Origin of the sequence: Streptomyces sp. NPDC048352 (assembly GCF_040651895.1) — a bacterium.
Classification (GTDB): domain Bacteria; phylum Actinomycetota; class Actinomycetes; order Streptomycetales; family Streptomycetaceae; genus Streptomyces.
On sequence record NZ_JBEZKZ010000015.1, the window covers coordinates 1 to 55,388 of the forward strand.

Genomic DNA, 55,388 nt, shown 5'->3' on the forward strand with positions numbered 1-55,388 from the left:
CCCCGAAGGGCTTCATCGTTCGACTTGCATGTGTTAAGCACGCCGCCAGCGTTCGTCCTGAGCCAGGATCAAACTCTCCATGAATGTTTACCGGTAATCCGGTGCACACACACGTTGAGCGGGCACGTCATGTCGGAATAAGACCGACGCGCCACAACGTCCTCGCTGTGTTTTTTGCCTACCCCGAAGGGCAGGACTTTTTCAAAGGAACCTCATCCACCGAAGTGGACGGGGTATCAACTTCTGGCGTTGATTTTTGGCACGCTGTTGAGTTCTCAAGGAACGGACGCTTCCTTTGTACTCACCCTCTCGGGCTTTCCTCCGGGCTTTCGTTCTGTGTTGTTCTTGCGTTTCCGACTCTATCAGAGTCTTTCTCGCTTGCTTTCCAGGTCCTGCGCTTTCGCGCTTTCCCTTTCCGGCGGTTCCGACTCTATCAGCGGTTTTCCGTCTCTCCGACCACTTGCCGTTTCGCCCTGAGGGCATGCGGAAAGAGATCAAGCGGAGTTCGAGATCATCACTGGTTGAGGAGGAGTCCCGGCCCCGGACTGTTCGCGAGGTGTTCACGCGCCACGTCCTGGCGGGACTCACGACAGTACCCCTCCCCTGGGGCGCAGGCAAATCGAATCACGCGTATGGTCTAGTCCACCGGTCTAGTCCACTAGTCTCCGTGCCGGAGGGCCAGCTCGGATCGGGATCGACATCGGGCGAACCCGTACAACCCGTGACATATCCTTCTGACCAGTACGCCGTTCGCCACACGGAGTGACGGCGCCACCAAGAAGCCCCACCCCCTGGGAGGCCCCCATGACCATCGTGACGTCCCCACTTGCCGGGCGCGCCATCGGACTCGCGGCTGTGCCGGATCCGGTCTTCTCCGGCGCGATGGTGGGACCGGGCACCGCCATCGACCCCGTGCGCGAGGCCTCGGAGGCGGTGTCCCCCGTCGACGGTGTGGTCGTCTCCCTGCACCCGCACGCGTACGTGGTCGTCGATGGCGAGGGCCACGGCGTCCTCACGCACCTGGGCATCGATACCGTGCAGCTCAACGGCGAGGGCTTCGAGCTGCTCGTCAACAAGGGCGACACCGTCACCCGCGGCCAGGCCGTGATCCGCTGGAACCCCGCCGCGGTCGAGGCCGCCGGCAAGTCCCCGATCTGCCCCGTCGTGGCGCTCGAGGCGACGGCCGACTCCCTCGGCGGCGTCATGGAGGACGACGACGTCAAGGCCGGCGACCAGCTCTTCAGCTGGCGGTGACGCGTCCGCCCGCCGCGCGGGCGGACCGGAGTCGGATATCCATCGCGGCGGCTGGGCCGCCGCTCAATCGGAGACGGGTGTAATGGAGACAACGCTGCGAGGCGTCGGCGTGAGCCACGGTGTGGCGATCGGCGAGGTTCGGCACATGGGTACGGCTGTGCTCGAGCCGCCGGCGAAGCAGATCACGGCGGAGGAGGCGGTGCGCGAACAGGGGCGCGCCCGTCAGGCCGTGGAGGCGGTGTCGGCCGACCTGATCGCGCGCGGCCAGCTGGCCGGCGGCGAGGCACAGCACGTGCTCGAGGCCCAGGCGATGATCGCCACGGACCCCGAGCTGATGGCGGACGTGGACCGGCGGATCGCCGTCGGCAGCACCGCCGAGCGCGGTGTCTACGACGCGTTCGCCTCCTACCGCGACCTGCTCGCGGGGGCCGGTGAGTACATGGCCGGGCGGGTGGCCGACCTGGACGACGTACGGAACCGGATCGTGGCGCGGCTGCTGGGCGTGCCGATGCCGGGTGTGCCGGACAGCGACGAGCCGTACGTGCTGATCGCGCGGGACCTGGCGCCCGCCGACACGGCTCTGCTGGACCCCGCGCTCGTGCTCGGGTTCGTGACCGAGGAGGGCGGGCCGACCAGCCACAGCGCGATCCTCGCCCGTGCGCTGGGCGTGCCGGCGATCGTGGCGCTGCCGGGGGCCTGTGAGATCGCCGAGGGCACGGTCATCGCCGTCGACGGCAGCACCGGTGACCTTTTCGTGGAGCCGACGGACGGGAAGCGGGCCGAGCTGGAGGCCTCGGCGGCCGAGCGGAGGGCGGCGCTGGCCGCCTCCTCCGGTCCGGGGGCCACCTCGGACGGGCACAAGGTGCCGCTGCTGGCGAACATCGGCGGGCCTGCGGACGTGCCGGCGGCGGTCGAGGCCGGGGCCGAGGGCGTGGGGCTGTTCCGCACCGAGTTCCTGTTCCTGGACGACAGCAGGAAGGCGCCGTCCGAGGACAAGCAGATCGAGTCGTACCGCAAGGTGCTGGAAGCGTTCCCCGAGGGGCGTGTCGTGGTGCGGGTGCTGGATGCCGGTGCCGACAAGCCGCTGGACTTCCTGACCCCGGCGGACGAGCCGAACCCGGCGCTGGGCGTGCGCGGCCTGCGGACGCTGCTGGACCACCCGGAGGTGCTGCGCACGCAGCTGACCGCGCTGGCCAAGGCCGCCGAGGGCCTGCCGGTCTACCTCGAGGTCATGGCTCCGATGGTGGCCGACCGTACGGACGCCAGGGCGTTCGCGGACGCCTGCCGCGAGGCCGGTCTGGTGGCGAAGTTCGGGGCGATGGTGGAGATCCCCTCCGCCGCGCTGCGGGCGCGCTCGATCCTGCAGGAGGTGGAGTTCCTGTCGCTGGGTACGAACGACCTGGCGCAGTACGCCTTCGCCGCCGACCGGCAGGTGGGGGCGGTGTCGCGGCTCCAGGACCCGTGGCAGCCGGCGCTGCTCGACCTGATCGCGATGTCGGCCGAGGCCGCCAAGGCGGAGGGCAAGAGCTGCGGTGTCTGCGGTGAGGCCGCGTCGGACCCGCTGCTGGCGTGTGTGCTGACGGGTCTGGGTGTCACCTCCCTGTCGATGGGTGCCGCCTCGATCCCGTACGTGCGGGCGACGCTCGCCAAGTACACCCTCGCGCAGTGCGAGCGTGCGGCGGCCGCCGCGCGCGCGTCGGACACGGCGGAGGAGGCGCGGCTGGCCGCGCAGGCGGTGCTGTCCGGCGAGTAGCGGGCGGTTCGCGCGGTCGGTCCGAGGGGCTCTCGCCGTGGGCGGGGGCCCCTCGGGCGTTTCCCGGTGCTGGCCGGGAAGGGCTACTCGCGGTGCGGGCCCGGGACGTCCACCTCGTAGCCGGGGCAGTATTCGACCCCGGGCTCGGGGGGTACCGGGTCGCCGGTGTCGGCGTCCGTGCAGTAGGCGTCGAAGACGGCCGCCGCGGTCAGGGCGACCAGGCGGCCGCGGTCCAGGCGCCAGCCGTGGACCCGGTCGCGGAAGCCCTCGGTGGTGCTGCGCAGGACCAGCCCCCCGGCGCCGCCGAGGGCGAGGCCGGCGGCCAGGACGGTCACGAAGTCGAGGCCTTCGCGGCCGTCGATGCCGGGCCGGCTTCCGGGCCCGGCGGCCGCCTCGGCGTGCAGGACGGCGATGAGCTGTTCCTGCTCGGCGGGGACGCTGCACACGAGGTGGTGGTGGCCCGGTCCGGCGCCGGCGACGAGGCGTTCGAGCATGTCGGCGGCCCGCTCGAAGGAGGCCCGGCCGATGTCCTCGCCGCAGTCCGCGCAGGCTCCGGCGCCGGTGAGCAGCTCGGTGGCGTACTCCCAGGTGGACTGGCGGACGGCTTCGTCGACGAGGAGCGCGACGAGTTCCTCGACGGGCTGGCCGGCGTAGGGCAGGGTCGGGCCGGCGGCGAGCTCGGCGGTGAAGCGCGTACGGGTGTGGGCGCTGTCGGGGTCGAGGCCGTGTTCGGCGCAGTAGTGGGCGTACTCCTCGGGGTCGAAGAGGGCGACGGTGGTGTGGATGCCCTGGGCCGCGAGGGAGCGGAGCAGGACGTCGACGTGCCGGAGGTAGTCGGTGTAGTCGTCGTGGTGGTCGAAGCCGAAGCTGGGGTAGTCCCGCATGGCCGCGAAGTCCCCGGGGTCGGTGAGGAGGCCGACGGTGCTGGGGACCTCGCGGCGCAGGTCACGGCGGCGGGCCGGACGTGCCGGGCCGGGTGCCGTGGGGGATGCGGTGCCTTGGGTCGTGCGTGGTGTGTCGGGCGTGGCGTTCATGGTTCCCCCTGAGTGGAGCGATGGCTTGCTCACTCACGGTAATCGGCGCCACTGACAGTCACCTCCGGGTGCGCGCCAGCTCCTCGTAGAAGGCGAGCAGCTCGGGGTGGTCGACCGAGCCGGGATTCACGGCCTTCGCCATCGGCGTGCCCTGGAGGAGCCGCTTGACGGGTACCTCGATGCGCTTGCCGGTCAGGGTGTGCGGGACGGCCGGGACCTCGATGATCTCGTCGGGGACGTGGCGCGGGGAGAGCTGCTCCCGGATGGTGGCGGCGATCTTCTTGCGCAGGGGCTCGTCGAGGGCGGCACCGGGAGCGAGGTGGACGAAGAGCGGCATCCAGTAGCCGCCGTTCGGCTCCTCCAGCCCGATGACCAGGGATTCCTTGATCTCCGGGAGACGTTCGACGACCTCGTAGATGTCGGCGGAGCCCATCCGCACGCCCTGCCGGTTGAGGGTGGAGTCGGAGCGGCCGTGGATGACGACGGAGCCGTGGTCGGTGATCGTGATCCAGTCCCCGTGGCGCCAGACGCCGGGGAACATCTCGAAGTAGCTGTCGCGGTAGCGGCTGCCGTCGGCGTCGTTCCAGAAGTGGATCGGCATGGAGGGCATGGGGGCCGCGACGACGAGTTCGCCGACCTCGCCGATGAGGGGCTTGCCGGCCGGGTCCCACGCCTGGAGGTCCGTACCGAGGCAGGCGGCCTGGAGTTCGCCGATGTGGACGGGGAGGGTGGGGACGGCTCCGGCGAAGCAGCTGCACACGTCGGTGCCGCCGCTGACGGAGGCGATCCAGAGGTCTTCGGCGACCTCGTCGTGGAGCCAGCGGAAGCCGTCGGGGGGCAGCGGGGAGCCGGTGGTGGCGACGCACTTGACGGCCGAGAGGTCGAAGTCGCGCGCGGGGTGGACCTCGGCCTTGCGGCAGGCCATGACGTAGGCGGCGGAGGTGCCGTAGAGGGTGGCTCCGGTGCGCTCGGCGATCCGCCACTGGGCGCCCGTGTCGGGGAAGCCGGGGCTGCCGTCGTAGAGGACGACGGTCGTGCCGGTGAGCAGGCCGGAGACGAGGAAGTTCCACATCATCCAGCCGGTGGAGGTGTACCAGAAGAAGCGGTCCTCGGGGCCGAGGTCGCAGTGCAGGCCGAGCTGCTTGAGGTGTTCGAGGAGGATCCCGCCCTGGGACTGGACGATCGCCTTGGGGGCGCCGGTGGTGCCGGAGGAGTACAGGATCCACAGCGGGTGGTCGAAGGGCACCGGCTCGAAGACGGGCTCGGCGGAGCCGGAGGTCAGCTCGGTCCAGGTGCGGGTGCCCTCGGGGGCGGGGGTGCCGAGGAGCGGGATGTGGACGACCGCGCGCAGCGAGGGGAGCTCGGCGCGCAGCTCGGCGACGGTTTCGCGGCGGTCGTGTTCCTTGCCGCCGTAGCGGTAGCCGTCGATGGTGAAGAGGACGACGGGCTCGACCTGCTGGAAGCGGTCGAGGACGCTGCGGGCGCCGAAGTCGGGGGCGCAGGAGGTCCACACCGCGCCGACGGCGGCGGTGGCGAGGAGGGCGACGACCGCTTCGGGGATGTTGGGGAGGTAGCCGGCGACGCGGTCGCCGGGGCGTACGCCGAGGGCGCGCAGCTCGGCGGCGAGCGAGCCGACCTGGCGGCGGAGTTCGGCCCAGGTGACGGGGGTGGGTTCGTGGGTCTCGTCGACGTGGAGCAGGGCCGGGTCGCCGCCGCGGGCGGGGTCCTCGGCGGCGCGCAGGGCGTGCTCGGCGTAGTTGACGGTGGAGCCGGTGAACCAGTGGGCACCCGGCATGGAACGGTCGGCCAGGACCTCCTGGTAGGGGGTGCTGAAGCGGACCTCGAACCATTCGGCGACGGCCTGCCAGAAGGTGTCGAGCGCGTCGACGGACCACTGCTGCAGGGCCGGGTAGCCGCCTTCGGCCGGGGCCCCGAACCGTTCGGCCGCCCAGGCCTGGAAGGCGGTGACGCGGGCCGCGGCGATCCGGTCGGGGCCCGGGGACCAGAGCGGTTCCGGCTGGGTGGCTGAAGTCATGGGTCGGCTCCCGGTCAAGTCTGCGGCTCGCGCTTCGTGTGCGTAGGGTGCCACCGCGGCGTCGGTGTGCGTGCGGCGGCCCACAGGGACCATGCCATGTGATCGACATCCGCACCAGAGCCGTCCCGGTCCGGGCGGGCTGATCGTTTTCCGGGTGAACGGAAGCTGAACGCCGCCCGCGCGGCCGGGGGCCGGTGGCAGGGTGACCGGCATGGACGGTCGTGATCTGGTGCGTGCGGTGATGGAGATCGGTACGGCGCGCGGGCGGCGGGCCTGGCGCTCGGCGTGGCGCCACCGGCGTGCGGACGCGGAGGGGCTCCCGCGCCGGGGCCCGGAGCGCGCGCGGGTGCCGGGGCTGCTGGCCGGTACGGAGGCCCGGCCGGGCGGGGGCGTGCTGCGGTTCGCGCGCAGTGAGCTGCTGGTACGGGTGACCGTGGGCGGTGCGGTGTTCTGGGGCTGGGACGGGGCCCGCCCGGGGCCGTCGTACGCGGTGGTGGGCGGGGGGCCCGAGCCCGATCCCCGGGCGGTGCTGGAGCCGGACACCGGGGGCGGCTGGCGGGTGGTCTCGGAGCGGGTGACGGTGGCGGTGTCCCGGCACGGGGCGGTGGAGGTGCGGACCCCGGGCGGGGCGGTGCTGCGGCGGGAGCTCCCACCGCGGTGGTGGGACCCGGTGGACGGCCGGGCGGACGGCGCCGGGGACGGCCGGAGGGACCGGCGGCGGGACGGCACGGGGGACGACCAGGCGGGCGGCCCGGGGAACGCCACCGGGGACGGGCTGGGGGGCCGGCGGGGAGACGGCCGGGCGGACGGCGCCGGGGACGGCCGGGCGGACCGGCAGGGGGACGGCGCGGGGGTCGCCTGGGTGGGGCCGGCGGAGGGCGGCTCGCGGTGGTTGCAGCGTGCGGAGGTGCCCGCGGACGCGCGGTTCTTCGGGCTGGGCGGGCGGGCGCGGGGGCCTCGGCTGCGGGACGGGGAGTACCGGCTGTGGAACACGGACCCCAAGGGCGGCTTCGGGCCGGACACCGACCCGCTGTACATCACCATGCCGGTGCAGGTGGTGGTGGCGGACGCGGGGACGCACCTGGCCTTCTACGACAACCCCTGGGAGGGGCGGGTCCTCCTGCGCGAGGGCGAGGAGGGGGCGGGTTCGGGGGCGGACCGGAAGGGGACGAGCGAGCTGCGGCTGGAGGGCGGCCCGCCGAGGTGCTGGGTGCTGGTGGGGACGCCGGCGCGGGTGCTCCAGGGGTGGGCGGGGCTGACGGGGGCGGCCGCGGTCCCGCCGGAGTGGGCGCTGGGGTACCAGCACGCGCGGTGGGGGTTCGGCAGTGCGGCCGAGGTGCGGCGGGTGGTGGCCGGGTACGCGGAGCGCGGGCTGCCGCTGTCGGCCGTACACCTGGACATCGACCACTACGACGGGCACCGGGTGTTCACGGTGGACCGGCGGGCCTTCCCCGATCTGCCGGGGCTGGCGCGGGAGGTGGGCGAGCGGGGGGTCCGGCTGGTGTCGATCGTGGACCCGGCGGTGAAGGCGGGCGACCCGGTGCACGCCTCGGGTCTGGCGGTGGGGCCGCGCGGGGCGTTCGTACGGGACGCGCGGGGGCGGGAGGTGCGCGGCGAGGTCTGGCCGGGCGAGTGCGCGTATCCGGACTTCACGGATCCGGCGGCGCGGGAGTGGTGGGGCGGCCTGTACGAGGAGCGGCTGGCGCAGGGCTTCGCGGGCTTCTGGCACGACATGAACGAGCCGGTGTCCTTCGCGCCGTGGGGGGAGGCGACGCTCCCCCGCTCGGCGCGGCACGCGCTGGAGGGGGCGGGCGGCGACCATCGGGCGGGGCACAACGTGTACGGGCTGATGATGGCGCGCGCCGGCTGGGAGGGCCTGGTGCGGTTGCGGCCGGCCGAGCGGCCGTTCCTGTTCTCCCGGTCGGGGTGGGCGGGGATGCAGCGGTACGGGGGCACGTGGTCCGGTGACGTGGAGAGCAGCTGGGAGGGGCTGCGGGCGTCGCTGGCCCTGGTGCTGGGGCTGGGGCTGTGCGGGGTGCCGTACTCGGGTCCGGACGTCGGGGGTTTCGGAGGGTCGCCCTCGCCGGAGCTGTACCTGCGGTGGTTGCAGTTGGGGGCGTACCTGCCGCTGTTCCGGACGCATTCGGCGATCTGGGCGGGGCGGCGGGAGCCCTGGGAGTTCGGGCCGGAGGTGGCGCAGCAGGCGGGGGCGGTGCTGGCGGAGCGGGAGCGGCTGCGGCCGTACTTCGTGACGCTGGCCCACCTGGCGCGGCGGACGGGGGCGCCGTACGTGCGGCCGGTGTGGTGGGGGTCGCCGGAGGACCGGCGGCTGCGGGACTGCGAGGACGCGTTCCTGCTGGGGGACGCGCTGCTGGTGGCGCCGGTGCTGGAGTGCGGGGCGGACCGGCGGGCGGTGCGGCTGCCGCGGGGCCGCTGGTACGACACGGCGACGGGGGCGGCGTACGAGGGGCCCGGGCAGGTCCTGTTCGAGGCGCCGCCGGGGCGGATGCCGGTGCTGGCGCGGGCGGGCTCGGTGCTGGCGGTGCGGCGGGCGGACGGGTCGGTGGGGCTGGAGGCGTGGGCCCCGGCGCGGGGCCGGACGGGCGGCGGGGTGGTGATCCGGGATCCGGGGCCGGGCTTCGAGGCGGGTGAGGTGGAGCGGTACGCGGTGCGGTGGGCCGGGGACGCGGTGGTGGTGGAGGACGAGGACGGGGGTGTGGTGAGCGGGGTAGAGGTGCGGGGATCAGGGGTGTAGGCCCGGTGTAGGGGGGAGGAGGAGGCTGCGGTGGGCGGCGGGTGTGCCGTCGGCGGTCGGTGGGAGCAGGGAGTTTGTGATGGTCTTAGCGAGCCCGGCGCGGGCCTACGGGCCGGACCGGTCGGCACTGGGCCGGCGGGTGCCGGCCACCGCGCGGCGGTGGGACCGGGTGCCGGGTTCCGAGGTGGTGGGCACGTGGCAGCCGGTCACGGTGTGGGCCCTGCTGCTGGTGACCGGGGCGGTTCCGGCGGGGGGTCCCGGGGAGTTGGGCGTGGCCGCGATCTCGCTGGCCGCGGCGGGGTTCCTGCACGGGCTGCTGCTGGTCAAGCCGCTCGCGGCGCTGGGCCGCTGGACCGCCCGGGTGAGCGCGTGGCCGCGGCCGGTCGCGGTGGCGGTGCTGGCGGTCCCGGCGTCGGCGCCGGCGGCCGTGGTGGTGCGGTGGTGGCTGGGGACGCAGGGTGCCGGCGTGCCGGGCTTCGGCGTGGTGTGGGCCGGGTGCGTGGCGGGCACGGTGCTGCCGATGGCGGTCGGGGCGTTGCTGCGGGACCGGGCGCGGCCCGTGCCGGCGGGAGTGCTGTGGGCGCGGGGTGCGGTGGTCGCCGGGACGGCGGTGGGGGTGGTGGGGCTGGCTTCGCTGGTGATGGACCTGCCGGTGTAATCCCAGGGCCGCGCAGCGGGGTCCCCGCGCCTCACCCGCCGGCGAGACCGGGCGTGCCGCCTCCGGGCGCGTCGTAGCGGCCCGCGAACCAGGAGGCCGCCGCGCGCGTGTGGAGGGGGAAGGCCAGTTCCGCCGGGGCGTGGAGGACGTGCCAGCCCGTCGTCTCGTCGGTGGCGGCCGAGGGCGGGAGCGTTGCGGCCCGGCGGGGCGGGAGGAGGCCGAAGACCAGGAGGTGGCCGGCCGCGGAGCTGAGGACGTCGGCCAGGGCCACGTCGGAGGCCGGGGCCTCGATGCCGGTTTCCTCGCGGAGTTCGCGGACCACCGCCGTGCGCCAGTCCTCGCCGAAGTCCATGAACCCGCCGGGCAGGGCGATGCCGCCCCGCGCCGGCTCGATGGTGCGGGTGATGACCACCAGGCCGGTGCCGGCGGCGTCCTCGACCGGGAGCAGGGCCACGGCCACGGGGAGCGGGTTGCGGTAGGTGACGGCTGCGCAGGCGGCGCAGGTACGGGGCCACGCGGTGGTGTCGAACGGAGCTCCGCAGGTGGAGCAGTGCGAGTCCCTCAGCAGTGCCGGCATGCGGCGATGGTATGACAAGGGGCTCGGGGACGGCGGGGGTTGCGGCGGTCCGGAGGGCTTCCGGGGCCTTGCGGCCTCGGGGCGGACGCGCGGTGTGCGGGACCCCGGAGCGTCGTCGCGGGTGCGGGGAGTCTGTCGCGGTGGGGCGGCCCGTGGCACACTTCTGACGCTTCGTCAGATAGCGCCTGTCCGGGAGGGGTTTTGGAACGCACACGCACGCCCGTGGTGAGCGGGTGGTTCACCGGGCCGGATGCCGAGGGCGGCTTCCGCCTGCTCGGCACCCGGTGTTCGGCCTGCACGTCGGTGTTCTTCCCGCGCGAGGACGCGTACTGCCGCAATCCGCACTGTCCCGGCGGCGGCGAGCTCGCCGAGGTCCCGCTGTCCCCGCGCGGCCGCGTCTGGTCGTACACGGACGGCCGCTACCGCCCGCCCGCCCCGTACGTGTCCGATCCGGACGTGCCCTGGGAGCCGTACACCCTGGTCGCGGTGGAGCTGGAGGCCGAGCGGATGGTCGTGCTCGGGCAGGCCGCGCCGGGGGTGACGCCGGCCGACCTGGCGGTCGGCATGGAGGTGGAGGCGGTCGCCGGGGTGCTCGGCGAGGACGCCGGAACCACCTGGCTGACCTGGCAGTTCAAGCCGGTGGAAGGGGACCGGTGAGCGAGGACGTGGCCGTGCTGGGGGCCGGCATGCACCCGTGGGGCAAGTGGGGCCGCAGCTTCGTGGAGTACGGGCGGGCCGCCGCCCGGGCGGCGCTCGCCGACGCCGGGCTGGAGTGGGGCGACGTGCCGTCCGTGGTCGGCGCCGACACCGTGCGCGGCGGCTACCCGGGCTACGTCGCGGGGGCCACCTTCGCGCGGGCGCTCGGCTGGCAGGGCGCCCGGGTGACGAGCGTGTACGCGGCCTGCGCCTCCGGGGCCCAGGCCATCGGGACGGCCCGGGCGCAGATCCTCGCCGGGCTGGCGGACGTGGTGCTGGTGGTGGGTGCCGACGCCGCGCCGAAGGGGTTCTTCGCCCCGGCCGGCGGTGAGCGGCCGGACGATCCCGACTGGCTGAGGTTCCGCGTCCTGGGGGCCACCAACCCCGCCTACTTCGCGCTGTACGCCCGCCGCCGGATGGCGCTCCACGGGGACACGGCCGAGGACTTCGCGCTGGTCAAGGTGAAGAACTCGGCGGCCGGGGCGCACAACCCGAACGCCCGCTACCGCAAGGCGGTCACCGCCGGGGAGGTCGCGGCCTCGGCGGTGGTGGCGGATCCGCTGCGGCTGCTGGACATCTGCGCCACCTCCGACGGGGGCGCGGCGCTGGTGCTGAGCAGCATGGACTTCGCGCGGGCGCGCGGGGTGGCGGACCCGGTGCGGATCCGGGCGGTGTCGACGGTGACGCCCACGTATCCGCGTACGGTGCTGGACCTGCCGGACATCGCCACCGACTCGGCGGTGGCCGTGGAGCCCGCGGCCGGCTCCTTCCGGGCCTCGATCGCGCGCGCCGCGTACGAGGAGGCGGGGCTGGGGCCCGGGGACCTGTCGCTGGCCGAGGTGTACGACCTGTCCACCGCGCTGGAGCTGGAGTGGTACGAGGACCTCGGGCTGTGCGGGGAGGGCGAGGGGGCCAAGCTGGTCCGGGAGGGGGCGACGGCGCTCGGCGGGCGGATGCCGGTCAACGCGAGCGGGGGGCTGGCCTCCTTCGGGGAGGCGGTACCGGCCCAGGCCATCGCCCAGGTGTGCGAGCTGACGTGGCAGCTGCGGGGCACGGCCGGGGCGCGCCAGGTGCCGGGGGCGCGGGCCGGGATCACCGCGAACCAGGGGCTGTTCGGACACGGATCGGCGGTCGTGGCCGTGCGGTGAGGGCGTGCGGAGAAGTGCTGCCGTCAGAGTGCTTGACGGCCCCGGGCGGCGGGTTCACACTCTCTCCACAGTCCCGCGGCGACCGGGGCTCCGTGACCCCCCATGAGAGCTGCGGCCCGTACCCCAGTCGGCGGGGGTACGGGCCGCCTCCCTGTGCGGGGCCCTTGCCTCAGGACGAGGCGCTCATGCTCCTGCGGCGGGCCCGCGCGAGCGACATGGCGTGCTCCACGACTCCCACCAGGACGTCCTTGACGGACTCCCGGTCGCGCGCGTCGCACAGCAGCACCGGCACCTCGTGATCGAGGTCGAGCGCCTCCCGTACGGTCACCACCGGATGGCGCTCGGCCCCGTCGAAGCAGTTGACCGCGACGACGAAGGGGATGCCGCGCCGCTCGAAGTAGTCGATCGCGGCGAAGCAGTCGGCGAGCCGGCGCGTGTCGGCCAGCACGACGGCGCCGAGGGAGCCCTGGGCCAGCTCGTCCCACAGGAACCAGAAGCGGTCCTGTCCGGGCGTGCCGAAGAGGTACAGCACCAGGTCCTCGCGGAGGGTGATGCGGCCGAAGTCCATGGCCACGGTCGTGGTGCTCTTCTGCTCCACTCCCCCGGTGTCGTCCACGGCGGCGCCCGGTTCGGACAGCCGCTCCTCCGTCCGCAGCGGCCGGATCTCGCTGACCGCGCTGACCAGGGTGGTCTTGCCCACCCCGAAACCGCCCGCGACCAGGATCTTCAGGGTCAGCGGCTCGACCGGCGAGACGGCATGCATCGCGCCGGTGCGGCTAGAGCGCCCGAAGGCCATCGATCACCTCACGCAGAATGGATTCATCGGGCAGTTCGGCCGGCGGGACCGGCCTGGTCACGTGGACCAGTTCCTCGTCGACGAGGTCGCCGATCAGGACCCGGACGACGCCGATGGCGAGGTCGAGGTCCGCGGCGAGTTCCGCGACCGACTGGGGGCGTTCCCGGCACAGCCCGAGGATGTGGGCGTGTTCCGGGGAGAGGGTCATGTCCCAGACCGGATCGTCGGCCGCCGCTTCCGCGACGACGAGCGCGATCAGGTCGAGGCGGTGCTGGGCGGCGTGGCTGGTCCGGCCGCGGGTCATGGCGTAGGGGCGTACGACGGGACCCGCGTCGTCGTCGAACCAGTGGCCGGGCTCGGGCGTCAGAGGGGCGGTCGGGGGGTGGTCCTGGCCTGGATCGCTCATGCCGTCCGACTCACCCTCCGGCTGGCAGCCCGGAGCGCGGGGCGGTCGCCAGGTGGTCGCCTACGCGCTTGACCATGAGCGTCATCTCGTACGCCACCTGGCCGACGTCGGAGTCGGAGTCGGAGAGCACGGCCAGGCAGCTGCCGTCGCCCGCGGCCATGACGAAGAGGAAGGCCTCGTCCAGTTCGACCACCGTCTGGCGGACCCGCCCGGATTCGAAGTGGCGGCCGACGCCCTTGGCGAGGCTGTGGAAGCCGGAGGCCACGGCGGCCAGGTGCTCGCTGTCCTCCCGGGTCAGGTCCTTGGAGCTGCCCGTCGGCAGGCCGTCGCCGGAGAGGACCACCGCCTTGCGGATGCTGCCGACCTTGTCGACGAGTTCGTCGAGGAGCCAGTTGAGCGGGCCGGAGCCGCGGCCCCTGGTGTCGTTTCCGGTCTGCGGTGCGGTCATCGACCGTCCCCTTCGTTCTCGTGCGCGGGACCGGCGCCGGTGCGGCCGGCCTCGGTCTCGGACTGCTGCTGTGCGTGCTGGTCGCGGCCCGCCGTCCAGCCGCGCTGGAGGGCGGACATGCGCGTGCGTACGTCCTCCGCGTCCCGGTCGGTCACCGGGTCCGCGGCGGGCTGTGCCGCGGCGGGTGCCGGGGCGTTCTTGAGCTGTGGTGCGAGGTTCGCCTGGCGGACCCGCCGGGGCAGGCCGCCCGTGCCGGGCTCGTCGGGGCCCGGGCGCGGCTGGGCCGGGGCCTTCACGGCGGCCGGGCGGGGCTCGACGCGGCGGCCGTGCTCGGCGACCAGGGTGGGCGTGGGGCGGCGGCGGGGCAGCGGGACGGCGCCGCCGGTGCGGGGGCCGTCGGGGTGCGCCGGCTCGGGCCGGGGGTGTTCCACGCGGACCGGGCCGGTGGGGGCCAGCGGCTCCCGGTCGCGGTCGCGGCCCCGGTCGCGCTTCCAGGGGCCGCGCTCGGCGTGCCGCTCGCCGTGCGGGCGGCCGCCGTGGGGGCGGTCCGCGGAGCCGGTGCCGAACAGGGCGCTGCGCGGGATGCCGCCGGGCGGGGTCTCGTCGTCGAGGGTGGCCATGGGCGGGCGCCCGCCGACGCCGGTGAGGCCGGATATGCCGGTGGCCACCTCGTCCAGCCCGGCGGCGCCGTGGAGGCCGTCGGGGCCGTCGAGGCCGTCCAGGTCGAGGAGGCCGAGGGGGCCCTCCAGCTCGACGGGGCCGTTGAGCACCCCGGCGGGCAGCGGGCGGGCCGACTGCGCCCGGTCGAGGGCGGTAGGTCCGGGCCGCGCGGAGCTCTTGGCGCCGGGGCCCGTCCGCAGGCCCCGGACGCCCTTCACGGCGTCGAGGCGGATGCCGGTGCCGTTGGTGTCGGGGGCGTCGGTGAGCAGGTCCGCGGGGAGGAAGACCACCGCGGTGGTGCCTCCGTAGGGGCTGGGCTGGAGGACGACCCTGACGTTGTGGCGGCGCGCGAGGCGGCTGACCACGAACAGGCCCAGGCGGTCGGTGTCGGAGAGCTCGAACTCGGGGGTCTCGGCGAGCCGGAGGTTGGCGTCGAGCAGCGCCTCCGGGTTCATGCCGAGGCCGCGGTCGTGGATCTCCAGGGTGAAGCCGTTGGCCACGCGTTCGCCGTGGACCTGGACGGCGGTGTGCGGGGGCGAGAACACGGTGGCGTTCTCGAGGAGTTCGGCGACGAGGTGGGTGACGTCGGCGACGGCGGGGCCCTCGATGCCGATGCGGGGCAGGCGCCGCACCTCGATGCGCTCGTAGTCCTCGACCTCGGCCACGGCGGCCCGTACGACGTCCATCAGCTGGACGGGCTTGCGCCACTGGCGGGAGGGCGCGGCGCCGGAGAGGATCACCAGGCCTTCGGCGTGGCGGCGCATGCGGGTGGTCATGTGGTCGAGGCGGAAGAGGTCGGCGAGTTCCTCGGTGTCCTCGGTGCGCCGTTCCATGGTGTCGAGCAGGGTCAGCTGGCGGTGCAGCAGCACCTGGTTGCGGCGGGCCAGGTTGACGAACACCTCGGAGACCCCGCGGCGCAGCTCGGCCTGCTTGACGGCGGCCTCGACGGCGGCGCGCTGGAGGCTGTTGAGGGCCAGGCCGACCTGGCCGACCTCGTCCTTCTCGAACTCCAGGCGGGGCGCCTCGGTCTCCACGTCGACCGTCTCGCCGGCGGCGAGGCGGCGCATGACGCTGGGCAGCCGCACGCCGGAGGCCTCGTGGGCCTCCTTGCGGAGCCGGGACAGGTCCCGGATCAGGTCGCGGCCGATGCGCACAGACATCACGAGGGAGACGACGAGGGCGATGAAGCCGAGGACGCCGGCCACGGCGGCCTGGACGACGACGCCGGTGGCGACCGGCTCGACGCGGTGCTGGTAGCGGTCGCCGGCGGCGGTGCCCATGACGGCGAGGTCGCCGAGGACCTTGTTGGCGGCCTCGTCCCACTGGGCGGCGGTCACCCGGGGGTTCTTGCCGGCGCCGCCGGTGATGAACCGTTCCTCCGCGTCGCGCAGCGCCTTGGTCTGGGCGCCGTTCCAGTACTGCCCGAAGAGCTTGCGGTCGTCGGACGGCAGGATCGCGAGGTTGAACTCGTACAGCAGGCGGCGGTTGGCCGCCAGGTCGGAGACGTGCCGGACGTCGGCGGCGGGGACGTTGCCGGCGGCGAGGGCGGAGGCGATGACCGCGTCCTCGCGGGAGAGCGTCTCGCGGGCGCGGGTGATGCCGACGAGGGCGCGCCCCTGCTTGTCCATCTCGACGTTCTCCAGCGCGTGGAGGTTCATCAGGAACTCGTAGCAGGGGTCGACGAGCCGGCTGTAGAGGTCCAGGGCCTGGCCGGGGTTGACGGCGCCCTGGTCGACCGAGCGGCGCAGCGCGGTGATGCCCTGCAGGGCTTCGAGGATCGACTTCAGGCGCTGGCGGGCCTGCGGGCTGAGCTCGTCGGAGACCTCGGGGTCGAGGGCGTTCGCGGTGATGGACCGGACCATCGTGTCGGTCGCGGTGCGGCTCTTGGTGAGTTCGGCGGTGGCGGCGGACGCGCGGGGGTCGCCGAGGACGACCAGGGTCTGGCGGCGTTCCTTCTGGACGACGCGTACGACGTCCTCCATGGGGTAGCCGACCTTCTTGATGACATACGCGACGTCGAGCAGCTGCACGGCCTGCCGGCCGGTGATGACCGTCGAGAAGCCCCAGAGGGCGGTCAGGGAGACGAGCGGCACCAGGAGCAACGCCACGATCTTCCGGCGGATGGACTTCCCGCGAAAGCGCATGGCCTCCCCAGCCTCCCCCAGCTCAACCCCGTTGTCAGAGGTCGGTGTTCCGTCATTTAAACGGCGTGAGCCTACTACTGCCACGGAGCGGCTTCGCAGAGGTGTCCGGACGTTTTCGGCCTGCCTTCCGGGCGAAGATCACCAGTTGTCCGACACTTCCGGGCAAGTCCCGCCCGATATGTGGCAGATGACACTTGGTGGGCTGTCAGTTCCGATGTTCGGACGGATGGCTGGAATTCTGTGTTCCGGGTCCGGTATACGGGAATCTCCGGGCGCGTCCGATCGTCTGACAGGTAGGGCGGAGCGGAGCGCCGGGGGCGATCGCGGGCGCGGCGACGGCGGACCGCGGGGCGGGGAGTGAGCGGACGATGAGGATGTACGACGAGGACGGTACGGCGGCCGAGGCTCCGGGACGGGGCCTGTGGGTGGAGGCGCCGGCCCGTCGGCGGCGCATGCCCGATCCGGTGCGGGCGTCGGCGGTGCGGGCGGTGCTGGTCGTGGCCGTGACGCTGACGCAGGCCACGATCGCCTTCTTCCTCGCGGTGACCGGGTCGTGGCTCGCCTTCCCGATGGTGCTCATCGGGATAGCGGCGACGGTCGTGGCCACCTGGGCGGTGCTGGACGTGTGGATCACCCGGCAGATGTGGAACCAGCGGCACGGTGTCCTGTCGGAGCCGGGCACCGCCGCGCGCGAGCCCTGGCGGGGCCGGACGGCCGGCCAGGAGGGCCGTCTGGCGGCCGCTCCCCTGGCCGGGGGCATACCGGTCCACCGCCGCACCGCCCGCTGACCGGCGGCCCGTGCGGGGGCGGTCCGGCGGGCGGCGCCGCGGGCGGGTCAGGAGGCGCCGGCCCTGCGGAACATGCGGGTGGCGGTGATCTCGCCGTGGATCGTCTCGCCCTCCGGGGACTGCTGCGGCAGGCCCGGGCGCAGGTGCTCCTCGACGCTGATGTACTTCAGCCCCGCGCGCAGGTCGGCGTCGTTGCGCAGCCGGATGACCAGCGGGAACTCGGCGAGGGCCGTGGTGTCGAAGAGGCCCGTCGTGTACAGCAGCTGCACGCCGAGCGCGTCCGAGACGGCCCGCTGGAGCTCCAGCAGGTACGTGGCGTTGGCGCGCCCGATCGGGTTGTCGAGGAAGAGCGTGCCCGCGTGGCGGTGCTTGTCGCGGCCCCGGTCGTTGCTGCGCAGCGCGGCCATCGTGCAGTAGAGGGCGATGGCGGCGGTGAGCAGCTGGCCGCCGGAGAAGACGTCACCCATCTGGCCGACGGGGACCCGCTCGGCGCGCAGGACGGCGTCGGGCTTGAGGATCTCGACGGAGATCCCCTTGGGTTCGAGGGCGGCCTGGACGCCCCGCAGGAGCAGGGACATGCCGTCGCGGCGGCCCTCGCCGAAGGAGGCGGCGCTGTTCTTCTTCACGGCCGCGCGGGTGGCCTCGTCGATGACCTCGCCGAGCCGCTCGGTGAGCGTGGCCTGGTCCGGCTCCTCGAAGCGGATCCGCAGGAACTCCTGCCCCGACCATTCGCCGAGGCCCTCGGGCAGCTGGGACAGGCGCTGGGCGGAGCGGAGGGTGGCCAGGGCGGACTCCACGAGGCCGCGCAGCCGGTCGACGATGCTGTCGCGGTTGCGCTCCAGCTGCGCGAGCTCGTCGGTGAGCACGCGCAGCCGGGGGGCGAACGCGGCGGCCCAGGCGGCGGCGTGCTCGGGCAGGGCGGAGGCGGGCAGTTCGCGGATCTGCTGGCGGGCGGGGGTGCGCACCTGCTCGTACCGGGTGGCGTTGGCGTGCCGCACCAGGACGTCGCTCGCCTCGCGCACCGCGGACTCGGCGGCGGAGAGGTCGGCGGCGCAGGCCCGCAGGGAGCGGCGGGCCTCGGCGGCGGACTGCCGGGCTTCCTCCAGGGTGCCGGGGTGGGCCGCGGGCTCCTGCTCGTCCTCCGGGTGGGTGTGGTCGCGCAGCAGGTCCCGCAGCAGGGCGGCGGTCTCGTCGAAACCGCCGGCTCCGTCCTCGGCGGCGCGGTGGGCGCGCAGCAGGTCGGCGTGGGCGGCGCGGGCGGATTCCACGGCGGCGGAGTGCGCCGCGAGCTGGGCGGTGGCGCTGCGCAGCAGGCCCTGGGCCTGTTCGACGTCGGCCGGGACCAGTTCCTCGGGCAGCTCGGTGTGCGCCTCGCCCTCGGCGGGGGCGTGGCGTTCGGCTTCGCCGCGCAGCCGGCCGAGCTGCTCGCTCGCGGCGGACGCGCGGGATTCCAGCATCTGTACGAGGGCCTCGGCGCGGGCGGCGGCGGCCTGCCGGGAGGGGCCGTCGGCTCCGTCGGTGCCTTCGAGGAGCTGGGCGGCGCGGGTGCGGACCTTGTTGGTGAGCCGGTCGAGTTCGGCGAGGGCGGCGCTCTCGTCGCTCTCGGCGCGGGCCTGTTCGGCGCGCAGGTCGGCGCCGACGCCGACCTTCTCGTAGAGCTGGGAGGCGGCGCGGTAGGCCTCGCGGAGGTCGGGCAGCGGCGCCCTGACGGTGCCGTCGTCCTCCGGGAGGGGGTCGGGGGCTCCGGCGATCTCGGCGCGTTCGGCGCGCAGGGCGCGGGCGGTGCGGCGGGCGTCGTCGGCGGCGCGCTGGGCGGCGCGGCGGTCCTCGTCGGCGGCGCGGGCGCGGTCCAGGCACGCTTCGGCGCGGGCTTCGGACTCGGCGGCCTCTTCGGCGAGTTCGCGTACCCGGGCCTGCCAGGCGGAGCGTTCGCGCAGGCGGTGGGCGAGGCCGGCGAGGGCGTCGGCGGCCCGGCGGGCGCGCTGGGCGGTGTCCTGGCGCTCGTCGCGGACGCGGGCGGCGTCGGCGGCGGCCTCCTCGGCCTCGGCGCGTACGGTACGGGCTTCCGCCAGCTCGGCGTCGGCCTCCTCGGCGAACGCCCGGGCGACCTCGGCCTGCCGGGCCAGTTCGGCGAGCCGGCCGGCAGGGCAGCCGGTGCGCCAGGAGGCGAGGCGGGCGGCGAGCTCGCGGTCGCCGGCGAGGCGGGCGGCCAGGTCGCGGATCTCGCCGTCGCGGGCGGTGGCCCGGGCGCGCAGCGCCTGGCGCTCCTCGTCGGCGGCGTGCTCGTCGTGCATGGCCGGGTTCGGCGGGACGATGAAGATGCCGGACACCGCCGAAGCGCCGTCGGCCGGCGGCACCGGGGCCAGCAGGGCGGCGGCGGTGCCGACGGCGACGGTGGAGCGGGGCAGCAGGGCCGCTCCGGAGAGCACCTCGCGGGCCCGGGCGTGGGTGTCGGGGTCGGTGATGACGACGCCGTCGACGAGTTCGGGGCGGGCCGCGAGGACGGCGGCGTGGTCGGCGGGGTCGACGGACTGGGCGAGGTAGCGCCAGCCCGGCAGGGCCGGGATGCCGTGCTCGCCGAGGTACTCGACGGTGGCCAGGACGTCGGGGCCGGGCGGCAGCAGGCCGCCGTCGCCGAGCGCGCCGAGGATGCGGGCGTCGTCGGCGGCGGCGGTGCGCAGCTCGAACAGGTGGCGTTCGGCCGAGCCGACGGTGTCGGCCAGCAGTTCGCGGAGGGTGTCGGCGTTGCGGTCGAGGTCCTCGGCGGTGAGCCCGGCGGCCGCGGGGCGGGCGGGCGCACCGGCGTCGGCCGTGGCGGTGGCGCCCCCGCGGCCGGGGGCGCCGGCGGCCGGGGCCGGGTCCTGCCCGGCCGGACCGTGGCCCGCCGGACCGTGCCCGGCCGAACCGCGCCCGGCTCCGGCCGGCGTACCGGCCCCCGAGCCCGCCCCGGCGGCATCGGCGGAGTCGGCGGCCCGGCCGGCGCGCGGGTGCGGGAGGAAGGTCTCGGGGACGGACGGGAGGCCCAGGAGCTCCGCCAGCCGCGGGGACGCGGCCAGGGACTCGGCGGCGCGGTGCTCCGCGGCGTGCGCGGCCTCGGCCGCGTCGGCGGCGTCGGCGGCGCGGGCCGCGGTGAGCTCGGCGCGGGACTCCGCGGAGGCCGCCTCGCGGGCGGCATCGGCGGCGGCCCTGGCGGCCTCGCGGGACTCCTCCCACGCGGCCACGGCGGCCTTCTCGGCGTCGCTGGCGGCGAGCGCGGCACGGGCCGGGTCGGCGTCGGGCGCGGTGTCGTCCAGCCAGCCGGCCCGGACGGCGTCCGCGGTCTCCTGCTCGACCTCGGCGAGCCGGGCGCGCAGGTGCTCGGCCTCGCTGCGGGCGCGCTGGGCGGCGGTGGCGGCGGATGTGGCGTCGCGGTGGGCGCTCTCGCCGAGGGACTGCAGTTCGGCGGAGCGCTCCTCCTCCTCGTTGGCGGCCCGCTCCCCCTGCTCGGCAGCGGTGTGCAGGGCCCGTACCAGCTGGGCGGCGGCGGTGGCGCGCGCGGCCAGCGCCGGGGCGGCGTCCCGTTCGGCCTCCAGGATGGCGGCGGCGACCCGCGCGGAGCGGTCGGCGGCGGCGCGGTGGCGCAGCACGGTTTCGGCGGCCTGCCAGGCGGAGTGCAGGGTGCGCGCTTCGAGGAGTTCACGGCGCTGCGCGGCGGCGGCCTTGTCGGCGACGGTCAGCGCCAGGGAGGCGTGGCGGTAGGCGAGTTCGGCGGAGACGGCTGCGCTGCGGGCCCGCTGTGCCTCGGCGGCGGTGACCTCGTGGGCGGCGCCGGTGACCCGCTGCGCGAGGTCGGCGGCGCGGCCGCGCTCCTCGGCGGCGCGGGCGGACAGCCGCCGGGCGAGGGTCCGCGTACGGCGCTCGGCGCCGGCGTGGACGTCGCGCAGCCGGGAGCGGGCCTCGGCGGCCTCCACGATCCGGGTGAGCAGGTCCACGGAGCCGGCGGTGAATTCGCGTTCGGCCATCAGCTCGGCGCGGCGGCCGAGCTTGTTGCCGAAGCCGTGGACCAGGTCGGCGAGGCCGTCGGTGTCGCGGGTGTCGGTGACCGCGCGCAGCAGCAGGTCGGTGAAGTCGGAGTCCTTCTTGACCGCGAAGAGGCCGGCGGCCTCGCCCTCGTCGGCGTTCATCTCGCGCTGGTAGCGGAAGAGTTCGGGGTCGAGGCCGAGCTCGGTGAGGTGCTCGTTCCACCGGTCGTGGATCTCCTCCCAGTACACCTCCAGGTGCGGGTAGGCCTTCCCGGCCTCGGTGAGGGAGTCGCGGAAGCCCTTCATGGTGCGGCGCCGGCCCTGGGCGCCCGAGGCGCCCTCGACGGGCGGGCGGACGGAGGTGGCCTCGGCGACGGGGAGGCTGTCCAGGCTCAGGCCCGGGCCGGGGCGGAAGGAGTACCAGGCCTCGGCGAACTTGCGGGGGTCGTTGGAGACCTGGCGTCCGCGCCATTCGCTGACCTTGCCGACCACGACGCACTCGCCGGTCTGGGTGTGCTGCCATTCCAGGGCGACGTGCCCGCAGTCGTCGGCGAGCAGGAACTTGCGCAGCACGCCGGAGCTGGCGCCGCCGAGGGTGTTGCGGTGGCCGGGGAGCATCACCGAGAAGATCAGCTTGAGCAGGACGGACTTGCCGCCGCCGTTCTCCAGGAAGAGCACGCCGGCGGGCGCGGGGCGCCGGAGCGGGCCCGTGGGCTCCTCTTCGAAGAACTCCGCCTGGGCGGGCGCCGGATGGGGCACCGGCTCGCCGACTCCGCGCAGGTCGAGCACGGTGTCGGCGTAGCGCGCGCCGGCGGGCCCGATGGAGTAGAGGCGGATCCGGGACAGCTCGTACATGGCGGCGGGTTCTCGCGGTCTCTCGTGGTTTACGGAAGGCTGGGTGCTCAGGCGTGGAAGGGCAGGCCCGCGTCGGCCGCGAGTTCCAGGTCGTCGCCCTCGGGCGGCGGCAGGAGGGTGGCGGAGCCGTCGCTGACGGGGACCACGCCGAGTTCGAGGAGTTCGGCCATCGCCGCGGTGCCCGCCATGTCGCGGACCTGGAGCTGGTAGCGGGGGGTGGTGCGGTAGGTGCCGCCGGCGTCGTCGCCGGTGCGCTGGAGGAACCCGGACTCGGTGAGGAAGGCCGCGGCCTTGCCGACGATGCCGGTGGTGGAGCCGGCCAGGCGGCGGGCGTCCTTCGTGGCGCCGGTCGCGCTGCGGCGGGCGTAGACCCGCCAGGCGGCCTCCAGCTGCGGGGAGCCGGAGGCGGGGTCGGTGTTCTCGCCGAGCTCCTCGGCGCGCTCCTCCAGGCGGCGGCAGGTCTGGCGGACGAACGCGTCGACGCCGTTGACGGTGACGCGGCCGATGTAGCCGTCGTCGGCGAGGTCCTCGGGGCGGGGGAAGGCGAGGGCGGCGACGGCGAGGTGGGCGAGGCCGTGCAGGAAGCGGTCGCCGCCGTCGGCGGAGGTGCGGCGGGCGTAGTCGCCCATGCGTACGGCGAAGACGGAGTCCTCGCCGGCGGCCACGGCCATCCCGGCGCGGGGGGACACCTCCAGGACGACGAGTCCGAGGCCGGTGGCGACGGCGTCGGCGAGCCGCCCGAAGGCGGGGTCCTCGCGGTAGCGGCGCAGCAGTTCGGCGTACTCGGCGTCACGGGCGGGCAGCAGCTTGGGCTGGAGTCCGAAGCCGACGAGCCGGGCCGCGTCGGCGGCGTCGGCCGGCGTGAGGGCCCCTGCGGGGGTGGGCGAGACGGGGGCCGACGGCGCGTCGGGCTCGCTCCACGCGGGCTGCCCCTCGCTCCAGGCGGTGTGCTCGGCGCGGTGGTCGCTCACGGGTGGCTCTCCTCGGCGGTACGGGCGGTGCGGGCACGGGCGGTGCGGTGGCGGGTGGTGGATCGGGCGGCGGCTTCGCCGGCCGTCGGCCGGCCGCCGCCGGGGCGTGCGCGGACGGCGGCGCACCCGGGGTGGCGGGGAGGCGCGGAGGCCGGTGTGCGCCGGGCGTGCGGGGTCATGACGCCTCCGAGCGGGCGGCGGCCATGCCCGCGGCGTCCAGGAGGGCGGTGCCGACGATCAGGTCGGCGCCGCCGAACTCCGGGTCGTCGAGCCGGGTGCCGTCGTCCACCGCGAACAGCAGCCGCTCCTCGCCCTGGCGGTACGCCGTGCCCACCGCCGGGCTCGCCGCGTGGACGGCCAGCAGCGCCACCAGGTAGGGCAGGTCGGGGTCGTCGCGCCTGGCCTCGGCGAGGAGGCCGGAGAGCCGGCGCGGCGCGTCGTGGGGCAGGTCCAGGAGCTGGTTGGCGGCGGCGAGCTGCTCCTCGCTGAAGCGGCTGTCGTCGGGGGTGGCGATGAGGTCCGGCTCGGGCATCTCGGCGCCGAGGTGCTCCCGTTCCACGGGCGGGGTGAGGAGTATGTCCACCAGGTCCGCGACCCGCACCGAGACGGGGGTGCGCAGCCCGGTTCCGGCGGCGAAGAAGGCGTCGGTGACCCGGGTGGCCCCCTCCAGCGGGAGCGGCAGCAGGGGCGCGACGAGCTGCCCGTACAGGTCGATGCCGGAGCGCGGGGCGGGCGCGGCGAAGGCCTGGCGGTCCTGCTCGGCGCGGAAGAGGGGGCCGGCGTCCAGCAGCCGCGACTGGAGCTGGGTGTGCCGGCGGATGCAGTCCTTGACGATGTCGACCAGCTCGGCGGCGCGCCGCTTGTTCTCGGGGTCCTCGGCCTCGTCGCGGGCCCTGCGGATGTTGGTCAGGATCGCGTTCTCGTGCCGGTAGCGGTCGGCGACGTGGTCCAGGGCCTCGGCGATCATGTCGGGTACGGCCTGGAGCCAGTCCACCGCGCGGACGTTGCGCCGGGTCGCGTCGAGGGTGCGGCGCAGGGTCTCGGCGTACTGGACGGTCCGGTAGCGGGCCTGCTCGGCGGCGAGCTGGGCGTCCGCCAGCCGGCCCCGGCTGATCAGCACCTCCAGCTTGACCTCGGCGGCGATCTGCGCGCTGGTGACGTCCGTGTCGAGGGCGCCGACCAGGACGTTGACCGCCTCGTCGGTGGTGCGCAGGTACACCGCGCCGCCGTGGCCGGGCACCTCCTCGATCAGCTTGAAGTCGTAGTCGCGGCGGACGTACACCCCGTCGGGCCCGAAGGTGCCGTAGATCGCGCGGAAGCCGCGGTCCACGCTGCCGACGTTGATCAGGTTCTCCAGCACCCAGCGGGCGACCCGCTCGTGTTCGGCGGCCGGCCTCGCGGGGGCCTGGGCGGCGACGCGCGGCAGCAGCCGGGCCACTATCTGCTCGTGGTCGGCGCCGGTGTCGAAGTCCATGTTCAGCGTGACCAGGTCGATCGCGGACAGCGCGACCTCCGCCATCGCGTAGACCCCGTACTCGCCGGCCAGGTTGGCCTTGCGGACGTCGAGGTCGTGCAGCGGGGCGGTGCAGGCGAGGGCGCGCAGCCGCCGGGCGAGGCCCTCGTCGGCGGCCGGGCCCGGCGCCGGGGACGGAAGGGGTTTCGCCGGGGCTGGGAAAGTCACGACGGAAAGAGTAGGCGGTGACACGGACAACATCCCAAACGGCACGGTTCGGCCGGATCGGTCCCCGGCGGCGGGGGGCGCGGCGCGGCCGCTGTTCTACGCTCACCGCATGGTTGCCATGATCACACCCCGGATCGACCTGAACGCCGACCTGGGCGAGGGCTTCGGACGCTGGACGCTGACCGACGACGAGGCGCTGCTGGCGGTGGTCACGAGCGCCAACGTGGCCTGCGGCTTCCACGCCGGGGACCCGTCGATCATGCGCCGGGTCTGCGAACTGGCCGCCGGGCGGGGCGTACGGATCGGTGCGCAGGTCTCGTACCGGGACCTGGCGGGCTTCGGGCGGCGGTCGATGGACGTGCCGCCCGGGGAGCTGGCGGCCGAGGTGGCCTACCAGATCGGGGCGCTGGAGGTGTTCGCTCGGGCGGCCGGGTCCCGGGTGTCGTACGTGAAACCGCACGGCGCGCTGTACAACCGCACCGTCCATGACGCCGGCCAGGCCGCCGCGGTGGTCGCGGGGGTCCGGCTGGCCGCCGGGGAGGCCGGGCTGCCGGTGCTGGGCCTGCCCGGGTCGCTGCTGCTGGCGGCCGCCGCGGAGGCCGGGCTGGAGGCGGTGCCGGAGGCCTTCGCCGACCGGGCGTACACGCCGGCCGGCACGCTGGTGCCGCGCGGGGAGCCGGGGGCGGTGCTGCACGAGCCCGACGCGGTGGTCGGGCGGGCGGTGCGGATGGCCGCCGAGGGGACGGTGAGCGCCGCCGACGGCTCCCCCGTGGCGGTGCCGGCGCGCTCGCTGTGCCTGCACGGGGACACCCCTGGCGCGGCGGGGCTGGCCCGGCGCGTGCGGGAGGCGCTGGAGGGGGCCGGGGTGCGGGTGGAGGCCTTCGCGTGAGGGCGCTGGCGGTGGGCCGGGAGGCGCTGCTGGTCGAGGTGGACTCCGCCGGGGAGGTGGCGGCGCTCCACGCCGAGCTGCTGCGGCGTCGGGACGCGGGCGAGCTGGGCGGCGTACGGGAGGTGGTGCCGGCCGCCCGGACCGTGCTGCTGGACGGCGTACCGGACCCGGACGCGCTGGCGGCGCGGATCGCGCGCTGGGAGGTGCCGCCGCTCGCGGAGGCCGAGGGGCCGCTGGTCACCGTCCCCGTGCGGTACGACGGCCCGGACCTGGCCGTGGCGGCCGGTGCCTGGGGGGTGGCGGAGCGGGAGGTGGCGGAGCTGGTCGGGGGGATCGTCTTCCGGGTCGCCTTCTGCGGGTTCGCGCCCGGCTTCGGCTACCTCACGGGACTTCCGGAGCACCTGTGGCTGCCCCGGCGCGCCACGCCCCGTACGGCGGTCCCGGCGGGCTCGCTGGCCCTGGCGGGCGAGTACGCGGGGGTCTACCCGCGCTCCTCCCCCGGCGGCTGGCAGCTGATCGGCTCGACGGACGCGGTGCTGTGGGATCCCGCGCGGGAGCCGGCGGCGCTGTTCGCGCCCGGGGTGCGGGTCCGGTTCGAGGAGGCGGGCGCGTGAACGGGCTGCTGGTGGAGCGGGCCGGCGCGCTGACCACCGTCCAGGACCTGGGCCGCGCCGGGTACGCCCACCTGGGTGTCCCCCGGTCGGGGGCGCTGGACGCCGGCGCGCACGCCCTGGCCAACCGGCTGCTGGGCAACCCGGCCGGGGCGGCCACCCTGGAGACCACCCTCGACGGGGTCCGGCTGCGGGCCCTGGCCCCGGTGACGGTCGCGGTGACGGGCGCGCCCTGCGCGGTACGCGTCTGCGGGCGCCCGGCGGCCTGGGGTGCGCCGGTGCGGCTGCGCGCGGGGGCGGAGCTGGACGTGGGCCGGGCGGAGCTCGGGGTGCGCAGCTACGTCGCGGTGCGGGGAGGGTTCGCCGCGCCGGTGGTGCTGGGGAGCCGCTCGACGGACCTGCTGTCGGGGCTGGGGCCGCCGCCGCTGTCGGCCGGGGCCGTCCTCGCGGTGGGTGCCCCGGGCCGGGACCCGGTGTCCGCCGCCGACGCGGTGGCCCCGCCGGGGCCGCCGGTCGCCGAGCTGGTGCTCCCGCTGCGGCCGGGCCCTCGGGCGGACTGGTTCACGCCGGCTTCGCGGGCGGCGCTGCTGTCCTCGGCGTACCGGGTGTCCCCGGCGTCCAACCGGATCGGCCTGCGCACGGAGGCCGGCCCGGCGCTGGCCCGGGCACGGGGCGGGGAGCTGCCGAGCGAGGGCATGGTGCTGGGGGCGGTGCAGGTGCCGCCGGACGGGCTTCCGGTGGTCTTCCTGGCCGACCACCCGGTGACGGGCGGCTATCCGGTGGTCGGCGTGGTCCCGCGCGGCCGGGCCCTGGACGCGGCGGCCCAGGCCCGTCCCGGCGTGCGGGTCCGCTTCGTTCCCTGCTGAGGCCCTACCCGCCCGCCGGCCGCGCCGCTCGCGCGACCGGGACGCCGGCGGGCGCGGGGCGGAGCCCCCGGAGGGGGCCCGGGGTCACACCGCCGACTCGGGGGTGATGCGGCTGCGGACGGCCGACTGGACGTCCTCCTCCTCCGCCGGGTCCGCGGCCAGGCGGCGCAGCCGGGGGGCGACCCGGGCGTCGGCCGTCTCGGCGTGCCGGGCGGCCACCTCTCGGGTGGTCTCCTCGCAGTCCCAGAGGCACTCGACGGCGAAGCCCGCCGCGAAGGTGGGGTCGGTGGCGGCCAGTGCGCGGGCGGCGCGCCCGCGCAGGTGGGAGGAGGCCGTCTCGCGGTAGACGTGGCGCAGGACCGGCGCCGCGCAGCCGATGGAGAGCCGGCCCGCGCCGTCGACCAGGGCGAAGAGGCGGATCGAGTCGGGGCCCGAGCCGCGGACGGTGTCGCGCAGGGCCCCCAGGACCAGGCCGGCGTCGTCGGGGCCGCCGCGTGCGGCCAGGAGGGCCGCGGCGGCCGCTCCCAGGGCGTCCGGGCGGTGGACCCACAGCCGGGCCCGTTCGAGGGCGGCGGGGCCGCACATCCGCTCGTACGCGGCCACGGCGGGCTCGTCCCCGGCGGCTTCGATGAGGTCCAGGACGGCCGGGTTCTCCGGTTCGGCCAGGACGAGGTGGTGCAGGGCGGTGGCCCGGGCGGCCTCACCGCCGGCTCCGGCGGCGGCCGCGAGGACGGCGGAGCGGTCCTCGGGGGCGGCCACGGCCGCCAGGCAGCGCGCGGCGGGCACGTGGAGCGGGGTGCCCCGGCGCAGCCCGTCGGCGGCCCAGTCGAAGACGGCCTGGACGCCCCACTCCGGGCGGGGGCCGCTGGGGGTCATCTGGCGCTGCCAGCGGTCGAAGGAGCCCTGCCGGCGGGCGGCGCTCAGGCGTCCCGCGTGGGCGGGCAGCTCCTCCCACAGGGCCCACGGGCGGGGCTCGTAGGCGTCGCGCACGGCGGCGGCCAGCAGCGCCTCGCCCTCGGCGCCGGCGTGGAACCGGGCGAGGACGGGCGCGGCGAGGGACCGCAGTCCCGCGTCGTCGTCGCGCAGGGCGAGCTCGTCGAGGGCCCAGGCCCAGTTGGCCCCGGAGGCGGCGTAGCGGCGCAGCAGCATGAGGGCGTCGTCCCGGCCGTACGAGGCCAGGTGGCCGAGCACGGACAGCGCGAGGCCGGTCCGGTGGTCCTCTTCGTCGAGGAGGTCCTCGGCGCCGAAGAGGTGGGCCTCGATCTCGCCGAGGGGGCCGTCGAGGTCCAGGTAGAGGCGTGCGTAGTACAGGGAGCGGTTCTCGACCTGCCAGTCCTGGCGCGGGTCGCGCAGCACGCACTGGTTGAGGGCCGCGAGGGCCTCCGGCCTGGGTGCGGCGAGGGCGTGCAGCGTGCCGTCGCCGCGGCCCCGCTGGAGGAGCCCGAGCAGGGTGCCGCTCGGCGCTATGACTGGTTCGAACATGGGAATGGCCTCAAATCAAGCTGGGGACGCGACCGGGAATCGGGATTCACAGAGCCGCGTAACAGCATGTGAGGACGTCCGCCGTCTGGTTCCGCTCGATGTAGACCATTGCCTTCTCACTCTCGTCGGTGCTTCGCGTCCGTGCCGGCCGGTGCGGCAGGGGTGGGTGGGGACACACCCTTCGTGTCCAGCCCGACCCTGCCCGTCCGTCATGTCCGCGAATCGAATCCGACGCCATGATGACCCAGGCGGTTTGTGCGCCGCGACCACATTTAAGGGCGCCGTGACCAAGCCGTGAGGTCGCGGGGCCGTCGGGGCCGGGCGCCGCACGGGCGGAAGCGGACTACTTGGCTCCGAAGAGTTCCAGCAGGTCGGCCTTGTTGAACATGCGGGCCGTGTCCACGGCGGAGGGAGTTCCGGCGTGGGGGTCGGCGCCGCCGGCGAGCAACGCGCGGATGACGGCCTCCTCCCCCTTGAAGACGGCGCCCGCGAGGGGGGTCTGGCCGCGGTCGTTGGCGCGGTCCGCCTCGGCGCCGCGCTCCAGCAGGACGGTGACGGCCTCGGCGTGGCCGTGGTAGGCGGCGAGCATGACGAGGGTGTCGCCGCGGTCGTTGGTGAGGTTCGCCGGGACCCCGGCGTCCAGGTAGGCGGCCAGCATCGCGGCCTCACCCTGACGGGCGAGGTCGAAGATCTTGCCGGCCAGTTCGATGACGTCCTCGTCGGGGGCGTCCTGGTGCTCGCTCATCGGTCGTACCGCCTTTCGGTCTCCGGCTCGTCGGCACGCCGCCGTCGGCGCGCCACCCGGTGCGCCGCTCGCGCCCCGCCGCTTCCACCAGGAGTTTCCCCAGGCCGGGAGGGCAGGGCGGCGCACGGCACTGCATCCGTACGGGTGAATCGCCAGGGTAGCGCCCGTGCGAGGACATGACGGGGGCGGTCCGAGGCAAGGATGCCGGGCGACGGCGCGCCCGCACCGCGGGGTGACGGCGGCGCCAGTCAGAAGCGGCCGGTCAAGTGAAAAAAGACAGTATTCACCCGGATGCACCTTTTATCGCATTGATACTTCCTGTGAGCCTGGAACAACTGATGGTGATCGTTACCACCCACCAGGAGCCTCGACTCGTCAGGAGAACGTCACATGGTCCTGTCCATCTCAGGTGTCGTCCTGCTCGGCATCATCTGCTTCCTGTTCTTCAAGAAGGACGGGATGAAGCTCACGCACGCGTTCGTCTGCGGGCTCTTCGGCTTCTTCCTCGCCGGCTCCGCGATCGCCCCGAGCATCACGGCCAGTACGGCCAGCCTGGCGAGCCTGCTCGGCGGGATCAAGCTCTAGGCCCACCGCGATCAGGCCCGCGGCCCCGTCCCCCGGGTTCCGGCCCGTCCCGCAGCGCCCGGGCCCTGACGCCACCGTTCCCGCACCACCACGACTCCAGGAGACGACCGTGGCCCGGCGCCCCCTCCCCCGCATCCTCACCAGCGGCACCGCGTCGCTCACCCGGGGCCGCGACCTCGCACGCACGGCTGCCGACAGCGCCACCGACGTCCTGCATCCGCTCATCGTCATCGGGCGGGGCCTGCGCGTCCTGGCCTCCTCGGCGCGGCGCACGTGGGCCGCGACCCCCAAGGAGCGGCGCGGTCCGGCGTTCTTCCTCGGGGCCGCCTGCGTCCTCGTGGTCGCGATCGTCCCCTACGGCCCCCTCGCCGCCCTGCTCACCCTCATGGCGGCCGCCGCCTGGCACGGACGGGACCGCACCCCGGCCACGTCCGGGCCCGGCGAAGCCGAGGCCGAGCGGCTCCGCTCGCTGTACGAGGCCCTCGTGCCGTACTTCTCCGCCCCGGAGGACCCGAGCCCGCTGTTCACCCACGGCGGTGCCTGGGAGGAGGCCTTCAGCGGCTACGAGTTCGACGCGGCGGGCCGGGTCAGCCGGCTGCTGATCCGCTACCCCGCCTACTTCACGGACGGCGAGAGCGCCTCGCGCGCCCGGATCGAGGCCCTGCTGCACGCCAAGGCCGGGCGCGGCCGGGAGTACCGCTTCGACTGGGACGAGGAGGGCAACCAGCTGGAGCTGCGGGTGCTCGCCCCGCTGCCCGCGGACATCGCCGCCCAGCCGTACGTGACCTCCCCGGGCGAGATCGTCCTCGGCTTCACCGACCCCGGCGGCGTGCAGCGCACCCTGCCGGTCCTGGAGGGGGAGGAGCGGTCCGACGTACCGCCCGTGATCTGGCGGACCGGCCCCCGCTCCGGCGAACCGCACCTGCTGGCCGTCGGCCAGCCCGGCAGCGGCACCTCCACCCTGCTGCGCTCGATCGCCCTCCAGGCCCTGCGGGACGGCGGCGACGTGATGATCGTCGAGGGCGGCGGCAGCGGCGAGTACGCCTGCCTGACCGGCCGCGCCGGCGTCCTCGCCGTCGAGTGCGGCCCCGGCGGGGCGCTGGCCACCGTCGAGTGGGCGGCGCAGGAGACCGAGCGGCGCCTGATCGCCACGCACCGGGCCCGCGAGGCGGGCCGCCCCGCACCCGAGGACTCCCGGCGCCCGCTGTGGGTCCTGCTGGACCGGCCCAGCGTGCTCGCGCACCTGGCGGCCGCCGACGGCCGGCCCGATCCCCTCGCCCCGCTCCAGGTACCGCTGCGGCACGGGCGCGCCGCGCACGTCACGGTGGTCGTGGCCGAGCACTTCGACCACCTCGAACTGCTGAACGACGCCGTCTGGCAGCACACCCGCGCCCGGGTCGTCCTCGGCCCCGCCCCCGTCCAGCAGGTCGCCGACGTGCTGGGGCTGCCCCCGCACACCACCCCGCCCCCGCAGCTGCCGCCGGGCCGGGGGTACGCGCGGCTCGGGACGGGGCCCGTGCACCGCCTCCAGGTGCCGGCCACGCCGGACCCGTACGACGACGCCGCGCACCCCGCCCACCGGCAGGCGGTACGCGAGCAGCTGCCCGAGCGGCAGGCGCCGGGGCAGGGCGGCGACGGCCCGGCGGTCCCGGGCAGGGCGCTCCAGGTCCGGCCCCAGCCCTCCTCGGCGGACGCCCCGCAGTCGCCGGAGGTCCCGGCGGAGGCGCCGTAGGCGGCCCGGCGGGTCTCGGGTCCGGGCGTACCGGGCGCCCCAGGGGGCCCCGGCGCCCGGCCCGGCTCGGCGACGACCCGGATGGGGCGCAGGACGCCGTCGGAGCGCCGCAGCCACCGGGATCCGTACGGGGGGGCTACGCCACGAACGTGCGCGGCGGCTCCGCCCCGCTGCCGCCCGCCCCCGTGGCGACCATGCGGGCCGCCGCCGCCAGCCGGGCGGCGGCCTCCTCGGCCACCGGCCCGCCCACCGTGAACGGGAGCCGGACGTAGCCCTCGAAGGCCCCGTCCACGCCGAACCGGGGGCCCGAGGGGACGCGGACGCCGACCCGCTCGCCCACCTCGGCCAGCCGCGACCCGGACAGGCCGCCGGCCCGGGCCCACAGGGTCAGCCCGCCGCGCGGCACCTCGAACTCCCAGTCCGGCAGTTCCCGGCGCACCGCCGCGACGAGGGCGTCCCGGTTCTCGCGGGCCTGCTCGCGGCGCATGCCGACGGCCTCCGCCCAGCCGCCCGTCCGCATCAGCCAGTTCACCGCGAGCTGCTCCAGCACCGGGGTGCCGAGGTCCGCGTACGCCCGCGCCGCGACCAGGCTGCGGATGACGTCGGGGGCGGCCCGGACCCAGCCGATCCGCATGCCCGCCCAGAAGGCCTTGCTGGCGGAGCCGACGGTGATCACCGTCGATCCGGCCGGGTCGAAGGAGCAGACCGGGCGCGGCATGTCGAGCTCCGGGTCCAGCCGGAGTTCGGCCATGGTCTCGTCGGCGATCAGCACGGTGCCGGCGGACCGGGCCGCCTCGACCATCGCCCGGCGCCTGTCCTCCGAGGCCAGGGCCCCGGTCGGGTTGTGGAAGTCGGCGACGACATAGGCGAGGCGCGGGGCCGAGTCGCGCAGCACCTGCCGCCAGACGTCCATGTCCCAGCCGCTGAGCCCCGGGCCCATCGCCACGGGCACGAGGCGGGCCTCGGCCGCGCGCATCAGCTGGAGGATGTTGGCGTAGGAGGGGGACTCGACGGCGATCCGCTCGCCCCGGCCCGCGAAGAGGCTGCAGATGGCGTCGATGGCGCCCATGGCCCCGGTCGTGACCATGATCTGCTCGGGCATGGTCGGGATGCCCCGCTCGGTGTAGCGGTCGGCGAGCATCCGGCGCAGCGCAGGCAGCCCGGCGGGGTAGTCCCCGTGGGTGTGCGCGTAGGGCGGGAGTTCCTCCAGGGCGCCCTGGACGGCCTTGGTCAGCCAGGGCTCCGGGGCCGGGAGGGCGGCGCAGCCGAGGTCGATCATGGAACCGAGGGATTCCGGCGGCAGGGGTTCCAGCCCGCGGGCGGGGAGCGGGTTCCCGGCCGGTACGGAGGTCCAGCTGCCCGCGCCCCGGCGGGATTCGAGGAAACCCTCGCCGCGCAGGGCCTCGTAGGCGGCGGCGACGGTGGTGCGGCTGAGGGACAGGGCGACGGCCAGTTCCCGCTCGGCGGGCAGCCGGGCGGCCACCGGGACGCGGCCCTCGAGGACGAGCAGCCGGATGCCGTCGGCCAGGGTGCGGTACGCGGGCGCCTTGCGGGCGCCGGGCGGCGCGGGCCGGTCCTGCTGGGAGCCGATGAGCCGGGCGAGCTGCGCGGCACCGACCGCTGAGGTCCACTGAGCCATGGCGTCCGGTCCACCTTCGTCGAATTGGCCTCGGCGTGCGGGGGCCGGGGCCGGCATTGGATTGACTGCGCGGCCCCAGAGTGTCATGGAGCGGTCCACGGGGGCCAGGGGGGACCACACGGGTGTTCCGGGGCCGCCCGTTCACCAGCCGGCCGCTTCGCCGCTCCCGTGCCGCTCCCTTTTCCCGGGAGGCAGCGGGCATACTGCCGCCGTGACTGACGTACGCCTCCGGCACCCCTACCTGGACCACCCGGCTCCGATCCCCTTCGCCCACCGGGGCGGGGCCGCGGACGGCCTGGAGAACACCGCGGCCGCCTTCCGCGGGGCCGCCGCCGCCGGCTACCGGTACTTCGAGACCGATGTGCACGCGACGGCCGACGGGAAGCTGGTGGCCTTCCACGACGCCACCCTGGACCGGGTCACCGACATGCGGGGCCGGATCCGGGAGCTGTCGTGGAGCCGGGTGCGCGAGGCGCGGGTGGCGGGGACTGAGCCGCTGGCCCTGTTCGAGGACCTGCTGGAGGAGTTCCCCGACGCCCGCTGGAACGTGGACCTCAAGGACGAGTCGGCCCTGTACCCGCTGGTGAACCTGATCGCCCGGGCGGGCGTGTGGGACCGGGTGTGCGTGGGGTCCTTCTCGGAGGGCCGGGTGGCCCGGGCCCACAAGATCGCCGGGCCGCGGCTGGCGACCTCGTACGGGGTGCGCGGCGTGGTCGGGCTGCGGCTGCGTTCCTTCGCGATCCCCGCGGCCCTGCGGGCGGGCGCGGTGGCGGCGCAGGTCCCGGAGGCGCAGGGGGGCATCCGGGTGGTCGACCGGCGCTTCGTACGGACCGCGCACGACCGGGGGCTCCAGGTGCACGTGTGGACCGTGAACGAACCGCAACGGATGGAGGCTCTCCTCGACCTGGGTGTCGATGGCATCATGACCGACCGGATCGACATCTTGCGCACGGTGCTGGACCGGCGCGGCGCCTGGGCCTGACACCGCCCCCGGCCCCCGCGCGGTCCGGGACCGTGCGGTACGGGGACCAGCGAGGGGGCTCTCGGTGAGCGCGCAGACAACGGACGGGGCGGAGCCCGGGGCCGAGGACGGCAGACCGTCCGCGGAGGCGGCGGCCGCACGCAGGCGCGAACAGCGCGGCTGGTACTTCTACGACTTCGCCGTGTCCGTGTACTCGGCGAGCGTGCTCACGGTCTTCCTCGGCCCGTACCTGACCTCGGTGGCGAAGGCCGCCGCGGACGCCGAGGGCTACGTCCACCCGCTGGGCATCCCCGTGCGGGCCGGGTCCTTCTTCGCGTACGCGGTCTCGGCGTCGGTGATCCTCGCCGTGCTGCTCATGCCGCTGGCGGGCGCGGTCGCGGACCGGACCGGACGCAAGAAGCCGCTGCTGGCGGTGGCCGCGTACACCGGCGCCACGGCGACAGCCGGGATGTTCTTCCTGGGCGGCGAGCGCTACCTGCTGGGCGGTTTCCTGCTGATCGTCGCGAACGCGGCCCTGTCCGTGTCGATGGTCCTCTACAACGCCTACCTCCCGCAGATCTCGACGCCCGACGAGCGGGACACCGTCTCCTCCCGGGGCTGGGCCTTCGGCTACACCGCCGGCTCGCTGATGCTGGTGATGAACCTCGCGCTCTACCTGGGCCACGACTCCTTCGGCCTCTCCGAGAGCGAGGCCGTACGCGTCTGCCTGGCCTCGGCCGGCCTGTGGTGGGGGGCCTTCGCGCTGATCCCGCTGCGCCGGCTGCGGGACCGGTCGGTGGTCCGGGAGGCGGGCGGCGCCCCGGCGGTCAGCGGCTGGAAGCAGCTGGTGGCCACGTTCAAGGACATGCGGCGCTACCCGCTGACCCTGTCGTTCCTGCTCGCGTACCTGATCTACAACGACGGCGTGCAGACGGTGATCTCCCAGGCCTCGGTCTACGGCTCGGAGGAGCTGGAGCTGGACCAGTCCACGCTCATCGGCGCGGTGCTGCTCGTCCAGGTGCTGGCGGTGGCGGGCGCCCTGGCGATGGGCCGGCTGGCGCGGGTGTACGGGGCGAAGCGGACGATCCTCGGTTCGCTGGCCGCCTGGGCGCTGACCCTGGCGGCCGGCTACTTCCTGCCCGCCAGGACGCCGGTGTGGTTCTACGCGCTCGCCGCGATGATCGGGCTGGTGCTGGGCGGCAGCCAGGCGCTGTCGCGCTCGCTGTTCTCGCACCTGGTGCCGGCGGGCAAGGAGGCCGAGTACTTCTCGGCGTACGAGATGAGCGACCGCGGGCTGAGCTGGGTCGGGCCGCTGGTCTTCGGCCTGACCTACCAGGTCACGGGCAGCTACCGCGACGCGATCATCTCGTTGGTGGTCTTCTTCGCACTGGGTTTCGTGCTGCTCGCGCGGGTGCCGGTGCGGCGCGCGGTGGAGGCGGCGGGCAATCCTGTTCCCGTACGCCTCTGAAGCGCGGATCCGGGCCCGGCCGGGCCCGGATCCGGCCCGCCCGCCGCCCGTCGGCCACCCGTCGGCCAACCGGACCCACGAACGAATTCCGAACGAATTTCGACGTTGCGGCAAAGGGCCGGTAGTGTACGCCTTTGGCCTGCCAGGCGGACCGTTACTGCGCGCTTAAGAAGTGTGGACGTTGGGTGACATCTGCTGCCAGATGTGACAAAACGGGCACTGGTGGGTACAACAAGGGGCGGCACGACGGGCGACGCGTGACCCGGAGCGGGAATCTATACCGCCGACCGGACGTTGACCGGATGACGACGACAGCGACACCTGTCCTGTGGGCGACAAGCCCGGGAGGCACGATTCATGAGTGAGCGAGCTCTCCGCGGTACGCGGCTCGTGGTTACCAGCTACGAGACGGACCGCGGCATCGATCTGGCCCCGCGCCAGGCGGTGGAGTACGCATGCCAGAACGGACATCGATTTGAGATGCCGTTCTCGGTTGAGGCAGAGATTCCGCCGGAGTGGGAGTGCAAGGCGTGCGGCGCCATGGCACTCCTGGTGGACGGGGACGGGCCCGAAGAGAAGAAGGGCAAGCCCGCGCGAACGCACTGGGACATGCTCATGGAGCGGCGCACCCGCGAGGAACTGGAGGAAGTGCTGGCCGAGAGGCTGGCGGTCCTGCGTTCCGGCGCCATGAACATCGCCGTGCATCCGCGCGACAGCCGCAAGTCCGCCTGACCGCGGGCACAGCGCACAAGCCGAGGGGCCCCGCCACGACATGTGGCGGGGCCCCTCGGCGTTCCCGGCCCTTCCGCTGAGCCGGCGTGACGGGTTACGGGGCCAGCGGGGGCCGGTAGCCGGTGCCGGGGCCCGGGCGCTGCTCGGGCCGGTCCTCGCGGATGACCTCTCCCTGGACGACCTTGCCGTCGGGGTGGTGGATGCGGGCCTGCGTGAAGGCGTCGCCGAAGCCGCCCGGGGCGGCCGCCGCGATCTTCCGCTCCAGGGTGCGCCCGGCCCGCCGGCCCGCGAAGGCCCGTACGGGCGGCAGCAGCAGGAGCAGGCCGGCCAGGTCGGAGAGCAGTCCGGGCATGATCAGCAGCAGCCCGGCGAGCATGGTCATGGCGTTGCCGGAGCCCTTCGCGGGCTGCGGGGCGGCCGGTATGCCGCCCCCCATCGCCTGGTCCCGGGCCTGCTCGAAGCTGCGGGTGAGGTTCTTGAAGGCCCGGCGCCCGGCGCGCTTGATGACCACCACGCCGAGGGCCAGCCCGCCCGCGAGCAGCGCCGCGACGGTGAACCCGCCGGCCGCCCCGGCGACCAGGCCGAGCAGCCAGATCTCCAGGACCAGCCAGGCGGCGACCGCCAGGGGGATGAGGGTACGGGCGCGCGAGCGCTGCCGGGAGGCCGTCGATGTGCCGGTCCTCGGGGAACCAGTGCCGGTCGTCATACCCCCAGTGTGCCCGGACCCCCGTAAAAGCGGGCTCAGCCGGAGGTACCGGGCGTCCCCTAGGGGTCGGGGCGGGGCGTGGGCGGCTCCGGCTACCGGGCGGAGGTGCCTCCGGTGAGCTTGGCCGCGCGCTCCTTCAGGCCCCACTGGGTGACCCGCCACAGGGCCTCGACCACGATGTCCTTGCTCATCTTGCTGTCGCCGAGTTCGCGCTCGACGAAGGTGATGGGCACCTCCACCACGCGGAAGCCCTTGCGGACGGCCCTGCGGGCCAGGTCCACCTGGAAGCAGTAGCCCGCCGAGGCGACCTCGTCGAGGCCGAGCCCCTCCAGGGTCTCGCGGCGGAAGGCGCGGTAGCCGCCGGTCACGTCGCGGATCGGGACGTCGAGCATCAGCCGGGAGTACGTGGATCCGCCGCGGGAGAGGAACTCGCGGCTCTTGGGCCAGTTGACGACGCGGCCGCCCGGCACCCAGCGGGAGCCGAGCACCAGGTCCGCGCCGCCCAGCGCGGTGAGCAGCCGGGGCAGCTCCTCCGGCTGGTGGGAGCCGTCGGCGTCCATCTCGACGATGACGCCGTAGCCCTGCTCCAGGCCCCAGGCGAAGCCCGCCAGGTAGGCGGCGCCGAGGCCCTCCTTGCCCTTGCGGTGCAGGACGTGGATGTGGTCGTCGGCGGCCGCGAGCTCGTCGGCGAGCTTGCCGGTGCCGTCGGGGCTGTTGTCGTCCGCGACCAGGATGTGCGCCTCGGGGACCGCGGCGCGGACGCGGCCGGTGATCAGGCCGATGTTCTCGGCCTCGTTGTACGTCGGAATGATCACCAGGGTGGTGCCGAGCGGCCCGTAGGTCCGCTGTCCGCCGTCGCTCACTGGGTCCCCTTGTGTGTTCTTCGTACATCCCGTCACAACAGGACGATTTTAGAACAGCCGGCGACCGGGACCGGCGGCCCTTCGGGCCGGACCGGCTCCCGCTGGCTGCGGGCCGCCGTGACCGTTGTCTACTGGGCCGCCGGGCCCGATCCGGGGCCACCCTCCCCCCCGCTCGCGCCGGGGGGTGCCCCCACCGGCGAAACCTTCCCTCGCCCCCGAGGCGCGGGCGCGCTGAGCGGACGGAACCGTCCGGTGGGGACGTCCGGTGGTGGACCCGGCCGAACCTATCCGGGTCGGGCCGCCCGTACCGAACCGAGGCCCGGTGGATCACCCCTGTGGGCGTACGAATACCTCCCGGCCGCCGACCACCGTCGCCAGGCACACCGGCAGGGGGCCGCCCGGGCTCAGGTCGGGCAGGCCGGGCGTGCCGGAGCGGGGGTCGGTGGACCAGCGGGCGACCCGGTCGTCCGGGGCCTGGACCACCAGTTCGCCGGTCTGCCAGACCGCGTAGTCGGCCGGGGCGCCGGGGACGAGGACACCCGCGTCGTCGCGGCCCAGCGCCCGCCAGCCGCCGCGGGTGTGGGCGGCGAAGGCGGCCCGTACGGAGATCCGGTGGGCGGGGGTGCGGTGGAAGGCGGCGGCCCGCACCGTGCCCCAGGGGTCGAGCGGGGTGACGGGTGCGTCGGAGCCGAAGGCGAGCGGGACCCCGGCCTTGAGCATGGCGGCGTACGGGTTGAGGGTGCGGGCCCGCTCCACGCCGAGCCGGTCCGCGTACATCCCCTCGTCCCCGCCCCAGGCGGCGTCGAAGGCGGGCTGGACGGAGGCGGTGAGGCCGAGCTCCGCGAAGGCGGCGATGGTGGCGGGGGTCATCATCTCGGCGTGTTCGACGCGGTGCCGGGCCGCCCGCACCCGGGCGAGGCCCACCTTCTCGGCGGCCGCCCGCACGCCCTCGGTCACCGCTTCGACGGCCGCGTCCCCGATGGCGTGGAACCCGGCCTGGAGGCCGGCGTCGGTGCAGGCGGCCACGTGCTCGGCGACCTCCCGGGCGTCCAGGTAGCCCGTCCCGGTGTGCGGGGCGTCGGCGTACGGGGCGTGCAGGCAGGCGGTGTGCGAGCCCAGCGCGCCGTCGACGAAGAGGTCGCCCGCGGCGCCGGCGGCGCCGAGCTCCCGCGCCAGGTCGAGGTCCCGGTCGGCCCAGTAGCCGAAGACGCGCGGGCCGGGGCGTCCGGCGGCCAGGGCCAGCAGGCCGGCGAAGTCCTCGGCGGAGGAGATGTCGGGCCCGCCGCACTCGTGCACGGAGCCGATGCCGAGGGAGGCCGCCCGGTCCAGGGCCGCGCGCTGCGCCTCGGCGCGCTGGGCGGGGGTGACGGCGGCCAGCGCGGCCCGGCGCACGGCGTGGTGGTCGTCGCGGGTCAGCGGCTCGTCGCCGTGCGGGTGGACTCCGGAGACGAGGTCCAGCAGGGCGGTGGTGACCACGGCCGAGTGCACGTCGATCCGGCTCAGGTACAACGGGCGGCCCCCCGCCGCCTCGTCGAGCTCCGCGCGGCGCGGTGCACGGCGCTCGGGCCACACGGAGGCGTCCCAGCCGTGCCCGAGGAGCACCCGGTCGGCGGGCCGCCGGGCGGCGTACGCCCGTACGAGGTCGAGGGCCTCGGCGAGCGAGCCGGCGCCGGTCAGGTCGAGGCCGGTGAGGGCGAGGCCCGCGGAGGTCATGTGGACGTGGGCGTCGGTGAAAGCGGGGGTGACGAGCGCCCCGCCGAGGTCGACGACCTCGTCCACGCCCTGCGCGAAGGCGTCGGCGGCGCCCTCGGAGCCGACCCAGGCGACGCGGCCGCGTTCGACGACCATCGCGGTGGCGAAGGGGTCGGCGGGGCTGTGCACCTCGCCTCCGCGCAGGAGGACGGTGCGGGTGGGGGCGGGGGCTCCGGCGGCGTCGGCGGAGGGGGTGCGGTCGCTCATGGGGACCAGTCTCGCCCCTGCGCCGGCCGCGGGTTCCCCCGGGTGGCGCGGGTGTCGGGCGGGGGCTGCGGGGTGCCGCCGCGCGGGGCCGGTCCCCTGCCCGCCCTTCGGCTGTTCGCCGGGGCTCCGCCCCGGACCCCGCGCCTCGAACGCCGACGGGGCCGGAGTCCGACTAGACGCGCGGTGGGCGGGCCTCGTAGGGGGTGGAGAGGACCACGGTGGTGCGGGTGGAGACGTGCGCCAGGGCGCGCAGGCGGCCCAGGAGGTCCTCGAGTTCCAGGGGGGTGGCCACGCGGACCTTGAGGATGTAGTTCTCGTCGCCGGCCACGCTGTGGCACGCCTCGATCTCGGGCACGCCCGCCAGCCGGTCCGCGATGTCGTCCGGCGCGCTCGGGTCGAACGGCTTGACCGAGATGAAGGCGGTCAGCGGCAGGCCCACCGCCTCGGGGTCCACGACGGCCGCGTAGCCGCGGATCACTCCGCGCTGCTCCAGCCGGCGTACTCGCTGGTGGACCGCGGACGTGGACAGTCCGGTGGCCTTGCCCAGATCCGTGTAGCTCATCCGCCCGTCCCGCACGAGCAGATCAACGATCTGGCGGTCCAACTCCTCCATTGCGCTCATAGCCGCACAACCTATTGCCCCGAGCGGCTCCAGGCACAGCGGTGTCCACGCAGAAGTGGCACCTGCGGCGGGCATGTGACCAAAGCCACAGGCTTGTACGGGCGTACATCCCGCTCTTGTGGTTACTCGTGCCGCGTGGCGGGAAGTGCTTGGTGTGGCCGTGGCCGAAGAACCTGCCCGCCCGGCCCACCCAAGGGGGAGTACATCCATGCTGAACACCAAGCGCGCCGGTCGCACCGAACCGGAGCCCCTGGAATCCGTCGAGGCCGGCTATGCGGACGACGGGGAGTACCTCGAACCCGGCGACGCCGAGGACTTCGAGGTCCGCCACGCGGTCTGCCCGGACTGCGGGCAGTCGATCGCCCTCGTCGCCGACGAGGAGCACCTGCCGCAGCACGCGCTGTGCCTCACCCCGTGGAACCCGTTCGGGCTCACGGTGTGCGCGGGCACCGGCCGCCCGGTCGCGGACGCGCTGCCGACGCTGGGTGCGCTCCTGCCGGAGCAGCAGGAGCTGGAGCCCGTCGTGCACCTGAGCCTGCCGCAGGGGCTGGACTGGCGGACGCAGCCGTTCTCGCACGTCGGCGGCCCGGGCTCGCGTCCCGTACGGCCGGAGGCGGCCCCGCTGCCGCGCAAGAGCCAGCACGCGCAGGCCGCCTGATCCGCCACCGGGTCCGCCGGTCCGCTTCCTACCAGTAGGCGCCCTGCACCATGTCGGCCAGGCTGGCATGGTGCAGGATCAGCCCGTCGGGGTCGGCGGGGACCTCCACCTCCCCGAAATGGGCCTGCCGGTAGGCGATGCGCAGCATCACGATCCCGTGCCGCAGGGCGGCGTACAGGGTGTGGAACTCCATGTCGCGCGGGGTGTGCCCGGTGAGTTCGGCGTACCGGCGCTCCAGGTCCTCGCGGCGCAGGAAGTCCGGCAGGCCGGCCTGGCCGAAGCCGACGGTGAGGTCCTGGAAGAAGCGGTGCAGGTAGACCGTCCAGCCGAGGTCCACCTCGCGCGGGGCGCAGGCCGCCATCTCCCAGTCGAGGACCGCCACCGGCCGGAAGCCGTCGTAGACGACGTTGCCGATGCGGGCGTCCCCCCAGTTGAGGACCGGCTCGCCCTCGTCGGCCGGCCAGAGTTCCTCCAGCCGGTCGAAGGCCCGCTCCAGCAGGGGCGAGCGCGCCAGGCCGGACACCACCCACGCGTAGTAGGCGCGCTGCGCGTCGACGTGGCGGCGCAGCGGGCTGCCCTCGCCCGCCGGGAGGAGGAACTCGGCCTCCTTGGCGGGGAACTGGTCGTGCAGCCGGGCGAGGAGGGAGATGCTCGCCTCCTGGAGTGCGGCGCGCTCGGCGTCGGTGGCGGAGTGCAGCCAGTTCCCCTCGTACGTGTAGGGCATGACGTCGGGCGGTACGCGGCCCTCGGCGCGGGCCATCACGAAGAACGGCGCTCCCAGCGGGGCCGGGTCCTCCTCCAGCCACAGCACCCGCGGGACGGGCAGGTCGGTGTGCTCGGCGACCAGGCTCATCACGCGGTGCTGGCGGGGCATGTCGTAGGAGGGGAAGACGGTGTAGGCGGCCGGGTCGGCGGCCAGGCGCAGGGCGCAGGCGCGGACGGGGGCGTCGGGGTGTTCGATGTCGAAGAGCAGGGTCTCGCTGGACATGCCGTTGGAGCCGGGGACGGATGTGTTCGCGACCTTCGCGCCGGGGAGGCGGCCGTCGAGCCAGGCCGCGAGGCGGCGGCCGAGTTCCTCCGGTTCGCGGGTGGAGGTGCGGGGACGTGGTGCCGTGGCCATGCGGGACCGTTCCTCTCTCGGGGCGGGGTCAGGGCGCGACGGAGGCGTAGTCGGCGAAGCCGCTGGGGTCGTGGCGGCCGAAGCTGCCGTGCTCGAAGATGCCGAAGCCGGTCTGTCCGTCGAGGGTGAAGCGGGCCGAGTGGTCGGTGACGCCGAAGGCGGCCATGGGGTGGGCGGCCGGGTCGGAGAGGTCGTAGGCGCGGCGGTCGGTCCAGCCCCGGCCCTGCCAGGTGCCGTGCTGCCAGTCGGCGGCGGGCGGGTAGCCGGCGCCGACGGCGAGCGGGGAGGAGTTCAGGATCCGCACGCCGAGTTCGAGGGGCTTGCGGGAGGGGTCGGTGAGGTGGACGACCGCGCTCTCGGGGTGGCGGCTCCCGGACCGGTAGTGGATCTCGGCCTGCGGCCAGCCGAGCTGGACGTCGTGGCGGCCGCTGTCCTCGGGGAACACCTGGACCGCCTCGTTGAGGGTGCGGTGGCCGTCGGCGTCCTCCTGGGCGATGACCATCAGGAAGCGGTCCTCGAAGCGGACGGGGATCCAGAGCCAGTGGAAGCCCTCGGGCCGGTGCTCCTCGGCGGCCCGGCCGCCGTCCTCGCCGGGTATGGGGCGCACCCCCCAGCTGCGGTCGCGGGTGCCGGTCCACTCCCCCGGCGTGAGGGTGAGCTCCTCGCCCCGGGCCCGGACGGTGCCGGTGACGTTGCCGGCCTGGACGAAGCGGCGGCCTTCGAGCATGAGGCGGTCGCCGCGGCGCTGGATGTGGTGGGGCTCCCAGACGGCGGGGAACTCGGCGGTCCAGGTGACGTCGTAGGAGAGGCCGTGCGGGTCCGCCGGGTCGGGGTCGCAGCGCAGGGTGAGCCGCTTGAGCGGCTGGTCGACGGTGATCGAGAGGGGGCCGACCGAGAGGTTCATCCGGTCGTCGGTGAGGGCGTCGGAGGCGCGGACGGCGAGGAGCTCGTCGCCCAGGCGCAAGGTCGCGTACGCGTCGATGACGCCGGCGTTGGGGTAGACGCCGAGCCCGAGGATGAGGACGGCGCGGCCGGCGTGGTCGAAGACGTGGAAGATGCAGCGGTCGTAGGCGTTGCGGTCCCCGCTGACGTGGTGCTTCATCGACAGCGGGGCCTGGTGGACGGGGTACTCGTCGAGGGCGACGGGGCGGTCCGCGGGCACGGCAAACCTCCGGGGGGCGCAGGGCGGGCAGGGCTGCTGAGCGGATATGACGGTACGTCAGATATCCCGCTCGCGGCCAGAGCCCTGGCACACCCTGACAGCACGGCACTCCCGGCCACTCCCGGCCGGGCCGCTCCCCGGAGTGCGCCGCCCCGGGCCGCGGCACCGGGCGCGCGCCCCCGCGCGCGTGGGACGGCTCGAACGGATGGGCGCGGGCGGGGAGGGGTTACCCGTGCGTCGGGTCCTGCGTTGGCGGTGCATGACCACCCTCGAAACGCCTTCGGCGAGAGCGGGGCGCAGGCGGCGCCCCACCCCGCCGGGTTACGAAGAATCGGTTCAGCAGGCGGTCCGGGAGCCGGGCCCGCAGCACGGCAGGCCGCGGCACCCGGACCCGCCGATCTACGGCGACCTGCTGGCCCGGTGGGCCGCCGACGGCCGGACACTGCCGGGGCGGCGCGACCCGGAGTGGTCCCGGATCGCCTCGTCGCCGATCTGGCCGAGCGGCCCGCTCTACAACAGCCCGTGACCCCGGCCCGGCGGGCGGACGCCGCGGGGCGCACGCCGGGGGCCGGGTCCGGGGGCGGTGTCAGCGGGTCTCGGGGCCGGCCAGGTGGCGGGCGATGACCATGCGCTGGATCTGGTTGGTGCCCTCCACGATCTGGAGCACCTTCGCCTCGCGCATCAGCCGCTCCACGGGGAAGTCCGCGGTGTAGCCGTAGCCGCCGAGGATCTGCACCGCGTCGGTGGTGACGGCCATGGCCGCGTCCGTGCAGAAGAGCTTGGCCATCGCCGCCTGCCGGGAGAAGGGCTTGCCCGCGTCGCGCAGCCGCGCGGCCGCGAGGTAGAGCGCCCGCCCCGCCTCGATCTTGGTGGCCATGTCGGCCAGCATGAAGCGCAGCCCCTGGAAGTCCGCGATCGGGTGCCCGAACTGCTGGCGGCCGAGCGCGTAGGCGAGGGCCTCGTCCAGGGCGGCCTGGGCCACGCCGATGGCGCAGGCGGCGATCCCGAGCCGGCCGGCGTCGAGGGCGGCCAGGGCGATGGTGAAGCCCTGCCCCTCCTCGCCGATCCGCCGGGTGTCGGGCACGCGGACGCCGTCGAAGTGCAGCTGGGCGGTGGGCGAGCCCTTCATGCCCATCTTCTTCTCGGGAACGGCCGCGGTCAGGCCGGGGGCGTCGCCGGGCACGAGGAAGGCCGTGATGCCCTTGGCGCCCGGGGCTCCGGTGCGGGCGAGGACGGTGTAGAAGTCGGCGACCCCGCCGTGGGTGATCCAGGCCTTCGTGCCGGTGATCAGCCAGTCGTCGCCGTCGCGCACCGCCTTCGTGGTGAGCGAGGCGGCGTCCGAGCCGGCGGCCGGCTCGGAGAGGCAGTACGCGCCGAGGAGGCCGCCGCCGAGCATGCCCGGCAGGTGGGCGGCCTTCTGCTCCTTGGTGCCGTAGCCGGCGAGGCCGTGGCAGGCGAGGGAGTGCACGCTGACGCCGAGGCCGACGGTCAGGCGGGCGGCCGCGAGCTCCTCCAGCACCTGCAGGTAGACCTCGTACGGCTGGTCGCCGCCGCCGAACTCACCGCCGTACGGAAGCCCGAGCAGCCCCGACTCGGACAGGAGGGTGAAGACCTCGCGGGGGAACCGGCCGGTCTCCTCCTCGTCGGCGGCGTGCGGGCGGATCTCCCGCTGGGCGATCTCGCGTACGAGCGCGAGGAGGTCCCGGGACTCCTCGGTGGGCAGCTGACGGTCCACCGGCTGCGGGGCGCGGTCTGTCATGGCGGCGCTCTCCTCCCTCGTTCGGGCACGGCGGCGACGCGTGAGGTGTGGGACGCGCCGCCGGGTCTCGGTCTCGCACAGCCGATGCTGCCCTCCCGGGTCGCGGGAGGGCTCGAACAGCGGCTGCGGCGGCTTGAGTATGCCCGATCAGGCGCTTTACGTCACCGGTACATGATTGTCATGATCATCCGGGCCCCTCGCGGGTGCCTCGCGGGCTCCTCGGGGACCGCTGGAGGAGCCGGACAGTCCGGGACGAACGCCTCGGTGACGCGGAGCCCTCCCCTGGGTGCGGGCGACGAGCCGCTCGGCGACGCCCGAAGGGCGGGCGATGTCGCCCGCGGAGGGGGCGTCGTACGGAGTGCCTGCGGGCAACGGGCGGCCGCTTGCTGCGCGTTAGGCCCTATGAGCCCGCACATCGCCTCGTGATCCCGGCCGGAAGCCGGTCCGGGACCGGGGCTACAGCCAGCCGACCTGGGTGACGAACATGGCCACGACGACCACCAGGGTCCAGCCGAGTACGTGCTCCAGCCAGGCGGAGTCCTCCTGGGGGCCACCGGTCCCGACGAGACGGCGGGCGCGGGCGGTGAGGGCGGCGGTGTGTGCGGTCATGCCGTCCAATGTGCCAGCGTAAGAGGCTTTCGCGGTATATGAGGAGGGTCACTGGTGGCGCAGCTCACGCCGCCGGGCCCCGGCGGCCTCCGATGGTGCGGAGGCGCGGCCGGGGCCCGGCGGAGGATGCCCTCCCGGTCAGGGCGTCGTGGTGCGCTGGTGCGCCGCGCGCTGGTGCGCCGAGCGCTGCCGCCCGCCCATGGCGACCATGGCCAGGCCGAGGCACAGGGCGACGATTCCGGTGATGACGTTGCTGACGATGCTGCGGGTCGTGTCCATCTCACCGGCGATGACCCAGGGGGCCACGATGGTCCAGGCGCCGATCGCGACCGCCGTCCAGGCCATCGCGTGGGTGCGCTCGTACGCCGAGCCCAGCCCGCTCATGCACAGGCAGAAGGCCAGACCGGCGATGAGGTTGTTGATGGCCAGCGGGCCCAGCACGCTGAACCCGGCTATCCAGGGCGAAGCCGCCAGATACAGGCCCGTGATCAGGGCCAGCGCCTCGACGGCCTGCGCGGCGGGAGTGGTCGTCACCCTCTCGAACCGAGTCCGCATTTCGGCAAGGTCCGGGTGGTGTTCGATGCTCGAATGGGTGGTCATGGTGGGCTGCCTCCTAGCGAAGCCTTACATGCCCTTTATGCCCATATTCAGCCCGTTAAGCCATTCGGTTCAGCGGGCTTTTCCGCAGGGCCCCGCCACCCGTCCCCAGGGCGCCCCGCTCACAGCACCCCGACCTCCCGCAGGGCCGTGACCTGCGCCGCGTCCGGCCGGGCCGGGACGTACAGGTAGCAGACGCCGCCGCTGCCCGAGACCGTCTTCCCGGCGGCGTCGTGCCGCTTGGTGCGCAGCCACACGTTCTCCCACTGCCGGCGGGCGTAGACGCGCCGTACGGAGTCGTTGTCCGCCGAGTTCGGGTCGTTGGCGATCACGTCTCCGGCGGCGGTGAAGCCGATGACCGTCATCAGGTGGCCCGCGGTGCCGTAGCCGGCCCCGGTGAGCTCGTGCGCCAGGAAGGACTGCGAGGTGATGGCCGGAATGCCGGCCCGGACCAGGGTCTCCAGATCGGCGAGGGAGGTCAGCCGGGTGACCACGCCGGCGAGGTCCCGGTAGGTGGCCGCGTAGGCGGCGTTGAAGGGCCAGTTCCCGCAGCCCTTGTACGCGGCGTCGTAGGTGGAGCGGGCCGCGTGGCAGACCTGCGGGTCGGAGTAGCCGGGGCGGACCCAGCCGAGGGACGCGGCGCTGGGCTTGCGGCCCCAGTACTCGATGACCATCTGGGAGGAGGTGGGGCTGCACCAGGCCTCCCCGCCGTTGTCGTACTCCGGGTACCGGCCGGCGTGGACCTCCTGCGAGTAGCGCGGGACCCGCAGCTCGTGGGCCCGGCCCGAGGGGGCGCAGGCCGGGACGGTGAACCGGTCCGGGACGGCGGAGGACATCGCCCCGGCCAGCCAGACGACGGGTCCGGCGGCGGTGCCGGGCTTGCGGTGGAGGGTCAGGCGCAGCTGCCAGCCGGAGATGCGCAGGCCCGCGGCCGCGGCCGGGGCGTCCACCGCCAGGGTGTCCGTCCACACGGTGGTGCGGCCGTCGGTCTGGCCGTCCACGGAGGTGCGGCGGATGTCGCCGTCCCCGGCGGCCCAGCGGCCCATCACGTACCAGGGGCCGCGCGAACCGTCGGTGTAGGCGGGGCGCAGCTCGGTCTGGATCCAGGTGCCGGCCGGGGTGCGGGCGTTCCAGGAGGCGACGGCCTCGGTGGCGGGGACCGTGGAACGGTGCAGCGGGGAGGTCCAGGTGGCGTACTCCCAGGTGGACGTCCGGGCCGTGTGGGGGTCGGTGTACTGGGTGCGGCCGGCCGGGGTCGCGATCCGCAGGCCCGGGCGGGCGCCGTCGGCGGCGGCGGTGCCGCGGTGGGTGCCGGCCTGCCAGTGGCCGTACGCGTACCAGAACCGGTTGTCGACCGTCGGGGCCGGGGCCCCGCCGCCGTCGGGGACGTGTACCGGTTCCGGCTGGGGGGGCTGCCCTGCGGTTTCCCCTGGGGCGGCGGCGGGGGCGGAGACGGCCGAGGCGCGGCCGCCGGGGACGGTCGCCGCGGTGGCGGCGGCCAGGGCTACGGCCAGCAGGGCCCTGCGTGGCGTGGGTGCGGTCATCGCGTGTCCCCCGGGGGTCGGTCTGGTGGTCCGGCTGCTCCACCCTTCCAGTTCCCGGCCGCGCGGCGGCGGAAGCCCGGGGCACGTGTCGGCGGGTCGCGCGGCCCGTACTCTGACCGGGTGGAGCCACAGCAGTCACTCGAGTCGCTCGCGCGGGAGCTCGCCGCCCTGCCGCCCTCGCTCGGCCCGGTCCGGGTGATCGGCGTCGACGGGCACGCCGGCTCGGGCAAGAGCACCTTCGCCGAGCGGCTCGCCGCGGCCCTCGGGGGCGCGCCCGTGCTGCACCTGGACGACGTGGCCACCCACGAGGAGCTCTTCGGCTGGCCGGGACGGGTGCGGGCGCAGGTGCTGGAGCCGCTCGCCGCCGGCCGGGCCGCGCGCTGGGCTCCGTACGACTGGGTGGAGCGCCGCTTCGGCCCGGAGCGGGTGCTGGAGCCCGCGCCGGTGCTGATCGTCGAGGGCGTGGGCGCCGGACGGCGGGAGCTGCGCCCCCATCTGGCGCGGCTGCTGTGGATGGAGACCCCCCGCGAGACGTCGTGGGGACGCGGGCGGAACCGGGACGGGCGCGAACTGTCCGGCTTCTGGGACGGATGGGAGCGCGCGGAACTCGCGCACTTCTCGGATGATCCTTCACGCCCCTTCGCGGACACCTTGGTGCATCAGAGCGGTACGGGATACGAGTGGACTTCCGGGGCTTCTGTGACCCCGGGAACGACCCCTTCGGTCACCGGGCGTCACGGACTCCCCCAGGCCTGAGCGGCCGCGCGCAGACGGCCCCGCAGGGCTTCCCCGACCCGCTTGACCCGGGCCGGGGAACCGCCGTACGTTCTGAATGCGCGGCCTGCGAAGGCCGCTGCGGACGCGGAGCCCCCGATTGTTCCCCCGTGATCGGGGGCTTCGTTCTGCCCCGGCGGGGCTTCCGGAGGGGGCCGCGCACAGCGCTCCGCCCGCCCGCCCTCACCCTGAGTGACCACGCACCGGGGGCGGCCGGCCCCGACCCGTGCCCGCCGCACCCTGGGTAAGGTGCGTCACCGCAGGTACGATGCAGCCCTGATTTCATCGGCGGGGTCGGACAACTCGCGTGCGCTAAGCGGAGTTTGCCGCGCACCACGGGGCATGCTTGTGGGGGATGTGATGGACTTCGGCATGCCGGGCAGCGCACACGCTCCGGCCGAACTCGCCTGGCTCCGCGGGGTCGACGCCTGCACGATGGGCGCCTACCCGCAGGCCGAGGAGGAGTTCCGCACGGCCGTCGGGCTCGATCCCGCCATGGCCGACGGCTGGCTGGGGCTGCACGCCCTGCGGGTGGACACCACCAACGCGTTATTGCGCATGTACGCGCACCGGGACCGCTTCGGCGAGCAGCGCGCCCGGCACCGGCGGACGCTCAACTCCTGGTACTGGCTGGGCTGGTGGGTGCAGCCGGTGCTGGAGAGCCGGCGGGACCTGCTGCTCGCCCACGCCTCCCACTGGCTGGACGGGCGGCACGTCCCCGAACTGGACCAGGCCCTCGCCGCGCTGCCGCCGGTGGACACCGATCCCCAGGTGCGGTTCCTGCACGCCTGCCGCGCCTATCTGGTCAAGGACTGGGAGCAGCTCGTACGGCACACCGAGCCGCTGCTCCTCGACCCGCTGCTCGGGATCGAGGCGGGGCTCTTCGGCGGGATGGCCCGGGTCCGGCTGGAGATGTACGGGCAGGCCGAGCCGATGCTGTCGGCGGCGCTGATGCGGTGCCGCAGTGAGCAGCCGCAGCGCAAGGAGCTGCGGTACTGGCTGGCGCGGGCCCGCGAGGGCACCGGGCGCAGCGCGGCGGCGCTGCCGCTGTACCGGGCGGTGCACCGGGTGGACCCGGCGTTCATGGACACCGCGGCCCGGCTGACGGCCATCGAGGACAGCACCGACCCCGACGATATGGCCGGTATGGCCGACGCCTTCGGGTACGGAGGTTACGGCGGCCAGCTCAGCGAGGGCTTGGCCGGGCACTACGCGGCGGTCGCCCTGGGCGGCGGGGGCGGCGGGCCGGGCGGCGGCCCGGTCCAGGACATCGCGCCGGACGGGCAGGTGGACCCCGACCCGCCGACCCCCGGGGAACCGACGGGCACGGACCGGCGCGAGGGCGTACGGCACCGGCTGCCGGTGCCCCCGCAGGGTGCTCCGGGCGGGCTGCCGGCCGGGCCCGCCGATCCGGCGCTGCTCGCCGAGGCGCTGGCGGAGCTGGAGCGGATGGTGGGGCTGGAGCCGGTGAAACGGCAGGTGAAGGCCCTGTCGGCGCAGCTGCACATGGCCCGGCTGCGGGCCGCCCAGGGGCTTCCGGTGCAGCCCCCGAAGCGGCACTTCGTCTTCTCCGGGCCGTCGGGGACGGGCAAGACCACGGTGGCCCGGATCCTGGGGCGGGTCTTCTACGCGCTGGGGCTGCTGGGCGGGGACCACCTGGTGGAGGCGCAGCGGGCCGACCTGGTCGGCGAGTTCCTCGGGCAGACCGCCGTCAAGGCCAACGAGCTGATCGACTCCGCGATCGGCGGGGTGCTGTTCGTGGACGAGGCGTACAGCCTGTCCAACTCGGGTTACAGCAAGGGCGACGCCTACGGCGACGAGGCCCTCCAGGTGCTGCTGAAGCGAGCCGAGGACAACCGTGACCACCTGGTGGTCATCCTGGCGGGCTACCCGGCGGGGATGGACCGGCTGCTGGCCGCCAATCCCGGGCTGTCCTCGCGGTTCACGACCCGGGTCGACTTCCCGAGCTACCGGCCGGTGGAGCTGACGGCGATCGGCGGGGTCCTGGCCGAGGCGAACGGGGACTGCTGGGACGAGGAGGCGCGGGAGGAGCTGCGCAGCATCAGCGCACACGTGGTGGAGCAGGGCTGGATCGACGAGCTGGGCAACGGCCGTTTCCTGCGGACCCTGTACGAGAAGAGCTGCGCGTACCGGGACCTGCGGCTGGCCGGCTTCGCCGGCGAGCCGTCCCGGGAGGACCTGGCGACGCTCCGCCTGCCGGACCTGATGCAGGCGTACGGCGAGGTCCTCTCGGGCCGCGGCCCGAACCCCTCCTGACCGCGGCGCGTGCCGCGGCCGGGAGGGGGGTGCCTCAGAGGGCCCGGACGTAGGGGCGGTGCGACGGGTCGCGGACCTCGCCCACCAGCATCTCCAGGACGTCCTCCAGCGCCACCAGGCCCAGGATGCGGCCCGCGGGGTCGGCCACCTGGGCGAGGTGGGTGGCGTCGCGGCGCATCACGGTGAGGGCGTCGTCCAGCGGGAGGGTGGAGCACAGCGTGGTCATCCGGCGCCACACCCGCTGCGGAACGGCCCGTTCGCGGTCCTCCAGGTCGAGGACGTCCTTGACGTGGAGGTACCCCATGAAGGCCCCGGTCTCGGAGCGGACGGGGAAGCGGGAGTAGCCCGTGCGGACCGTCAGCTGCTCGATCTGCCGGGGCGTGACCGCGGGGCCCACCGTGACCAGGCGGTCCCGCCTGAGCAGGACGTCGGTGACCGGGCGGGTGCCCAGTTCCAGGGCGTCCTCCAGGCGTTCCTGCTCGACCGGTTCGAGGAGCCCGGCCTGCCGGGAGTCCTTGAGGAGCCGGCCGAGCTGCGCGCTGGTGTAGACGGCCTCGACCTCGTCCTTCGGTTCGACCTTGAACAGGCGCAGGACGAGGGCCGCGCACGCTCCGAGAGCGGCCGTGACCGGGCCGCAGACCCGGGCGAAGGCGACGAGGCCGGGGCTGAACCACAGGGCGGTCCGCTCCGGGGCGGCCATCGCGAGGTTCTTCGGCACCATCTCGCCGATGACCAGGTGCAGGAAGACGACCGCCGACAGGGCGACCACGTAGCCGAGGGGGTGGATCAGCCCCTCGGGCACGTGCGCGGCGTGGAAGACGGGCTCCAGCAGCCGGGCCACCGTGGGCTCGGCGACGGCTCCGAGGGTGAGGGAGCACATGGTGATGCCGAACTGGGCGGCGGCCATCATGCGCGGCAGGTTCTCCAGGCCGTACAGCACCTGGCGGGCCCGCGAGGAGGCGGCGGCCAGGGGCTCGACCTGGCTGCGCCGTACGGAGACGAGCGCGAACTCGGCTCCGACGAAGAAGCCGTTGGCCAGGACCAGGAGCAGGGCGAAGAGCAGTTGGAGGGCGTTCACCGGGCGGCGCCTTCCAGCTCGGAGGCCGGCCGGGCGCTCGAGGGGGCCGGTACCGCCGTGAGGCGGACCAGCCGCACCCGTTCGGCGCGGTTGCGCCGGACCTGGCGGACGGAGAGCTTCCAGCCGGGCAGCTCGGCGCGGTCCCCGGGGGCGGGGATCCGGCCGAGGAGGTCGGCCACGAGCCCGGCGACGGTCTCGTAGGGCCCCTCGGGCACTTCGAGGCCTATCCGGCGCAGGGTGTGGACGCGGCAGCTGCCGTCGGCCTCCCAGGAGGGCCGGCCGTCCTCCGCCGGTACGGCGGCCAGTTCGGGGCTGTCGTCCTCGGCGAGGTCGTGCTCGTCGCGGACCTCTCCGACGAGTTCCTCCACGATGTCCTCCAGGGTGACCACGCCGGCGGTGCCGCCGTACTCGTCGACGACCACGGCCATCGGCTGTTCGCTGCGCAGCCGCTCCAGCAGCGGCTGCACCGGCAGGGAGCCGGGCACCAGCAGCGGGGCGACGCAGATCCGGCCGACGGTGGTGCGGGCGCGTTCGGACTCGGGCACGGCGAGGGCGTCCTTGAGGTGGACGACGCCGGTGATCTCGTCGATGCGCTCGCGGTAGACCGGGAAGCGGGACAGGCCGGTGGCGCGGGTCAGGTTCAGCACGTCGGCCGCGGTGGCCGTGTGCTGGAGGGCGCTGACCTTCACGCGCGGGGTCATGACGTGCTGGGCGGTGAGATCGCCGAGCGACAGGGTCCGTACGAAGAGGTCGGCGGTGTCCTGTTCGAGCGCGCCGGCCTGGGCCGAATGGCGGACCAGCGAGACCAGCTCGCCCGGGGTGCGGGCGGAGGCCATCTCCTCGGCGGGCTCGACGCCGAGGGCCCGCACGAGGCGGTTCGCGACGGAGTTGAGGCCGGCGATGACGGGCCGGAAGGCCCGGGAGAAGACCTGCTGCGGGCCGGCCACGAAGCGGGCCACCTGGAGCGGCCGCGAGACCGCCCAGTTCTTCGGGACGAGCTCGCCGACGACCATCTGGACGGCGGAGGCGAGCAGCATGCCGATGAAGACGGCGACGCCGGAGACGGCGCCCGCGGGCATGCCGGTCGCGGCGAGCGGCCCCGACAGCAGGGCCGCGAGGGCCGGTTCGGCGAGCATGCCGACCACGAGGGAGGTGATGGTGATGCCGAGCTGGGTGCCGGAGAGCTGGAAGGACAGCTCCCGCAGGGCCTCGACCACCGTGCGGGCACGGCGGTCGCCTTCGGCGGCGGCGCGTTCGGCCTCGGGCTTCTCGACGGTGACGAGGCCGAACTCGGCGGCCACGAAGAAACCGTTGGCGAGGATGAGCACGAAGGCCGCCACGAGCAGCAGTAGCGGGATGGTCATGCCGCCGTCCTGATGGGGAGGGCGGCGCGGGTACTACCGGACGATCCGTCCATTGCTGGAGGGAGTCACTCCTCTGGTCGCAGGTGCCCACGGGCCACGGGGTCCCGGGGCGGGTGGGAGGGCGCACAGCTGCGCCCCGCCACCAGGGTAGTCATTGAGATCGCCGCCGCAATGGGACGCCGCGACGGGCTCGGCCGGGTCAGTGGCCGTCCGGGCCGGTTCCGCGGGTCTCGGCGAGGGCGCGCAGGGCGCGGGCGTCGCCGATGGCGCGGGCCTTGGCGATGCCGGGCTGGATGCCGAGGACCGGCAGGCTGGTGCCGTCGCTGAGGTCGAGGAACACCCACGGGTCGCCCGGGCGGAGGTTCACCCGCAGGATCTGCGCCCACTCCAGGCGGCGGGTGGTGGTGAGGTTCACCACGGTGACCCCGGCCTCGTCCGCCACCACCTTGGGGCGGCTGAGCAGGACGAGGACGGAGGTCAGCAGGACGGCGGTGAAGACGAAGCTGATCCGCTCGCCGGTGCTGAGGTTCTCCAGGAGCACCGCGATCGCCGTGATGGTGGCGAACATGGCGAGCCCGACGCCCAGCAGCACCGCCCGGGTCCGGGTCGGCCGGAAGGTGACCGGCAGGGCGGGCGGTGCGGGGTGGGCGGCGGACTCGCTCATGGTGCGCTGGGCCTTCTGGGTATGGCGTGACGGGAGGGACGGCGCGGGGGCCGGCGCCGGGGCCGGGTCCGGATCCGGGCAGGGCCCGGACCCGGCGGTGGCCTGGAGGGCCTAGAGGCGGCAGGCGTGGATCGAGGTGGTGAGGATCGCCCGCGCGCCGAGCTCGTACAGGTCGTCCATGATCCGCTGCGCCTCCTTGGCGGGGACCATCGCGCGGACCGCGACCCAGCCCTCGTTGTGCAGCGGGGAGATGGTCGGCGACTCCAGGCCCGGGGTGAGGGCGACGGCGCGCTCCAGGTGCTCGGCGCGGCAGTCGTAGTCCATCATCACGTAGCTGCGGGCCACCAGGACGCCCTGGAGGCGGCGCAGGAACTGCGCGACCTTGGGGTCGTCGTTGTCGGCGCCGGTGCGGCGGATGACGGTCGCCTCGGACTGGAGGATCGGCTCGCCGACGACCTCCAGGCCGGCGTTGCGCAGGCTGGTGCCGGTCTCGACGACGTCGGCGATGACCTGGGCGACGCCGAGCTCGATGGCGGTCTCGACGGCGCCGTCCAGGTGGACGACGGAGGCGTCGATGCCCTGGTCGGCGAGGTGCTTGGCGACGATCCCCTCGTAGGAGGTGGCGATCGTCATGCCGCCGAAGTCCTCCGGGCCCTTGGCGGTGCCGGGCTTGGTGGCGTAGCGGAAGGTGGAGCGGCCGAAGTTCAGCGGCAGGATCTCCTCGGCGTTGGCGCCGGAGTCCAGCAGCAGGTCGCGTCCGGTGATGCCGATGTCCAGCTTGCCCGAGGCGACGTAGATCGCGATGTCCTTCGGGCGGAGGTAGAAGAACTCGACCTCGTTGTCGGGGTCGACCGTGACGAGTTCCTTGGACTCCTTGCGCTGGCGGTAGCCGGCCTCATGGAGCATCGCCGACGCCGGTCCGGAGAGTGAACCCTTGTTGGGGACGGCGATGCGCAGCATGGGCTTCCTTTGGTGCGTAGAGAGCGAAAGGGGGTGGGCGGGGCGGCGGCCCCGGTGCGGGGGCTCCGGCCTAGAGGTGCGCGTAGACGTCGTCGAGCGAGATCCCGCGCGCGACCATCATCACCTGGACGTGGTACAGCAGCTGCGAGATCTCCTCGGCGGCGGCTTCCTTGCCCTCGTACTCGGCGGCCATCCAGACCTCGGCGGCCTCCTCGACGACCTTCTTGCCGATGGCATGGACGCCCTTGGCGACGAGCTCGGCGGTACGGGAGGTGCTGGGGTCGCCGTCGGCGGCCTTGAGC

General features: G+C 74.8%; 48 protein-coding genes and 1 rRNA gene (1 of these 49 running past the window's edge). 19 read left to right on the forward strand and 30 right to left on the reverse strand.

The window, feature by feature from the left end:
• Window positions 1–84: ribosomal RNA gene (locus AB0D45_RS10880) — 16S ribosomal RNA — on the reverse strand; the annotation flags it as partial.
• 720 nt (window positions 85–804) lie between these two features.
• Here AB0D45_RS10880 and AB0D45_RS10885 point away from each other — a divergent pair.
• Both AB0D45_RS10885 and ptsP read left to right on the forward strand, forming a co-directional pair.
• Window positions 805–1,254 carry a PTS glucose transporter subunit IIA gene (locus tag AB0D45_RS10885; RefSeq protein WP_361611354.1) on the forward strand — a complete coding sequence of 150 codons (450 nt, stop codon included), beginning with the start codon at window positions 805–807 and terminating at the stop codon, window positions 1,252–1,254.
• Window positions 1,255–1,336: 82 nt separating this feature from the next.
• Entirely contained in the window at window positions 1,337–3,007 is a 1,671-nt protein-coding gene (gene ptsP, locus AB0D45_RS10890) for a phosphoenolpyruvate--protein phosphotransferase (protein ID WP_361611352.1), read from the forward strand.
• An 83-nt stretch (window positions 3,008–3,090) separates the two neighbouring features.
• On the opposite strand, the gene AB0D45_RS10895 is transcribed toward ptsP, so the two are convergent.
• Together AB0D45_RS10895 and AB0D45_RS10900 are read right to left on the reverse strand one after the other, a co-directional pair.
• Complete coding sequence (locus AB0D45_RS10895; RefSeq protein WP_362457075.1) at window positions 3,091–4,041, reverse strand: hypothetical protein; 951 nt, start codon at window positions 4,039–4,041, stop codon at window positions 3,091–3,093.
• A 58-nt stretch (window positions 4,042–4,099) separates the two neighbouring features.
• Window positions 4,100–6,076 carry an acetoacetate--CoA ligase gene (locus AB0D45_RS10900; protein ID WP_362457078.1) on the reverse strand — a complete coding sequence of 659 codons (1,977 nt, stop codon included), beginning with the start codon at window positions 6,074–6,076 and terminating at the stop codon, window positions 4,100–4,102.
• Between the two features lie 211 nt (window positions 6,077–6,287).
• Here AB0D45_RS10900 and AB0D45_RS10905 point away from each other — a divergent pair, with 211 nt between their 5' ends.
• Window positions 6,288–8,831, forward strand: a complete 2,544-nt coding sequence (locus AB0D45_RS10905; RefSeq protein ID WP_362457080.1) for a TIM-barrel domain-containing protein — start codon at window positions 6,288–6,290, stop codon at window positions 8,829–8,831.
• Between the two features lie 79 nt (window positions 8,832–8,910).
• A complete protein-coding gene (locus tag AB0D45_RS10910) occupies window positions 8,911–9,489 on the forward strand; it encodes a hypothetical protein (RefSeq protein ID WP_362457083.1) in 579 nt (192 codons plus the stop codon).
• Between the two features lie 31 nt (window positions 9,490–9,520).
• Here the strand turns inward: AB0D45_RS10910 and AB0D45_RS10915 are convergent, their stop codons facing one another.
• Complete coding sequence (locus AB0D45_RS10915; RefSeq protein ID WP_362457086.1) at window positions 9,521–10,066, reverse strand: NUDIX domain-containing protein; 546 nt, start codon at window positions 10,064–10,066, stop codon at window positions 9,521–9,523.
• A gap of 201 nt (window positions 10,067–10,267) precedes the next feature.
• Here AB0D45_RS10915 and AB0D45_RS10920 point away from each other — a divergent pair, with 201 nt between their 5' ends.
• Both AB0D45_RS10920 and AB0D45_RS10925 read left to right on the forward strand, forming a co-directional pair.
• The gene (locus tag AB0D45_RS10920) at window positions 10,268–10,723 is read left to right on the forward strand and encodes a zinc ribbon domain-containing protein (protein ID WP_362457089.1); all 456 of its coding nucleotides are present in this window, start codon (window positions 10,268–10,270) and stop codon (window positions 10,721–10,723) included.
• Window positions 10,720–11,910 (forward strand): lipid-transfer protein, encoded by a 1,191-nt coding sequence (locus tag AB0D45_RS10925; protein ID WP_362457092.1) that lies wholly within the window; start codon window positions 10,720–10,722, stop codon window positions 11,908–11,910. The genes AB0D45_RS10920 and AB0D45_RS10925 overlap by 4 nt, the downstream gene beginning before the upstream one ends.
• 169 nt (window positions 11,911–12,079) lie before the next feature.
• Here AB0D45_RS10925 and AB0D45_RS10930 read toward each other — a convergent pair whose 3' ends face one another.
• From AB0D45_RS10930 to AB0D45_RS10945, 4 genes are read right to left on the reverse strand one after another with little or no spacing between them, the layout of a single operon-like run.
• Entirely contained in the window at window positions 12,080–12,706 is a 627-nt protein-coding gene (locus tag AB0D45_RS10930) for an ATP/GTP-binding protein (protein ID WP_361609133.1), read from the reverse strand.
• Window positions 12,687–13,112 (reverse strand): DUF742 domain-containing protein, encoded by a 426-nt coding sequence (locus tag AB0D45_RS10935; protein ID WP_361609135.1) that lies wholly within the window; start codon window positions 13,110–13,112, stop codon window positions 12,687–12,689. The genes AB0D45_RS10930 and AB0D45_RS10935 overlap by 20 nt, the downstream gene beginning before the upstream one ends.
• Before the next feature lie 10 nt (window positions 13,113–13,122).
• The gene (locus tag AB0D45_RS10940; RefSeq protein WP_361609137.1) at window positions 13,123–13,560 is read right to left on the reverse strand and encodes a roadblock/LC7 domain-containing protein; all 438 of its coding nucleotides are present in this window, start codon (window positions 13,558–13,560) and stop codon (window positions 13,123–13,125) included.
• On the reverse strand, window positions 13,557–16,364 hold the full coding sequence (locus AB0D45_RS10945) for a nitrate- and nitrite sensing domain-containing protein (RefSeq protein WP_362457097.1): 2,808 nt from the start codon (window positions 16,362–16,364) through the stop codon (window positions 13,557–13,559). The genes AB0D45_RS10940 and AB0D45_RS10945 overlap by 4 nt, the downstream gene beginning before the upstream one ends.
• Window positions 16,365–16,732: 368 nt before the next feature.
• On the opposite strand from AB0D45_RS10945, the gene AB0D45_RS10950 reads away from it, so the two are divergent.
• Complete coding sequence (locus AB0D45_RS10950) at window positions 16,733–17,152, forward strand: hypothetical protein (protein WP_362457100.1); 420 nt, start codon at window positions 16,733–16,735, stop codon at window positions 17,150–17,152.
• Between the two features lie 47 nt (window positions 17,153–17,199).
• Here AB0D45_RS10950 and AB0D45_RS10955 read toward each other — a convergent pair whose 3' ends face one another.
• From AB0D45_RS10955 to AB0D45_RS10970, 4 genes are read right to left on the reverse strand one after another with little or no spacing between them, the layout of a single operon-like run.
• Window positions 17,200–22,008 (reverse strand): hypothetical protein, encoded by a 4,809-nt coding sequence (locus AB0D45_RS10955; protein ID WP_362457103.1) that lies wholly within the window; start codon window positions 22,006–22,008, stop codon window positions 17,200–17,202.
• Window positions 22,009–22,055: 47 nt separating this feature from the next.
• Window positions 22,056–22,979: a hypothetical protein gene (locus AB0D45_RS10960; RefSeq protein ID WP_362457106.1), complete on the reverse strand. Its 924-nt coding sequence runs from the start codon at window positions 22,977–22,979 to the stop codon at window positions 22,056–22,058.
• Window positions 22,976–23,158 carry a hypothetical protein gene (locus AB0D45_RS10965; protein ID WP_362457109.1) on the reverse strand — a complete coding sequence of 61 codons (183 nt, stop codon included), beginning with the start codon at window positions 23,156–23,158 and terminating at the stop codon, window positions 22,976–22,978. The genes AB0D45_RS10960 and AB0D45_RS10965 overlap by 4 nt, the downstream gene beginning before the upstream one ends.
• Window positions 23,155–24,693: a hypothetical protein gene (locus AB0D45_RS10970; protein ID WP_362457112.1), complete on the reverse strand. Its 1,539-nt coding sequence runs from the start codon at window positions 24,691–24,693 to the stop codon at window positions 23,155–23,157. The genes AB0D45_RS10965 and AB0D45_RS10970 overlap by 4 nt, the downstream gene beginning before the upstream one ends.
• An 85-nt stretch (window positions 24,694–24,778) precedes the next feature.
• On the opposite strand from AB0D45_RS10970, the gene AB0D45_RS10975 reads away from it, so the two are divergent.
• Genes AB0D45_RS10975 through AB0D45_RS10985 form a run of 3 tightly spaced genes read left to right on the forward strand, consistent with a single transcriptional unit; the run spans window position 24,779 to window position 27,026 of the window.
• Window positions 24,779–25,549 (forward strand): 5-oxoprolinase subunit PxpA, encoded by a 771-nt coding sequence (locus AB0D45_RS10975; RefSeq protein ID WP_362457238.1) that lies wholly within the window; start codon window positions 24,779–24,781, stop codon window positions 25,547–25,549.
• A complete protein-coding gene (locus tag AB0D45_RS10980; RefSeq protein ID WP_362457115.1) occupies window positions 25,546–26,163 on the forward strand; it encodes an allophanate hydrolase subunit 1 in 618 nt (205 codons plus the stop codon). Before AB0D45_RS10975 ends, AB0D45_RS10980 begins: the two co-directional genes overlap by 4 nt.
• A complete protein-coding gene (locus AB0D45_RS10985) occupies window positions 26,160–27,026 on the forward strand; it encodes a biotin-dependent carboxyltransferase family protein (RefSeq protein ID WP_362457118.1) in 867 nt (288 codons plus the stop codon). Before AB0D45_RS10980 ends, AB0D45_RS10985 begins: the two co-directional genes overlap by 4 nt.
• An 84-nt stretch (window positions 27,027–27,110) precedes the next feature.
• On the opposite strand, the gene AB0D45_RS10990 is transcribed toward AB0D45_RS10985, so the two are convergent.
• Both AB0D45_RS10990 and AB0D45_RS10995 read right to left on the reverse strand, forming a co-directional pair.
• Window positions 27,111–28,508: a HEAT repeat domain-containing protein gene (locus AB0D45_RS10990; RefSeq protein ID WP_362457121.1), complete on the reverse strand. Its 1,398-nt coding sequence runs from the start codon at window positions 28,506–28,508 to the stop codon at window positions 27,111–27,113.
• A gap of 343 nt (window positions 28,509–28,851) precedes the next feature.
• Window positions 28,852–29,253, reverse strand: a complete 402-nt coding sequence (locus AB0D45_RS10995; RefSeq protein ID WP_361608891.1) for an ankyrin repeat domain-containing protein — start codon at window positions 29,251–29,253, stop codon at window positions 28,852–28,854.
• A 390-nt stretch (window positions 29,254–29,643) separates the two neighbouring features.
• Here AB0D45_RS10995 and AB0D45_RS11000 point away from each other — a divergent pair, with 390 nt between their 5' ends.
• Window positions 29,644–29,838, forward strand: coding sequence for a hypothetical protein (locus AB0D45_RS11000; RefSeq protein ID WP_125605336.1), 195 nt, complete (start codon window positions 29,644–29,646; stop codon window positions 29,836–29,838).
• 109 nt (window positions 29,839–29,947) lie between these two features.
• On the forward strand, window positions 29,948–31,570 hold the full coding sequence (locus tag AB0D45_RS11005; protein WP_362457124.1) for a hypothetical protein: 1,623 nt from the start codon (window positions 29,948–29,950) through the stop codon (window positions 31,568–31,570).
• Window positions 31,571–31,706: 136 nt separating this feature from the next.
• Here the strand turns inward: AB0D45_RS11005 and AB0D45_RS11010 are convergent, their stop codons facing one another.
• Window positions 31,707–33,209 carry a PLP-dependent aminotransferase family protein gene (locus AB0D45_RS11010; RefSeq protein WP_362457127.1) on the reverse strand — a complete coding sequence of 501 codons (1,503 nt, stop codon included), beginning with the start codon at window positions 33,207–33,209 and terminating at the stop codon, window positions 31,707–31,709.
• Window positions 33,210–33,420: 211 nt separating this feature from the next.
• Here AB0D45_RS11010 and AB0D45_RS11015 point away from each other — a divergent pair, with 211 nt between their 5' ends.
• From AB0D45_RS11015 to AB0D45_RS11025, 3 genes are all read left to right on the forward strand, one after another.
• A complete protein-coding gene (locus tag AB0D45_RS11015; RefSeq protein WP_362457130.1) occupies window positions 33,421–34,191 on the forward strand; it encodes a glycerophosphodiester phosphodiesterase in 771 nt (256 codons plus the stop codon).
• A 64-nt stretch (window positions 34,192–34,255) separates the two neighbouring features.
• The gene (locus tag AB0D45_RS11020; protein WP_362457133.1) at window positions 34,256–35,638 is read left to right on the forward strand and encodes an MFS transporter; all 1,383 of its coding nucleotides are present in this window, start codon (window positions 34,256–34,258) and stop codon (window positions 35,636–35,638) included.
• A 357-nt stretch (window positions 35,639–35,995) separates the two neighbouring features.
• The gene (locus AB0D45_RS11025; protein ID WP_007262928.1) at window positions 35,996–36,370 is read left to right on the forward strand and encodes an RNA polymerase-binding protein RbpA; all 375 of its coding nucleotides are present in this window, start codon (window positions 35,996–35,998) and stop codon (window positions 36,368–36,370) included.
• Window positions 36,371–36,464: 94 nt separating this feature from the next.
• Here AB0D45_RS11025 and fxsA read toward each other — a convergent pair whose 3' ends face one another.
• The 4 genes from fxsA to AB0D45_RS11045 all read right to left on the reverse strand — a co-directional run bounded on the left by fxsA (window position 36,465) and on the right by AB0D45_RS11045 (window position 40,511).
• A complete protein-coding gene (gene fxsA / locus AB0D45_RS11030) occupies window positions 36,465–37,076 on the reverse strand; it encodes an FxsA family membrane protein (RefSeq protein WP_362457136.1) in 612 nt (203 codons plus the stop codon).
• A 92-nt stretch (window positions 37,077–37,168) separates the two neighbouring features.
• Window positions 37,169–37,939 carry a polyprenol monophosphomannose synthase gene (locus tag AB0D45_RS11035; protein ID WP_361603339.1) on the reverse strand — a complete coding sequence of 257 codons (771 nt, stop codon included), beginning with the start codon at window positions 37,937–37,939 and terminating at the stop codon, window positions 37,169–37,171.
• A gap of 327 nt (window positions 37,940–38,266) precedes the next feature.
• Complete coding sequence (locus AB0D45_RS11040; RefSeq protein ID WP_362457139.1) at window positions 38,267–39,898, reverse strand: amidohydrolase; 1,632 nt, start codon at window positions 39,896–39,898, stop codon at window positions 38,267–38,269.
• A 172-nt stretch (window positions 39,899–40,070) separates the two neighbouring features.
• The gene (locus AB0D45_RS11045; RefSeq protein WP_030011705.1) at window positions 40,071–40,511 is read right to left on the reverse strand and encodes an Lrp/AsnC family transcriptional regulator; all 441 of its coding nucleotides are present in this window, start codon (window positions 40,509–40,511) and stop codon (window positions 40,071–40,073) included.
• A 217-nt stretch (window positions 40,512–40,728) separates the two neighbouring features.
• On the opposite strand from AB0D45_RS11045, the gene AB0D45_RS11050 reads away from it, so the two are divergent.
• A complete protein-coding gene (locus tag AB0D45_RS11050) occupies window positions 40,729–41,178 on the forward strand; it encodes a hypothetical protein (protein ID WP_361603345.1) in 450 nt (149 codons plus the stop codon).
• Window positions 41,179–41,206: 28 nt separating this feature from the next.
• Here AB0D45_RS11050 and AB0D45_RS11055 read toward each other — a convergent pair whose 3' ends face one another.
• Window positions 41,207–42,298 carry a phosphotransferase family protein gene (locus AB0D45_RS11055; protein ID WP_362457142.1) on the reverse strand — a complete coding sequence of 364 codons (1,092 nt, stop codon included), beginning with the start codon at window positions 42,296–42,298 and terminating at the stop codon, window positions 41,207–41,209.
• 28 nt (window positions 42,299–42,326) lie between these two features.
• Entirely contained in the window at window positions 42,327–43,400 is a 1,074-nt protein-coding gene (locus AB0D45_RS11060; RefSeq protein ID WP_362457241.1) for a hypothetical protein, read from the reverse strand.
• A 319-nt stretch (window positions 43,401–43,719) separates the two neighbouring features.
• On the opposite strand from AB0D45_RS11060, the gene AB0D45_RS11065 reads away from it, so the two are divergent.
• On the forward strand, window positions 43,720–43,986 hold the full coding sequence (locus AB0D45_RS11065; RefSeq protein WP_362457144.1) for a hypothetical protein: 267 nt from the start codon (window positions 43,720–43,722) through the stop codon (window positions 43,984–43,986).
• 60 nt (window positions 43,987–44,046) lie between these two features.
• Here AB0D45_RS11065 and AB0D45_RS11070 read toward each other — a convergent pair whose 3' ends face one another.
• From AB0D45_RS11070 to AB0D45_RS11085, 4 genes are all read right to left on the reverse strand, one after another.
• Window positions 44,047–45,219: an acyl-CoA dehydrogenase family protein gene (locus tag AB0D45_RS11070; protein WP_362457147.1), complete on the reverse strand. Its 1,173-nt coding sequence runs from the start codon at window positions 45,217–45,219 to the stop codon at window positions 44,047–44,049.
• Between the two features lie 456 nt (window positions 45,220–45,675).
• Entirely contained in the window at window positions 45,676–45,828 is a 153-nt protein-coding gene (locus AB0D45_RS11075; RefSeq protein WP_361603357.1) for an SCO1431 family membrane protein, read from the reverse strand.
• 138 nt (window positions 45,829–45,966) lie between these two features.
• Window positions 45,967–46,428 carry an SPW repeat protein gene (locus tag AB0D45_RS11080; protein ID WP_361603360.1) on the reverse strand — a complete coding sequence of 154 codons (462 nt, stop codon included), beginning with the start codon at window positions 46,426–46,428 and terminating at the stop codon, window positions 45,967–45,969.
• 119 nt (window positions 46,429–46,547) lie between these two features.
• Window positions 46,548–47,969, reverse strand: coding sequence for a peptidase C39 family protein (locus tag AB0D45_RS11085; RefSeq protein WP_362457150.1), 1,422 nt, complete (start codon window positions 47,967–47,969; stop codon window positions 46,548–46,550).
• 120 nt (window positions 47,970–48,089) lie between these two features.
• Here AB0D45_RS11085 and AB0D45_RS11090 point away from each other — a divergent pair, with 120 nt between their 5' ends.
• Entirely contained in the window at window positions 48,090–48,725 is a 636-nt protein-coding gene (locus AB0D45_RS11090) for a hypothetical protein (protein WP_362457153.1), read from the forward strand.
• Window positions 48,726–49,103: 378 nt separating this feature from the next.
• Window positions 49,104–51,020: an AAA family ATPase gene (locus tag AB0D45_RS11095; RefSeq protein WP_362457156.1), complete on the forward strand. Its 1,917-nt coding sequence runs from the start codon at window positions 49,104–49,106 to the stop codon at window positions 51,018–51,020.
• Window positions 51,021–51,054: 34 nt separating this feature from the next.
• Here the strand turns inward: AB0D45_RS11095 and AB0D45_RS11100 are convergent, their stop codons facing one another.
• The 5 genes from AB0D45_RS11100 to AB0D45_RS11120 form a co-directional block, all read right to left on the reverse strand.
• Complete coding sequence (locus tag AB0D45_RS11100) at window positions 51,055–52,098, reverse strand: hemolysin family protein (RefSeq protein WP_362457159.1); 1,044 nt, start codon at window positions 52,096–52,098, stop codon at window positions 51,055–51,057.
• A complete protein-coding gene (locus tag AB0D45_RS11105; RefSeq protein ID WP_362457162.1) occupies window positions 52,095–53,462 on the reverse strand; it encodes a hemolysin family protein in 1,368 nt (455 codons plus the stop codon). The genes AB0D45_RS11100 and AB0D45_RS11105 overlap by 4 nt, the downstream gene beginning before the upstream one ends.
• A gap of 199 nt (window positions 53,463–53,661) precedes the next feature.
• Window positions 53,662–54,126 (reverse strand): PH domain-containing protein, encoded by a 465-nt coding sequence (locus tag AB0D45_RS11110; RefSeq protein ID WP_362457165.1) that lies wholly within the window; start codon window positions 54,124–54,126, stop codon window positions 53,662–53,664.
• A 111-nt stretch (window positions 54,127–54,237) separates the two neighbouring features.
• On the reverse strand, window positions 54,238–55,086 hold the full coding sequence (gene hisG, locus AB0D45_RS11115; RefSeq protein WP_361603378.1) for an ATP phosphoribosyltransferase: 849 nt from the start codon (window positions 55,084–55,086) through the stop codon (window positions 54,238–54,240).
• Between the two features lie 70 nt (window positions 55,087–55,156).
• Window positions 55,157–55,388 carry the 3' portion of a phosphoribosyl-ATP diphosphatase gene (locus tag AB0D45_RS11120; RefSeq protein WP_361603381.1) on the reverse strand. It continues 50 nt past the right edge of the window, so only the last 232 of its 282 coding nucleotides appear in the window; the start codon falls outside the window, past its right edge — the gene reads right to left on this strand; the stop codon is at window positions 55,157–55,159.

Coding starts and splice junctions, on each gene's coding strand:
- AB0D45_RS10885 (WP_361611354.1), top strand. CDS start 805: ATGACCATCGTGACGTCCCCACTTGCCGGGCGCGCCATCGGACTCGCG.
- ptsP (WP_361611352.1), top strand. CDS start 1,337: ATGGAGACAACGCTGCGAGGCGTCGGCGTGAGCCACGGTGTGGCGATC.
- AB0D45_RS10895 (WP_362457075.1), bottom strand. CDS start 4,041: ATGAACGCCACGCCCGACACACCACGCACGACCCAAGGCACCGCATCC.
- AB0D45_RS10900 (WP_362457078.1), bottom strand. CDS start 6,076: ATGACTTCAGCCACCCAGCCGGAACCGCTCTGGTCCCCGGGCCCCGAC.
- AB0D45_RS10905 (WP_362457080.1), top strand. CDS start 6,288: ATGGACGGTCGTGATCTGGTGCGTGCGGTGATGGAGATCGGTACGGCG.
- AB0D45_RS10910 (WP_362457083.1), top strand. CDS start 8,911: ATGGTCTTAGCGAGCCCGGCGCGGGCCTACGGGCCGGACCGGTCGGCA.
- AB0D45_RS10915 (WP_362457086.1), bottom strand. CDS start 10,066: ATGCCGGCACTGCTGAGGGACTCGCACTGCTCCACCTGCGGAGCTCCG.
- AB0D45_RS10930 (WP_361609133.1), bottom strand. CDS start 12,706: ATGGCCTTCGGGCGCTCTAGCCGCACCGGCGCGATGCATGCCGTCTCG.
- AB0D45_RS10935 (WP_361609135.1), bottom strand. CDS start 13,112: ATGAGCGATCCAGGCCAGGACCACCCCCCGACCGCCCCTCTGACGCCC.
- AB0D45_RS10940 (WP_361609137.1), bottom strand. CDS start 13,560: ATGACCGCACCGCAGACCGGAAACGACACCAGGGGCCGCGGCTCCGGC.
- AB0D45_RS10945 (WP_362457097.1), bottom strand. CDS start 16,364: ATGCGCTTTCGCGGGAAGTCCATCCGCCGGAAGATCGTGGCGTTGCTC.
- AB0D45_RS10950 (WP_362457100.1), top strand. CDS start 16,733: ATGAGGATGTACGACGAGGACGGTACGGCGGCCGAGGCTCCGGGACGG.
- AB0D45_RS10955 (WP_362457103.1), bottom strand. CDS start 22,008: ATGTACGAGCTGTCCCGGATCCGCCTCTACTCCATCGGGCCCGCCGGC.
- AB0D45_RS10965 (WP_362457109.1), bottom strand. CDS start 23,158: ATGACCCCGCACGCCCGGCGCACACCGGCCTCCGCGCCTCCCCGCCAC.
- AB0D45_RS10970 (WP_362457112.1), bottom strand. CDS start 24,693: ATGTTGTCCGTGTCACCGCCTACTCTTTCCGTCGTGACTTTCCCAGCC.
- AB0D45_RS10975 (WP_362457238.1), top strand. CDS start 24,779: ATGATCACACCCCGGATCGACCTGAACGCCGACCTGGGCGAGGGCTTC.
- AB0D45_RS10990 (WP_362457121.1), bottom strand. CDS start 28,508: ATGTTCGAACCAGTCATAGCGCCGAGCGGCACCCTGCTCGGGCTCCTC.
- AB0D45_RS10995 (WP_361608891.1), bottom strand. CDS start 29,253: ATGAGCGAGCACCAGGACGCCCCCGACGAGGACGTCATCGAACTGGCC.
- AB0D45_RS11000 (WP_125605336.1), top strand. CDS start 29,644: ATGGTCCTGTCCATCTCAGGTGTCGTCCTGCTCGGCATCATCTGCTTC.
- AB0D45_RS11010 (WP_362457127.1), bottom strand. CDS start 33,209: ATGGCTCAGTGGACCTCAGCGGTCGGTGCCGCGCAGCTCGCCCGGCTC.
- AB0D45_RS11025 (WP_007262928.1), top strand. CDS start 35,996: ATGAGTGAGCGAGCTCTCCGCGGTACGCGGCTCGTGGTTACCAGCTAC.
- fxsA (WP_362457136.1), bottom strand. CDS start 37,076: ATGACGACCGGCACTGGTTCCCCGAGGACCGGCACATCGACGGCCTCC.
- AB0D45_RS11040 (WP_362457139.1), bottom strand. CDS start 39,898: ATGAGCGACCGCACCCCCTCCGCCGACGCCGCCGGAGCCCCCGCCCCC.
- AB0D45_RS11045 (WP_030011705.1), bottom strand. CDS start 40,511: ATGGAGGAGTTGGACCGCCAGATCGTTGATCTGCTCGTGCGGGACGGG.
- AB0D45_RS11050 (WP_361603345.1), top strand. CDS start 40,729: ATGCTGAACACCAAGCGCGCCGGTCGCACCGAACCGGAGCCCCTGGAA.
- AB0D45_RS11055 (WP_362457142.1), bottom strand. CDS start 42,298: ATGGCCACGGCACCACGTCCCCGCACCTCCACCCGCGAACCGGAGGAA.
- AB0D45_RS11060 (WP_362457241.1), bottom strand. CDS start 43,400: ATGAAGCACCACGTCAGCGGGGACCGCAACGCCTACGACCGCTGCATC.
- AB0D45_RS11065 (WP_362457144.1), top strand. CDS start 43,720: ATGACCACCCTCGAAACGCCTTCGGCGAGAGCGGGGCGCAGGCGGCGC.
- AB0D45_RS11070 (WP_362457147.1), bottom strand. CDS start 45,219: ATGACAGACCGCGCCCCGCAGCCGGTGGACCGTCAGCTGCCCACCGAG.
- AB0D45_RS11075 (WP_361603357.1), bottom strand. CDS start 45,828: ATGACCGCACACACCGCCGCCCTCACCGCCCGCGCCCGCCGTCTCGTC.
- AB0D45_RS11080 (WP_361603360.1), bottom strand. CDS start 46,428: ATGACCACCCATTCGAGCATCGAACACCACCCGGACCTTGCCGAAATG.
- AB0D45_RS11085 (WP_362457150.1), bottom strand. CDS start 47,969: ATGACCGCACCCACGCCACGCAGGGCCCTGCTGGCCGTAGCCCTGGCC.
- AB0D45_RS11095 (WP_362457156.1), top strand. CDS start 49,104: ATGGACTTCGGCATGCCGGGCAGCGCACACGCTCCGGCCGAACTCGCC.
- AB0D45_RS11105 (WP_362457162.1), bottom strand. CDS start 53,462: ATGACCATCCCGCTACTGCTGCTCGTGGCGGCCTTCGTGCTCATCCTC.
- AB0D45_RS11110 (WP_362457165.1), bottom strand. CDS start 54,126: ATGAGCGAGTCCGCCGCCCACCCCGCACCGCCCGCCCTGCCGGTCACC.
- hisG (WP_361603378.1), bottom strand. CDS start 55,086: ATGCTGCGCATCGCCGTCCCCAACAAGGGTTCACTCTCCGGACCGGCG.